Genomic DNA, 56,797 nt, shown 5'->3' with positions numbered 1-56,797 from the left:
ATTCTTTGGCTACTCTGAAGAAGGGAACATGGTTACTTTCTCGCGCGGTGGGTCAGATATCACAGGCTCAATTGTAGCAGCGGGAGTAAAAGCTGATTTGTATGAAAACTTTACCGACGTAGATGCTATTTATAGTGTAGATCCAAGACTTGTGGAAAAGCCTCATGAAATGAAAGAAGTAACATACAGAGAAATGCGTGAACTATCCTATGGAGGTTTTTCTGTCTTTCATGATGAAGCGCTAGAGCCGGTTTATAAACTAGGCATTCCTGTTTGTGTAAAGAATACAAATAATCCGGAAGCAAAGGGGACATTCATTGTAGCTGAGCGTCCTCACGGAGATACGCCGGTGGTTGGAATTGCTGGGGACAAAGGTTTTTGCAACATCCACGTGAGCAAATACTTATTAAACCGTGAAATTGGTTTTGGTAGAAGATTGCTTGAAATTTTAGAGGATGAAGGTATTTCATACGAACATACCCCTTCAGGAATTGATAATATCTCTGTCATCATGCGCGAGCATCAGCTTACGCCAGATGTGGAAAAACGTGTATTTGCTCGAATTGAAAAAGAACTTGAAGTAGATGAAATCTTTATTGAACGTGATCTTGCTATGGTTATGGTAGTAGGAGAAGGAATGAATAGCACAGTAGGAATTGCTGCAAAAGCTACAGAAGCTTTTGCTCGTGCTGAAGTGAATCTTGAAATGATCAACCAAGGTTCTTCTGAGGTAAGCATGATGTTTGGTGTGAAAGCAGACGCTTTAGACCGTGCTGTTCAAGCTCTTTACAATACGTATTTTAACAGCATGTACAGTATTTCTTATTCGAATGTAAAATAAACAAGACGAAAAACCCCGCTTTCTTTTTAGAGAGCGGGGTTTTCTAGTGAAGGCGTATAAAAATTAAATTTGTGGACATAAAGGGAAGGAAGAGTGAAGTCAAAGGAGGAAATACAGTGAAGAAAAGACCCTTTTTCATATTCTTTTCCCTTATAGGTATGAGCGTACTTTCAGCTTGCCACAATGATGATGCGGCACCGGCGAGAGAAGCTCAAAATAAACAAGGCGTGACGAATGGCGGAACGCCGATGAGCTATGATAATCAAAGTGAAAACACGTCTTTTAACTTTTCAAAATTTGATTTAGAAGTGGACTACAAGGGACTTAATAATGATTATGAAGCCGACTATGAAAACGAAAATGATGAGATAGAAGCCAAAGTGGATGATAATATTAACGATGAGCACTTGAACGGAGACAAAGCTTTTAATAAATTATCTTCAAAATTTAAAAAGTTAAATTTTGATCAGCGCACCCCCGATGAAGATGTAAAAAAGGAAGTAATCGATGCGTTTGGTCTAAAAAAAGATTTTCAGTCGTTTGAATTAGAAGTTCGTTTTTCAAACGGAACGGAAAAAGAATACAACTTTAAACAAAAGTAAGACGTTAAAGCAAAGTATTTTAGTTGAAAGAAAATCCGAACGATGAATCGAGGTTCTTCATTAAGAATCCAACTCGTTTGGATTTTTTCATTGGTAAGGTGAACGTATGTCTCAATCTTATTTTTGATGTCTAAAAAAAGGAAAATAGTGAAAGGATGGTGATAAATAAGAAAAAGGAGGAATCACGGATGCAAAAGTTGATAATGAACGGATGTGTAGTCTTTATCTTATTACTGCTGGGAGCATGCAGCATGGTAAAAGAGCAAAATAACGCTCATGAAAACCACTTGGAAACAGAGGAAGCGAAAGAAACAAGCGAAGTATCGGTAGAACCTATTAAAGTGGATTTAACAAATACGTCAGGCAAAAGAGTAGGAGAGGCTACCCTGTCAGAAGCAAAGAACGGCGTGCACATTAAATTAACTGCTCAAGGTCTTTCACCGGGAAGACATGGATTTCATATTCATGAAATAGGAAAATGTGAGGTGCCGGATTTTAAAACAGCGGGTGCCCATTTTAATCCTTTTAAACGTGAACACGGCTTTAAAAATACAAAAGGCCCGCATGCAGGTGATTTGCCCAATCTAGAAGTTGCTCCAAATGGGAAAGTAGATACAGAAATTTTTGCTTCTCTTGTCACGCTGCAAGAAGGAAAGCCGAATTCTCTTTTGGATATGGATGGATCGGCATTAGTGATACATGATAAAGTCGACGATTACACAACGGATCCTTCAGGAAACTCAGGAGATCGGATTGTTTGTGGAGTGATTACAAAATAGGCCAAAAAGCTGTGAAATCATTCACGGCTTTTTTATTTCAGTAACGAGCCGCTTCTAAATTGCGGTGAGCTTCTTTTTTTTGCACAATAGAAGAAAGAACTAAAGAAGGTGAAAACATGCATAAGCAAGTTGTCGTAATAGGCGGAGGAATAGGTGGGTTAACAGCGGGAGCGCTTTTAGCTAAACATGACTATGAAGTGACGGTTTTAGAAGCTTCTCGAGAATGGGGAGGCTGTGCAGGGAAATTTCAGCGCCATTTGTATACGTTTCCTGTTGGAGCGACGCTTGGAATGGGATTTGAGCACGGAGGGATACATGAGCGAATCGGCACGTACCTTGGCCTAGAAATTGAAAAGGTTTCTCTTGAGAAAATCATGAAAGTTCATCTTCCTCATCGTACACTGATTTATTATCAAGACCGGTATCAGCATATTTCCTATCTTCAAAAACAATTTCCTCATAAAGCAAAAAATATTAGGAGCTTTTATGAAAATGTGTTTAGAATGGCAAAAGAAATTCGCAAGCTTATGCAGTCTCTGCCGGTTCTTCCTCCTCTGACAGTAGGTGAGTGGAGCAGGCTGGTAAGTTCGTTGAATTTTGGTTCTGTGAAGCTGTTGCCTTATTTTTATCAATCGTTTAGTTATTTACTAAAAAAACACAGCTTGTTAGACGAAGCGGACTTTCTTCATTTTGTTGATGGTCAATTAATAGACAGCATGCAGACAACGAGTGAGAACTGTTCAATGCTTATTGGATGTTTAGCGTTGGATATTTATCACGAAGGAGCTTTTTATGTGAATGGCGGCTTATACAAAGTCGCAGAAGCGCTGCAAAAATCGATTAAAGCCAACGGAGGAAAAACGACTCTAGGAAGGAAAGTAGTAAAGATAGAGCGTGATAATGACGGGTGGATCGTGCATGATCATAGAGGTAACCGTTACCCTGCATCAGACGTTGTATGCAACGCCCCTGTTCAAAGCTTAAAGTCTTTGCTGCATGATGAAGATTACCAACATATTCATAAGCGGGCAAAAGAAAAAAGCGAGCTTCCGCAGTGGGGAACGTTTTCGATGTATTTTGCCATTGATGAAAGAGATCTGCCGCAAAAGGTAGAGTTGTTTCAGCAAGTACTTCAATCCGAACAAGGGGAAATGACAGAAGGAAATCATTTATTTATCTCAGTCTCTCATCCTGATGATCGTTTTCGAGCGCCTGAAGGCAAGCGTACAATTACAGCGTCTACTCACATTGATCTTAGCAAGTGGAGTAATAAAGAAGCCTATGACCTTCAAAAACAAGTTCTTGAGAAAAAAATGGTAGCAGGCATTAAAACCATTATTCCTAGCATTGAAAAAGCAGAGCATCAAATTTCGGGAGCTCCTAAAGCATGGGAAAGGTTCACTTCTCGCCCAAACGGCGGAGTGGGAGGCTTTCCGCAAACGTTAGATCATACCTTGTTCAACAGTATTTCGCATCGATCTGGCTTACAAGGACTGTGGTTATGCGGAGATACAGTGTTTCCAGGAGCGGGAACTATAGGCGTATCGGTAAGCGGCTATCATGTGTTTCAAAGTATAACGTCTCACCGCCATACGTTACCTTAACATTTCTTACATACAAACTACTATTGTTCATACCATTAAAAACACCGGCCCCATTACCATAGGGCCGGTGTTTTCAGGAGAGAAACAGCTTCCACCACTTCCGTTTTCGCTTCATATCAGCAGCCGCGGTTTGTCTAAAGGTTTGGACAAAATCACTAAACATCTCTTCGCGTTCAGCTACGCTTTGACGATGAAGCTTACGTTCTTTCTCCATTTCTTTTAAATAATAGACTCGTTCCTCATTCATTGAATCAATTAAATCACGAAGCTCTTCTGTCGTATTAGTTGAAGAATTATTTAATTTTTCAACCATAAATTTTACTTGATTCATCGCAACGGTGGAGTTGCTTGAGAATCGGTCTAATAAATACTGCATTTCTTTAGAGGATTCATCCGCATTCTCCATGACATCTTTCATGAACAGGCGCATATCCTCGGTTTTCTCTTCAGCGATTGTTGAATAATCTTCAATCAAAGAAGTGACTTCATCAAACGATTTTTCGTTAGAACGGATAATTTTTTTAGACATATTTTCTACATCTCTTGCGCTGCGTTCTGAAGACTCAGAAATGTATGCCCCGACCGACTCCACCATTTCTACAGTTTGGGTAGCACTTTTTTCAAGCTCTCTTTTTACTTCTCCGACAATTTCTTCGCGAACTTCATTTCGCATACCTTCTCGCATTTCTTTTAACAAATCAGCTTTAAATGTATCAAGTACCTCAAACACATCTTCATAGCGGCGAACAGCTTCTACTAATTCCCCTTGAAGCAGTTCTTTTTCATTCACAACAAGGTCGTTTGGTTTTGGCTCTTCAATAGAAGCAGAAATAGCCTGCTTTTCTTCTTCAGTAGCTAATCGTGCTTCAGGTATAGGAGAGGTCTTCTCTTGCTTGTTTTCTGAAATGCTTTCCTGCTTTTCGGCAGCCTTTTTCTTTTCTTGCTTCATTTGTTTATTGGAATGTTCTTGAAAATCAATGACGTTTTCTTTTTTAGCTGTTGTTTTCAACTGTGGCGGTTCTTCTTCTTTTGAAACCGCTGCCTCTGATTCCATCACTAAATGTTCCTGCTCTTCTTGTTCCTTTATCAGCAGCTGAACATATTCTTTGACTTCATCTAACGTACATTGTTCATCAAACAGCTGTTTAATATCATTAAATAATTCAATTTGTTCCTCTGTATAGACACGGGCCCCATCTACTCGTTCAATTGTTAAATAGCTGCCCAATAATTTTTCCCATTGTTTTAGCGTTTTCTTCTCTACCTCTAATTGATCACTTACTTTTTTAATTGTATATGTCTCCATCATTTTTCATTTCCTCCCTTATCTATTTTCATCCAACTATGTAATGGATTATTTGTTGTATGTTGTATTCACCATATCTTCACTTGTTTTCCTGCTAGGTGACAAAGGTTGTCAAAACTAGACGACATTAGCCTTCTATGTAAAGAAAACGCATATTTTGTAAAAAAATGTACAGAAATACGCAAATGGCAAAAAAGGAAAACATAAAAGAAAAGAAGAGTATAGAAAACAGTTGACGGGAAAAAATGAATCCTATAAGATAAGTTTAAATGTTTAAGTTCTTGAACATATAAACATAAGGAGTGAACACTATGTCACAGCATTATGCGCTCATCACCGGTGCGTCCGGAGGAATAGGTGAAGAGTTAGCTTATCAATTCGCAAAGGATGGGCATCCTGTAATTTTAGTTGCCAGAAGCGCTGATAAACTAACAGCGATTGGAGAGAATTTAAAATCTACTTATAATATTGACGTGATAACGTTTATTAAGGATTTATCAAGAGAAGAAGAGATACAGTCACTATATGAAGAACTTAAAAATAAAAAAATGCACGTTGACTATTTAGTGAATAATGCTGGTTTTGGACTATACGGCAAATTTATTGAAACAGCTTTAGACGACGAGTTAAACATGATTGACTTAAATATCCGATCATTAACTCATTTAACAAAATTATTTTTACCGGATATGGTTAGACGAAATCACGGTAAAATTTTAAACATTGCGTCCGTTGCTGCATTTATGCCGGGTCCGCTTATGACGGTGTATTATGCAACAAAAGCGTACGTATTGTCTTTCACAGAGGCCCTTGAAAATGAATTAAAAGGTACCAATGTAACGGTAAGCGCTCTATGCCCGGGTCCAACTAAAACTGGTTTTAGCGACCGCGCCCAGCTAAGCAACTCCAAGCTTTTTCAAAGCGGTGCAATGGATGTAGAAACAGTTGTTAAAGTTGGCTATAAAAAATTTATGAAAGGGCAGACGGTTATCGTACCAGGAGTGCAGTTTCGTCTCGCCACGTTCATCCCGCGCTTTGTACCAAGAAAGTGGCTTACATCCGTTGTCCGAAGAACACAAGAAATTAAATAAAGGGGAATCTATATGAGTGAAAAAGCAGTCGAGTTATTTCGTGCCAGCATTCCTATTTTTCAGGCGCTAAGTGATTCAGCAAGACAAGATATTATTTTGCTGCTCGCCGAAAAAGAGCCTTTAACCGTAAATGAAATTGCAAATGAGTCTACGCTATCAAGACCGGCAATTTCTCATCATTTAAAAATTTTACGCGATCAAAAGCTTGTGCAAATTGAGCAAAAAGGGACGCAGAGATATTATTCACTAGCTTTAAGTGAGGCAGTTGAGCTATTAAAAAGCTTGCTTGCTACAGTTGAAGCCGAATGTTTATAGGGAGATGAAAGTGATGAACCACGAGCGATTTTATATCACAGATGAAACGGTCATTGAACATATTGTCTCTACACAAAAGCAGTATTTCTATGCGCAAAAGACAAAGAGTATCAACAGCCGTATTCAAGCGCTGAATAAGCTAAGAGACGCAGTCAAACAAAACGAGCAGAGAATTATGGATGCTTTAAAACAAGATTTAAATAAATCTGAAGTAGAGGCCTACACGTCGGAAATTGGGATTTTACTAGAGGAAATTCGATTTACGCTTAAACATCTAGCAAAATGGATGAAGCCTAAAAAAGTAAAAACCGCTTTAACACATGTGGGCTCTAAAGGGAAAATTGTTCCTGAACCGTATGGAGTCGCGTTAATTATTGCTCCGTGGAACTATCCGTTTCAATTAGCACTGTCTCCTTTAGTAGGAGCGATTGCGGCTGGAAACACGGCAATTATAAAACCTTCTGAATTAACGCCTAGCGTATCTCGCGTTATACAAGAATTACTGGCTGAAGCTTTTGACCCAGCATTTGTGACGGTGGTTGAAGGGGCTGTAGATACGACAAGTCTGCTTTTAAAACAGCCCCTTGATTATATTTTCTTTACGGGAAGTGTAAATGTAGGGAAAATTATTATGCAAGAAGCAGGGAAGCAGCTTATTCCCGTCACGCTTGAGCTAGGCGGAAAAAGTCCGTGCATTGTACATGAAGACGCAAACCTAGATCTTGCAGCGAAGCGAATTATGTTTGGGAAAGGGATGAATGCAGGCCAAACGTGCGTTGCTCCTGATTATTTGCTTGTGCATAAAAAGGTAAAAGCGCAGCTTGTAGAAAAACTTCGCAAAGCAATTTCTCAATTTTACGGTAACAATCCGCTTGAAAGCGACCGCTACGGCCGTATTGTCAGTGAGCGCCATTTTACTCGGCTAGTTGAGTTTTTAAAAGACGGAAATGCTATAGTTGGAGGCGGGTACAATAAAAACACGCTAACAATAGAACCTACGTTGTTAAGTGAAGTAAGCTGGACATCAGATGTTATGCAAGAAGAAATCTTTGGGCCTATTCTTCCTATGATTGAATATGAAACACTAGACGAAGTCATTCATAAAGTTCAAGAAAAAGCTAAGCCGTTAGCTCTTTACTTATTTACAGAAAGTGAAGATGTGCAAAACGTCATAACGGAGCGCCTTTCATTTGGAGGAGGCTGTATAAACGATACGCTTATGCATATCGCTACGCCATATTTGCCGTTTGGCGGAGTAGGAGAGAGCGGCACGGGTCAATATCATGGAAAAGACAGCTTCCGGACATTTTCTCATTTTAAAAGCATGCTGTCTCAAACAACCAAGTTTGATTTGTCATTCCGCTATCCTTCGGAAAAACAAAGCTTGAAAATGATCAAAAAATTACTGAAATAAAAAAGCCTCCTGACAGGAGGCTTTTTCGTTATTTTGAAAGTGAAAGCTGAGAAAGCGGCCATTTTTCTTGGGTATATGCCATTTCCCAAAATAAATACTCCAGTTCACAGCTTTTGATGAAGTGGTCTTTCATACGGTTACGTTCTTCTTCAGTCGCTTGTTCGGCGAGTTCATCAAGCTTGTTACAAAACCATTGTGTTGTGCCATTCATTTCTTCATTATTATAAAACTGAATCCATTCATAAAAAGGGTGAGAAGGAGATGGATTTACTTGTTCTGTAATGCGCTGGCCAATTTCAACGTACGTCCATGGGCATGGAAGAAGCACTGCAATGATTTCCGCTAAGCTACCTGTGTGCGCAACACTTGTCATATGGTTAATGTAGTGGCTAGCCGTCGGTGAAAGCGTCTCAGTGTGAAGATCTTCATAACGTACGCCTGCTACTTCACAAAAATTATTGTGAGGGTGTACTTCACTATGTAATACCGTAGAAATGCCGGCATTAAAGGCTTCCATTTCAGTACGCGTGCGGCATTTTGTTAAAGCAGCGCCGTAAATGCGAACAAATGCTGTTAAGTATTCGTAGTCTTGAGAAACGTAGTGAATCAGCGCTTCTTTTGGCACGTTTCCTTCAGCAATTCCTTTAATAAAAGGATGGTTAAAAATGGCTTCGTAAATATAGTTTGCTTCTTGTCTTAATTGAGATGAAAATGACATCAAAATCCTCCTTTAATATGAGGAAGTCACAAACAAGCACATAAAGGAAATAAAAAACACTCCGTTTATAAACGGAGTGGCAAAGGACAGTAAAAAAACTGAACATTGCCACTTTCCTACGCTGGTATGAGCCAGATCAGGTTCAAAGGGATCAAGAAAACTTGTCTCAGCCGGTGGGCACCCCTAGTGGACTTCCTATTAATCTATGTTTAACTTACCATATATTCTGAAAAATAGAAAGAGTTATAGGAAAATGTGCGCTAACCGTTTTTATTTTTTAAAGAGGAAATTTCTTAAAGCTATTTTTAATCATTTTTGTTTAAAAATGCATATTTTTAGGGAAGAAGAGGTATTAATGAAGGGAAGAGCCGTTTTCGTCTCCGAAACATTCCCATATAAATAGAAGAAAGGAGAGAACAAAATGGCGAAATTTCGTTTGTATGCTATATTAAATGCAGTAGGCTTGGCTATTACACTGCTTGTGAATTATTTAGCAAATGCCATTCCAATAGGAGGCAAAACAACGGGGGAAGCTTCTGCGCAAGTTCCTACCTTGTTTACACCAGCGGGCTATGCCTTTGCTATCTGGGGCGTTATTTATTTGTTATTAACCATTTGGGTTATACGCCAATTTTTTGCAAGAGAAGATCAAAAGGAAATATATGCACGTATCGGCATTTGGTTTTTTCTAAACTGTTTGTTAAATAGTGCGTGGATCTTTATTTTCCAAAACGATTACTATAAGTTATCCCTTTTAGTTATGCTCTTTATTTTAGGCACATTAATGATTGTGTATTCCATTATTCAGCATTCTCGGATGACGACATGGTTTATGCGTCTGCCGATTTCGCTTTATATTGGATGGATTTCTGTTGCGACTATTGTCAATGTGTTTGTTGTATTTGAAGCAAATGGAATACAGCACTTGCTTGGCCTGAGCGAGTTAGCATGGACGGTTATTATGCTGCTGGTAGGAGCTGTGCTAGGCATTATGTTTACATTAAAAAACCGAGACGCTGTTTATCCGCTTGTTTTTATTTGGGCTTATATTGCCATTGCAGTGAAGCAAAGTGGAAATCAGCCAATTGTCATTACTGTCATCATTTCGGTTGTTTTACTAGCAATTGCCATTATTGTGGGACTGATTAAACGCTATAGACGCTTTTAAAAAGAAGCTCTAGCTTTTGTAAGCTAGAGCTTTTTATGATGCTCTTTTGATTGTAAAAAAGCAGCTGTAAAAGCAATTAAGCTAATTAAAATACCAAAAGGAACAACAATTGGTACGAATGATAAAATAAATGTCATAAGTATAACCTCCATGTTGCATCGGTGTATAATGAAAAATTCAACTTTTTTAAATTGAAGTTCCGCTATTATAGTATGCTAGGCTTTATGTTTGGAGCCTATATGTTTAGAAATAAACGAAAAAGGCAACATACGTTACATACAGGTTATATAGGAGGAGTTAAAATGGAAACATATTTAGTCGCTTACACAGATAAAGATGATATGGAATATAAACAAGTGACGTGCGAGAGTTATGAAGATGCAGAGCGTACGGTCCTTCGTTTAGAGAGAGAAGGGCATATGCATATTGAAGAAATTTCAACTCAAGAAGCCTACCGTGGAGATGAATCATCGTACAGAGAATAAATTTTGAATAGAAATACCAACCTTAAAATGAAGAAGCAGCTGCTTCTTCATTTTTTCTATTCTATATAGATATCGTTTTATAGAAAAAAGTAAAACGGGAATGATTTTCTTCTGCATTTATGGTACAGTACTAATCAGGTGAGTTTTGAGTTTAGAAGAGGAGAGAGTAACATTATATGAGTAAAGGAAATCAGTGGTCTTCACGCCTCGGTTTTATTTTAGCATCTGCTGGGGCAGCAATTGGTCTAGGAGCGATATGGAAGTTTCCATACGTAACGGGAACCAGTGGCGGTGGAGCATTTTTTGCGTTGTTTATTTTATTTACGATTTTTATTGGATTGCCGCTTCTGTTGGCAGAATTTATCATTGGAAGACATACGGGAAAAGAAGCGATTAGTGCTTATAAGGCAATTGCTCCAAAATCCGCTTGGGTATGGATTGGCAGGCTCGGAGTACTCAGCTGTGTCGTTTTGCTTTCCTTTTACAGCGTCGTTGGCGGCTGGGTGATTTTATATACGATTATGAGCATAACCGGTATGCTAAGCGGAAAAGAGTACGGCCCGTTGTTCAATGCCGTCATTAGCCAACCTTATGTGGTATTAGGTGCACAGGCGCTGTTTTTATTAATTACAGTGTTTGTTATTTCAAAAGGCGTACAAAAAGGAATAGAGCGTGCTAATAAATACATGATGCCGCTGTTATTTATCTGTTTTATCATTATCGTGGTGCGTTCTTTAACATTAGACGGAGCAATGGACGGAGTAAAGTTCTTTTTAAAACCGGATTTTTCAGCCATTACAGGGTCATCTGTTCTCTATGCGCTCGGTCAGTCGTTTTTCTCGCTTTGCGTGGGATTATCCTGCATGGTGACATATAGCTCTTATTTAGGGAAAAAAGTAAGCTTGACGCGTTCAGCTGGCACTATTGCTATTTTGAACTTGTTTGTTTCGCTGCTGGCGGGCTTGGCTATTTTTCCAGCCGTTTTTTCGTTTGGATTAAAGCCAACTGAAGGACCTGGACTTTTGTTTGTGGTCTTGCCAACAGTATTTGAGAAAATGCCGTTTGGTACCGTCTTTTTAGCACTGTTTTTAATTTTATTTCTATTTGCTACGCTTACGTCTGCTTTTTCACTGCTGGAAATTATCGTAGCTGCTTTAACCAAAGACGATCAGACAAAACGAACTCGCTACGCTTCTTTATCAGGGATTCTTGTGTTTGTGGTAGGTATCCCATCAGCACTTTCGTTTGGTGTACTAAAACATGTCTCACTTTTTGGCAGAAGTATATTTGACGTAGCTGACTTTTTTGTGAGCAACTTAATGCTGCCTCTTGGAAGTCTAGCCATTGCGATTTTTGTGACATTTAAAATGAAAAAAGAAGCCGTGTATGAAGAGTTTATTTCAGGAAGTACAAAAGGTGCTAAATTATTCAACGCATGGTTCTTTCTAGTTAAATACGTATTGCCTATTATTATTATAGCTGTTCTATTAAGCTTACTTGTTGCATATTAAAAAAAAGCACTCATCTGAGTGCTTTTTTTGTTTATTTTGCAAAAACGTGATTTCCGATTGTAGTCGTAACCTGTTTTTGACGAAGCCATTGGTCGCTTGTTTTATCTGGATTAAAGAAGAATAACGAACCTTTTCCTTGACCTCTAAAAGCTAGTGCTTCATTTACAGCTTTTTTTGCTTCAGCATCCGCTGCTTTATTAATTTCACCGTTTTGTACAGGTGTAAACTGTGTACCTTGATAAATCACATCATGAATAGAGTCTGGGAAAGAATCGCTATCCACGCGGTTTAAGACAACTGTTGCTACAGCCACTTTGCCAGCGTAAGGTTCGCCTTTTGCTTCCGCTTGTACAAGGCGAGCTAACAATTCTTTATCACTTTCGCTAATAGAGTTAGGGATTGTTAATGTTTCATTTGCATTAATAGAGTCGGTAGATTTGTGATTTGCTTCTTTTAACTGTTCAACCGTAACGCCGTATTCAGCGCCAATCTTGTAAAGAGTCTCTCCGGCTTTTACGCGATGGGTTGTTTCAGCGGCATTTGCCCCGTGACTTATGCCGAACATAGGAACTGCCAGTGCTCCAATAATTGCTAGTTTCTTAAACATAAAGTAAGTACCTCCTGAAATCCTTTTGAACGCCCCTTTTATCACGGATCGGTGCGTGCTGTGCACCGAACTTTATATGTACGTTTCAAAGATTAACAGGTGTCAATACATCTTGTCACTGCTTAAAACATACCAATCTAGGAAGAAATTATAATAGTTAACAGATAATTTGAAAAATACGTTGACTGATAATAAAGGAGTGAATTATAATGAACGAGTAAATAGTTAACCGTTTAACTGGAGAGATTTTATGGGAGAAAAGATAACGATTCGTGATGTAGCAAAGCATGCAGGGGTGTCTGCAGCTTCAGTATCTTACGTCTTAAACGGAATTAACAAAGTATCCGATGAAACAAAAGAGCGAATTTTAACAGCGGTAAAAGAATTAAACTACGAACCAAATTTAACCGCCGTTAGTCTTTCGAAACAAAAGTCAAATATGATTGGCGTTATGTTCCCGCTTACAGATGATTCACTTTCTACTATATTTAAAGATAACCATTATTACAGTGAAATGATTAGTGGAATTGAATATGTAATCCGCAAGCATGGTTATGATCTAGTCATATCTGGAGCGAGTAGCCCAGCTGATTGCTTAAAATGGATTCGAACGAGAAATATTGATGGTCTTCTGTTTTTAGGAGCCTTCCCGCATCGATTGTATGAGAAAATGAAAGCGTTATCGAATCCGATTGTGCTAGTAGATACATACGAAAGGTACGAACGTGATTATCATCATATTTCTGTAGACGATGAGTATGGAGGATATCTAGCTACAACACATTTAGTGAATTTGGGTCACAAAGAAATTGCCTTTGTTGCGCATCACCTCGTCAATAGTCCAGTGGATAAAAAGAGGTATATAGGCTACGAGAAAGCATTAAAAGAAGCGGGCATTACACCATCAAAGACGTTTGTTTTTGAAGTGAACGAAAGTTCGTTTGATAACGGTTACAATTTAGGGAACAAGCTGCTGCAAGATCATAAGGATATTCGGGCGGTTTTTGCATCCTCTGATACGCTGGCGCTTGGAATTATGAAAGCACTGCAAGAAAAGGGGAAAAAAATTCCGCAGGACTACTCAATCGTAGGGTTCGATGACATAACGTTTAGTAGCTATGCATCTCCAAGTCTAACAACCATTCGTCAAGATGTATTTAACAAAGGAGTCGTCGCCGCGACGTCTGTTATTCAAGCAATTGAACACCGTTTCAGCACGCTGCAGCATGTGAAGTTATCGGTTGAACTTATTATTCGAGATTCGACTGCTAAGCGCGGGTGAATCACAGTAAGTTAACCGGTTAACCAAAGTTTAGCATTTATGAAAAAAGGGGATATAAGTTAGCATTCACAAAAAAAGGGGATATGAAAATGATTAATGTTACAGTATGGAATGAAAATCGTCATGAACAGAAAAATCCGGTTGTAAGAGAAATTTACCCTGAAGGCATTCACGGTGCCATCGCTTCTTTTTTAGAAGAAGGAGGGTTTCGTACGCATACCGCAACATTAGACGAAGTAGAACACGGGTTGACTGAAGAAGTATTAAATCAAACGGATGTTTTAGTATGGTGGGGTCATTTAGCACATGACGAAGTGAAAGATGAGATCGTTGAGAAAGTAAAGCAGCGCGTGCTAGACGGTATGGGGCTTATTGTCTTACACTCAGGTCACTTTTCTAAAATTTTTAAAACGTTAATGGGCACAAGCTGCGACTTAAAATGGCGTGAAGCAGATGAAAAAGAGCGCTTGTGGGTAGTAGAACCGAGTCATCCGATTGTGGAAGGTATTGGTGAATTTATCGAGCTTGAGCGTGAAGAAATGTATGGAGAGCACTTTGATATTCCAGCACCTGATGAACTGATTTTCACGAGCTGGTTTGAAGGCGGAGAAATTTTCAGAAGCGGCTGCGCGTACAAACGCGGAAACGGAAAAGTATTTTATTTCAGACCTGGACATGAAACATATCCAACATACCATAACAAAGACATTCAGCGTGTCATTATGAATGCTATTAAATGGGCGAAGCCAGCAGAGAGAAAACGTCCTGTTTACGGCAATGCGCAACCGCTTGAATCAATCGCTGTTAAAAACTAATTAATAATGCTTAAGCAAAGGGGATAGGAAAGATGGCAAAAGTAAAAATTGGCGTTATTGGGTGCGGAAGCATTGCGCAACACCGTCACTTACCAGAATATAAGATGAATGAACAAGTAGAATTAGTAGCAGTTTGCGATATAAACACAGAACGTGCAAACAGCGTAGCGCAGCAGTACGGTGTAAAAGCTTACACAAACTACGAAGAACTTTTAGCAAGCGGTACAGTGGAAGCAGTGAGCGTATGTACGCCCAATTATCTTCATGCGCCTATTTCGGTGGCAGCGTTAAACAGCGGAGTTCATGTCCTGTGTGAAAAGCCGATGGCAACATCAGAAGAAGAAGCGAAAGCAATGATTGAAGCAGCAAAAACAAACGGTAAAAAACTAATGATCGGACATAATCAGCGCTTTGTAGCTTCTCATCAAAAAGCTCGTGAACTTATTGAAAAAGGGGAAATCGGTAAAATTTACAGTTTCCGTACGGCTTTTGGCCACGGTGGCCCTGAAGGTTGGAGCGTGGACGGAAAAGACAGCTGGTTCTTCAAAAAAGACGAAGCGTTTATTGGTGCTATGGGGGATTTAGGCGTTCATAAAACCGATATGCTCCGCTACATATTGAATGAAGAAATTGTAGAAGTCGGTGCATTTGTAGAAAGCAATGCAAAAGACTTTGCAAATGTAGACGACAATGCTGTGTGCGTATTAAAAACGGAAAGCGGGATTATCGGGACGCTTGCGGCAAGCTGGGCTTACAATGGAAAAGAAGATAACTCCACGATTGTTTACGGAGAGAAAGGGATTCTTCGTTTGGAGGACGATCCGACGTATTCATTAGTTGCACAATATGCAACGGGTGAAGTGGTGAACTATGAATTAGGAAAAATTCAGTCGAACGATGAAGGCGGACAAAGTAATTCTCACGTCATTGAGCAATTTGTAGATGCAGTTGCAGAAGATAAAGAATCTCCTGTTCCTGGTGAAGAAGGATTAAAATCACTTGCTGTTATTTTAGCAGCTTTAAAATCAAGTCAAACGAAACAAATTACGCGCGTGTAAGAGGTGAAAAACGTGAGAATTGGCATAATCGGAGCAGGAGGGATTGCTGTAAGCAGGCATATCCCGGCATTCAAACAACTGGGTGATGAATGTGTGATTTGGGGGCTTAGCGATATTAACAGTGAAAGAGCCACAGAGGTAGCCAATGAGCATAATATCCCTCACGTATTTGTTGATTACAAAGATATGTTTAAAGAAGTGGATGCTGTATGTATTTGTACACCGAATAAATTTCACGCCGAGTTTGCAGTAGAAGCGCTAAAAGCAGGCGTTCACGTCCTATGTGAAAAGCCAATGGCGATGTCTAAAGAGCAAGGTGAAGAAATGCTTGCTGCTGCTAGAGAATCAGGTAAGCAGTTAGCGATTGCGTATCATTACCGATTCATGAAAGAAGCACAGGCTGCGAAAAAAATGATGACAGAGGTAGGGCGCCCATTAGTTGCACGTGTCAGAGCAATGCGTCGCCGAAAGGTTCCCGGTTGGGGGGTATTTACGAACAAAGATCTTCAAGGAGGAGGCAGCTTAATTGATTACGGCTGCCATTTGCTTGATTTAACGCTTTGGCTGATGGGAAACCCAAAGCATACTGAAGTACTGGGAAGTACATATAATGACCTGAGTAAAACGCCTAACCAATTAAATCAATGGGGAGCATTTGATCATGAAACATTCGGCGTGGATGATCATGTAACGGCCTATATTAAATTTGAAAATGGAGCGTCGCTTCTTTTAGAAACTTCTTGGGCAGCTAATATCGAAGATGATGAAGAGCACGTAAGCATATCAGGGGTAGAGGGCGGTTTAAGCGTGTTTCCGTTTGAACTATACACGTCTAAAAACGGTATGCTCATGAACAGTACGTCACCTTGGATAGATGGAGAAGATGATTACAGCCTAAGTCAGGCTAAAAATTTCGTTGAAGCGTGTAAAGGAAATGCTGAATTAGTGGTAAAGCCACAAGAAGCGCTTCAAGTCTCAGCTATTATTGACGAAATATATCGCACAGGGGGAAATTAAAATGAAACTTGGAGTATTCACGGTCTTATTTGCGGATCTTTCTTTTGAAAAGATGTTAGATAAAGTAAAAGCAGCAGGTCTTCATGCTATTGAAATCGGAACGGGGGGCTATCCGGGAAACAGTCATTGTCCGTTAGATGAGCTGCTTGAAGATGAACAAAAAAGAGAAGCCTATATGAAGCAGATAAAAGACCGCGGACTTACAATCAGTGCATTTAGCTGCCACGGCAATCCTATTTCGCCTGAGGCAAGTTTTGCAAAAGAATCTGACGAAACGCTTCGCAAGACCATCCAACTAGCATCACTAGTAGGTGTTCCAGTGGTTAACTGCTTCTCTGGAACAGCAGGAGATCACGAAGAAGCGAAGTACCCAAACTGGCCTGTTACTCCTTGGCCTAACGAGTATGGAGACGTATTGAATTGGCAGTGGGAAAATAAGCTTGTTCCTTATTGGAAAGAAATTGGAGAACTAGCGGAGGAGCATAATGTAAAAATTGGTTTAGAACTTCACGGTGGATTTTTAGTTCATACTCCGTATACGCTGCTAAAGCTTCGAGAAAAAACAAGTCCAGCGATTGGCGCTAACCTTGATCCAAGTCATTTATGGTGGCAAGGAATTGATCCGGTAGGAGCTATTAAAATTTTAGCAAAAGAAAATGCCATTCATCATTTCCATGCAAAGGATACGTACTTGGACCAGGATAATATTAACATGTACGGCCTGACGGATATGCAGCCATACGGAGAAGTCCAAACGCGTGCATGGACGTTTAGATCCGTAGGATGTGGACATGATGTAAAAGAGTGGTCTGATATGATGAGTGCACTTCGCACATACGGATACGATTATGTAGTCAGCATTGAGCATGAAGATCCAATCATGTCGATTGAAGAAGGATTTAAACGCGCGGTTACAAACTTACAAAGTGTATTAATTGAAGAAACTCCCTCACAAATGTGGTGGGCGTAAGCAAAAAGAAGCATCTCTAAAAAGAGGTGCTTCTTTTATTTTCGTTAATAAATCAATTCGCCTTTTGTTCACCTGAATTTCGATACAAACGGGTGATTGGTAACCCAAAAGCGCCAAGGGTAATCCTTCGCTTCACCAGAATTATCAATGCCAACGCGAGGTCCGGCGGAAATCTCTGAAGGAGTGAAGCCACGAGCAATATAAAGAGGAGGGCTGGTTAAATCATGACCGTACAAATCCATTGAAACCCCTAGTGCTTTTGTTAGTTTCCCAGGACCGTTTGTCCAATTTATTTCATTTTCCATCCCTCGACGTCTATTTTTCATCAAATTTTTTCCACTAAATGGCTCAATAGCTCGAATGAGGACGCCTTCTGGACAATCGATGTCGTTGCTTACAACATTGAGTAAACAATGTGTATGCATTGTATGCGTATAGGCATGACCAGGAGGACCGAACATTACCTCCGTTCTTTTTGTGCGCCGATTATTAAAGCTATGAGCTGCTCGGTCGAAAGGCCCTTTATAAGCCTCAGTTTCTACAATAAAACCAGATGCAGTTCCTTCTGCCGTTTCGTGAACAAGAAGACATCCTAACAGCGACTGAGCTAATTCAAGTGTAGGCTGTTGATAAAATAAAAGAGGAAGTGGTTCAATCGCTAAAAGAGAACGCGTCATTTGCTGTAGTCCATCCTTTCAAAACAGAGTCATTCACGCTGTTATGCGCATCTTTTATTATGATGTTTTCTTTGTGATTTTGCAAAGGAAGGCACTGATTAATACAGTAATCTTTCTTACCCCACGTTCAAGTATTTATCATGATTCAACTTACTCTATGAAATTATTTTATTTTAAAGAATGGTTTCGTTTTGCACGTATAGGGGGAATATTTTACTACAATACTTCGCTTTTGCTTCTAGTATGATATACACAGTTCATCCATATTTTACATACTTTTAGTTTTAAAAAATAGTGATCCGTCTTTTCTTTATTTTCGTTCTACACATGAAAGCAAAATAAAAAGATTGAATTGTAGAAAGTTCTTTATAAATGGAAATAAAGAAAAAATATCTTTCAAAGAGTATTTAAGGGATTTTAGAACATATTAAAAATAAAATTTATACACTGTGAGGAATAGCTATGAACATCCACTTTGATACATTAATGAACTTATCAATTAAACATATTTTTGGGCCTGCATCTCAAACGATCAACCGTCTAACATATCATTCAAAGCAGGTTCACGACGGATCAGTATTTTTTAGTATAAAAGGTGAAAATGAAGATGGACATCAATATATTAAAGAAGCTATAGCTAGAGGAGCCGTAGCAGTCTTTGGGACAAGCATTGAGGAGCTGCGTCTTTTGAGCATTCAGTATTCTCACTGTACGTTTTTAGCTGTTGACGACGTTCGCAAAGTAATGGCTTCTTTTTCTAAAATGTATTTTGATTATACGGATGAAAAAATTGAGACAATTGGCGTTACAGGTACAAATGGTAAAACAACCGTGGCAGCTTACGTAAGGTCGCTTTTAACCCTTTTAAAATTGCCGACAGGATCGATTGGCACGACCGGCATTTGGTCATCAAAGAAGAAGTTAGTTTATAAAAAAAGTACGCCTACAACACCTGAATCGGTAGACTTGCATAAAATTTTTTATGATTTGTATACAAAAGGCGATGAAGCGGCGGTGATGGAAGTATCTTCAATTGCGATTGATCAGCAGCGAGTAGAAAATATTTATTTTGATGTAGCCATTCACACAAATCTTTCAGAAGAGCACTTAGAGTATCATAAAACGTTTGAGCACTATAAAAAATGCAAGATGAAATTATTTCAGCAGGCAAAACATGCTGTTATTAATATAGATGATCAGGACATGGGTAAAGACTTAAGCAGGCTATTTGAAGGACCTAAAGTCACGTATAGCTTATTAAATAATGCGGAGGCAACTCTGCAAGCAAAAAACATTACTGTCAAAGAAGGGGGCTCTTTCTTTGATTTACTGTATAAAGGACAGTCATACAAAGTAGCAGTGCCTGTATATGGCGATTACAACATTGCTAACGTGCTAGCCGCCATTGGTACAGCTCTTCACTTTGAATACCACATTGAGGATATTATTAGTGTGCTTCCTCAATTGGAAAGTCCAGAAGGGCGTTTTCAAGTGATAGAAGGTCCTAATAACCAAAAAGTGATTTTAGACTATGCCCATACGCCTGTTGCCCTTACGCGTTTAGTAGAAGAAGTAAAAAAGATGGAGTATAACCAGCTAATTGTCATGATTGCAGGAATCGGCATTCGAGATTTTAATAAAATGCCTAAAATGGCGCGTGCCATTGAAGGAAAAGCCGATGAAATTATCGTAACGGTTGATCATCCAGGTCATCATGATCCGAACGTAATTGTAGATCAAGTGATGACAGGTTTTTCAAATCCGAGCGCAAGTAATATTCACTGCGCCCCTACTCGAACAGAAGGGGTATTAAAGTCGCTTTCTTTAGGAAAGCCGAATGATATTATTTTACTTACAAGCGGCTGTATTAACGGCGCTCAGCTTGTAAAAGGAAACGAAATTCCGCATTCCGATGAAGAAATTATTGCCTCTTACTATGCATCGTTAAGCAATATTTCCTAATACTCTTCTTCATTTATCGAACGAACGTGTAGAAATTGAAACGGCATACGAAAGAAGGTCTCTTACTATTTTTAGAGACCTTCTTTTTGTATCAAAATTATAGGCTGTTTTCTCGCTGTGTTTTTGGTTCTTCAATTTTTACATCATGTTCTTTAGCCAGCTTTTTAATAGCTGCATTGTAATCGCGTATGCCTTTTCGTGCTTCATCAAGCATAGCGTTTGCCTCAGCAATAAGGTTGCGGTCCTGCTTTTCTAAAGCGCTGACAATTTTAATGAAAGCATTATACTGGGTATTTGCAGCCTTTATATAGCCTTCATGAACCTTTCGAAGATCGTCGGTTTCTACATCGATGTTTTCCAGTTCATCAACAAATTTACGATAGGTAGGAATGACTTCACTCGTCATCGTATCATACATCACCGCGTCACTTGTGTAGTTAGCGCCTGTAACAGAATCGTATGCGTCAATCGCTTCTTTTTCAAGCTGAGCAGCTTTTTTTAAATCTTGATTGTTATAGTCGATTAAATCATCTTGAACAGGATCACTAAAGCAGGCGGATAATAAAAACAAAAGAGGGACAAGACAAAATAAAACCTTCTTCAATGAATTTCACCTCCGTTTAACAATGTATGAAACATCTGCTTGGCAAAGTCGGTTTTAATAACTGAGAAAAAGAAGGGAGTGTATAAAAGGATTTTTAAAGGTTGACAGTGAATTTATTCATAAGTCGGTTTGTGGTTGACCACCCTTTAGTAGCAGGAAGGAAGAGAAGATGATTAAAATAAAAAGAGACCAATTAACAAACAATGAAGTTATTGAACTAGTAAGTTCTCACCTTCAAGGAATGAACTTACATTCACCTCCTGAAAGTATTCATGCTCTAAATATTGAAAGCTTAAAACACCGTGATATTACGTTTTGGAGCGTGTGGGAAGACAGCCAGCTAGCAGGGTGCGGGGCTATAAAAGAGCTAGATGAGCATCACGGAGAAATTAAATCGATGCGAACGGCCACGGCTCATTTGCGAAAAGGAATTGCTAAAGAGCTGCTGCAGTACATAATAAATGAAGCAAAAAAACGAGGGTACCGACGCTTAAGCTTAGAAACAGGATCCGCACCCGCTTTTGAACCGGCTAGAAAGCTATACGCCAGTTTTGGATTTTACGAGTGTGAACCATTTTCTACCTATAAAGAAGATCCATACAGTGTATTTATGACAAAGAAATTGAATGATTGATTAAAAGAGGCTGGAACAAAAGTATTTTAGTCAAAGAAGATCCGAACGATGAATCAAAATTCTTGATAAAGAATCCAGCTCGTTCGGATTTTTTATGGTGATGGTGAACGCAGCTTTCATATATGTAGTGGCTTCTAGCGCTTGATTTAGCTATGTCTCAACCTCTTTGTTTTTTGTTTTGTCATAATTCATATAAAAGGTATAAACTAGGTTTTCTCACTAGACAAAAAGGATTTTCCTATGTAGTATAGGTGTCAGATAATACAAAACGAATGTTCAGTATAAATAATAAATGTGCGGGGCGGTGGAAATAGCTTGAATAAAAAAAAGCTTCAAAGTGAACAAACCAAAAGAAAAGTGGCAGATGCCGCTAAAGCATTGTTTTCTCAAAAAGGCTATAAAGCTACATCTATTGAGGAAATTGTAGAAGCTACGGGAAGCAGTAAAGGGAATATTTATTATCACTTTAAAAGTAAAGAAGGGCTTTTTCTCTATTTAATAGATGAATGGGATCTCGAGTGGGAACGAAACTGGAAAGAAAGAGAGTCTCTTTACAAAACAACAAGAGATAAGCTTTTTGGAATTGCGGAGCAAATCATTTTAGATGATTTAAATCATCCTCTTACGAAAGCCGCCGATGAGTTTTTTAACAATGAGGAAAAGGGCAGCGATATCGAAGAGCGAATTGATGAAATGGTGAAACGGCACGTGGATTTTAACCGTGAACTTTTGCAAAAAGGCATCGATGAAGGTGAGTTTTCTCATAAAAATGCAGAGCAGCTTGCAGTGATTTTAGAAGGGCTGTTTGTTGGAATGAGCCGCATGTCTCGAAAAACGAACACGGAAAATGCCCTGCAGCTTTACCATTCAGCAATCGATGTATTTTTAAACGGAATCATACCAAGGTCTTCTTAAATAATCGGGGATGCTTATTGAGGTAATGAGTAATCCCTCATTATTTTGTATTTTTATAGACCGAACGTTCAGTATTTTTTAATCAGGAGGTTTATATGTCATTATTGTTAAGAAATCGAGCGGCGATTTTGCTGCTCATGCTAAATATTTTTATTATTTTTACAGGAATTGGTCTCGTTATTCCAATTATGCCAACATATATGACAGAGCTTCATATCAACGGAAGCGTGATGGGGCTTTTAGTAGCGGTGTTTTCACTAACTCAATTTCTGTTTTCACCTTTAGCAGGGCGGTTATCAGATTCGTTAGGGAGAAAGAAAATTATTGTAGCGGGAATGATTGTTTTTGCCTTGTCTGAATGGTTCTTTGGTTCAGTGAGTACGCCTCTTTTATTATTTGTATCGAGAATGTTAGGCGGGGTCGGGGCCGCGCTCATTATGCCTGCTGTTATGGCCTATACAGCGGACGTGACGTCTGCTAAAGAACGTGCTAAAGGAATGGGCTATGTGACGGCGGCGATTACAACAGGATTTATTATTGGGCCCGGTATCGGAGGCTTTTTAGCTGAATACGGCATGCGCGTGCCATTTTATATGGCCGCAGTAGCAGGAGGCTTGGCTGCAGTGATTACGCTTCTTGTTTTGCCAGAGTCTCGTCCTGTACAAAATCCTGCTGTTTCAAACAATGAGAATCCAAAAGAAGATCGGCTGCTACTGCAGCTTATGAATTCTTATAAAGAACCTTATTTTTTAAGTTTAATTATCGTTTTTGTGACATCGTTTGGATTATCCAATTATGAAACAATTTTTTCACTATTTGTTGATCATAAATTTAGCTTTACGCCAAAAGATATTGCGTTTGTTATTACGTTTGGCTCTATTGCAGGGGCTGTTGTGCAGGTTACGATTTTTGGATGGATTTTAAATAAGTTCGGTGAAAAAAGAGTGATTTCGTTTTGCTTGATGATGACGGGACTTTTTATTTTACTTACGCTATTTGTGCACACGTACTGGCTTATTATTGTTGTAACATTTATCGTCTTTTTAGCAACAGATATTTTACGTCCGGCAATCAGCACGCAAATGTCGATGATGGCACAAGACGACCAAGGGTACGTAGCCGGACTAAATTCTGCTTATACAAGTCTTGGGAATATTATTGGACCCGTTGTAGCAGGCTTTCTCTTTGATATAAACATTAATTACCCGTACGTATCAGCTGCACTTGTACTGCTGCTTTGTTTTCTTTTATCTTTAAGAGCAGGGAAGGACCGAAAAACAGCTGTGAGAAATCAAGCGATTCAAGAGAAATAACGAGAAGGAAAAAATGATAGAATTTTTAGGGGATAAAAGACCTCCAGTAGCTTACTGGAGGTCTTTCAATGATGCTTTTAGTAAAGCTGTAAGATTTACAACACCACTCAGCCTATAGCGAAGCTTTATTTTATCGGCAAAACAGTGAAATGGTTGCAAATAAAAAAGGTTAATAGTAAACTTTAAACGTAACAAGAATAGTATGGGAGCTTGCGCGGGGCAGGCTGAGAGTACAGGGGCGCCTGTTGACCATTTGAACCTGTTGGATAATGCCAGCGCAGGGAATGTGAGTACATACCAAAGCACTTTGCGCATGCAAGGTGCTTTTTTGTCTTTTTTTTGCAGTGTTAAAACTAAATGAAAAGAGTGAGAGAATATGGATATTAGTAAAATTTCAGCTCAATTAGAAAAAGTAAGAGATACAAGTCCACTTGTTCATAATATTACGAATGTCGTGGTAACCAATTTTACTGCAAATGGACTGCTTGCACTAGGAGCTTCACCTGTTATGGCTTATGCGAAGGAAGAAGTGGCTGACATGGCACGAATCGCCGGAGCGCTTGTCTTAAATATGGGTACACTGACGGCTCAAGAAGTAGAAGCGATGAGAATAGCAGGAAAATCAGCAAATGAAAATGGCGTGCCGGTTATTTTCGATCCTGTAGGAGCCGGAGCAACACCGTTTCGTACAGAAGTAGCACGTCAGCTTGTAGAAGAATTAAATATTGCAGTTATTCGTGGTAACGCTGCTGAAGTTGCGAATGTAGTAGGCGAGTCATGGCTCATTAAAGGCGTTGATTCATTAGAAGGACAAGGAGACGTCATTGAACTTGCTGAGAAAGCAGCGAACAAATTAGGTACAGTGATTGTTATTACGGGTAAACAAGATGTAATCACGGATGGAAACACAACGTATACAGTAGACAACGGTCACCCGTTATTTACGAAAGTGACGGGTACTGGATGTCTGCTAACATCAATTATAGGAGCTTTCGCCGCTGTAGAAAAAGAATATGTCGAGGCAAGCGTTGCTGCTTTAAGTTTTTACGGAGTGGCAGGTGAAATCGCCGCAGCGAAAAAAGGTGAAGAAGGGCCGGGGAGCTTTCAAATTGAGCTGTTAAATCAGCTTCATCTTTTATCTGGGCAGGATATTGAATCATATGCAAGAGTACATCAACGTTAAAAGGAGCCGGAAAATGACAAACGAAGAAATCAAAAAGCTGCTGCCAGTTTATTTTATAATGGGCAGCACTAACTGTACAAAAGATCCGAAAGAAGTGTTGAAAGAAGCAATTCAAGGCGGCGTTACCGTGTTTCAATTCCGTGAAAAAGGCGAAGGTGCCCTAACAGGAGAAGCGAAATATCAGCTGGCGAAGGAACTTCAGCAAATTTGTCAGCAGCACAACGTTCCTTTTGTTGTGAATGATGATCTTGACTTAGCGATCCGTTTACAAGCAGATGGCGTTCATATTGGACAAGAAGATGAAAAAGCTCATATTGTTCGAGAAAAAATAGGAAAAGGAATTGTGGGCGTCTCTGTTCATAATATACAAGAGCTGCAGCAAGCGATAAAAGACGGGGCGGATTATGTAGGAATGGGACCTGTTTTTCCTACTTCTACAAAAAAAGACGCAAAAGCAGTGCAAGGTACAAAATTAATTGAAGAAGTGCGAAACCAGAATATTGACTTTCCAATTGTAGGAATCGGTGGCATCACGCCTGAAAATGCCAAACAAGTAGTAGAAGCAGGTGCAGATGGCGTTTCTATTATTACCGCGATTAGCTTAGCAGCGTCTCCAAAAGAAAAAGCAGCTCAATTGAAAGAAGCGGTAGGAAAATAAAAAAAGCGCACAGTGTGCGCTTTTTTTATTATAGCTGAACAGTTTGAGGAGTTTCTTCGCCTTCATTCATAAAGCGAATTTCGTTTGGCGTAATTTCCAGAACAACATACTCAGGGTCATTTGGACCGTCAAACCATTCTTTCATGTGATTGTTCCATATACGTCCTTTTAATTGATCACCAGTACGAAGAACAGCTGTCCCAGATAATTCTAAGTATTGATCACCATATCCTTCGCCGCTGTAGCCTAATAGTACGTGCACGTTCGGATTGGCTTCGATTTCTTCTGCCTTATGTGTATTGATATTTGTTGGTGTGTAAAGAGCGATACCATCTTCATCGCTGAAAAATGTCATATAGCGAGAGTGGGGTTTGTTGTTTACAACTGTGGCTAATGTTCCTACACGATTTCCTTCTAATACTTCATTTACTTTTTTAGCAATTTTTTGTTCATTCATTTTATCCATCTCCTTTATTACTTTTTATGTTCCTCAATCGAAGATAAATAAAACATACATGTCTAAAAAAAATATAAGTTAACAATAAAATAATTATGTAAACTAATAAATTAAAAAATAAAAAAAGCTAGCTACAGCTAACTAAAAAATAAGCCCGCACTGCCGTAACCCTAAGTGTCTTAAATACCCAGATCTACTAGGTGGGTGCCCTCATAGCCGGGTTTAGCGTCCCAAGAAGGGCGTGCTATCTGCAGCTAAATTTTGAGCTCCCTTTTAACACTCAAAGGTTTAAGACAACATGAGTATACGCACAGCGCAGGTATGTATAACAAATGTAAATAAAATGCCGATATATAAATGTTTTCTAATTAATCAACTTTCATCGTACAAGAAATGATTATAACGGAATAATGAATGGAACGCAAGACTTTTATTTAAAGTTTTTCTTCTCTAATATCTTGGCGGTTATGCAGTAACAAAATAAGAAAAGAACCCGCAACTGGAATGAAACATAAGAGAAGGGAAGGTCGGGATGCTATCCTTTCTTTTGTCATAACGGAGTAAGAAAGCCACGTTAAAACAAAAAAATCAGCGGTCATCACGCTAACAAGCTGTGACTGCATAAAAGCATCTCCATAAGCTTTTATTGAACCTATGGATAGTCCGTATACGTAACCTGCAATCGTGAGTGCTAAGCATAGTCCAATCCATAGACGAGAAGAAATGATAGCAATGAAACGTGAAGGAATACGCGAACGTGTTCGAACTTTTTGTCCTCTCCAATGATAATAGAACAAAAGAGAAAAAGCTCCAAGCCCAAATGATAGAAGAGAAAATGGCCATCCAGGCAGTTTGTACGTATCTTTTTTACAGATCATTACCATAAACAATATTGGGAAAAGTCCTAAAAAAGAGAATACCATAACCACGAGCGGATCTACCTGTTGAAAATTTCCTGTGATAAGTTTTTTAAACAGCAAATCATCAGCGGCGCTTGCTCCCGGAGCTAGCAGCAAGGCGTATAGTACAAGCATAGCCCATACAATGATATACATATTCTCAACTCCTTTTAATTGTTTTAGTATACAAAAACCATTTCAGTATATTTCCCCGCTTTGTGATAAAGGGAAACGCTTGAAACTCTTCTTTAATTAGGTGTAATATTACACTAAAGACATGTGCGTGTATAGAAAGAAAGGGCTGTGAAAATGAATAAACAAGAAGTGATTAAATCAGTATCGGATAAAATACGATTGATTCGTTTAGAAAGAAACTATTCACAAGACAGAATGGCTGAAGTCATTGGTATTTCCAAAAAAACATTGGTTCAAATTGAAAAAGGGCGCACGGAAGCAGGGTGGACGACCACTGTTGCAGTATGCAGTTTGTTTGGTGACAGTGAAATCCTTCAATCGGTTTTAGGAGACGTTCCTTTAGAAGTAGTAGAAATCATTGCTCATGACGGCATATCTTCTCCAAAAGATAAAACGCTCGGAGGAAGAGTATGGTGGAAAGAAATTCAAAAAGAAGGCTCTTTTCGTCTGCAGCAAAATATGATTAGTCAGCACTACCGCATTTTAGATGACCAAGACTATCGATGGTTTAGTTCATTTGATAAAAGCGAAGCGGTAAAAAGGTTTGAAGAATTAACGAAGAAATAAAAACAAGCACTTGTTTTCAAGTGCTTGTTACTGATTCATTAACGTGCCGGATGAAGGGCGGTTGAACCAATTCCATAGCTCTACATCTCCAAGTGACGCGTAGGTGATCGACGGATCATTTTTTAATTTCAGAAGCTTTTTGGTAGGTCCTGTAATCACAACGCCGTACACACCGACTCCATGTTTCTTTACATAAGAATATCGCTGCTTTAGCAACAAATCGGAATGGTCTAGCTGACGAACTTTTTGGACCGTTTCTTCATTATCGGCTAATAGTTTCATCATATTTAAAATGTTCGACTTGCTAGTAGAGTGCGTTTGATTTCCTTTGTGCTCGTAAGGCAAGTCTAAAAACTCTGGAAAGCCAAATGTTGATGTTAAGTCAATTAATGGCTCATCTTTTGTGCTTGTTTTTTGTTCGTTCCCTGTATTAAGCGCGTACCAAGAGGTAGAAAAATCACGGCTGTCGATGGCATTCATTTTTTGCTGAACTTCTTTTAGTGAGTACGTATTATCAAAAGAAATAGCCACTTCGCTTACCGTCCCTTTTGGTAGGTTTTCTAATGCATTCCATGTTTCGCTCGTCCATTCCTTATACTCTTTTGCATGTAGCTTTAATTTTTTTGGATCAGGATAGACAAAAGAAAGGTTAAGATCGTATTTGCCTCCGGAAAATTCTTTTTCTACACCGCTCGTTTTATCAAACAGCTGATGAAATGTAAACGTCCCAATGGCCTGCTCTTCACGTCCAATTTGCTTATAAGCTTCCATTTGCGACTGCATTCGGAAAAAGGACTGTGTATCAGAAGTGGTTTCACGTATATGAACGTTCGGAAAAGCAGATTCGATAGCCGCTTGATTCACGCTGTTTATGTATTCGGTTTTTGATTGATGATAATATACAATAGATAAAAAGCTGCCGATTATCCATAGCAGAACGACAGAGCCAATGACAGTTGTCACATTTGAAAGGCGCTGCTTCCATTTGGCGATATAAATGGACTTTTTGACTTTTTTATTATCCAACATCGTATCGTCACTTAGTGAAGTAGCTGATGAAGTTGGCGGTAACGGTTCATCTTCGGTTAGCAAGTGCTCCAAATGAGCTGAGCATGCTTCACAATTTTCCGTATGTTGTTCAAGTGCTTCTGCTTCTTTGTCTGTCAAAGTGCCGTTTTTATATTTTTCCCATTGATGCTTCATATCTTGACAGCTCATCCGTCCTCTTCCTTTCTTTTTTTCAATTGTTGACGACTACGATACAAGTCCATTTTCACTTTTGACAGAGTAAAGCCAGTCATTTCTGCAATCTCTTCATATGTGAAGCCATGATAATCTCGTAACAGTACAATATTCTGCTTAGCCGGAGGCAAAGCAGATACATCAGAAAGCCAGCCGTCGATTTCACTTTGAATCATCACTTGTTCTTCAGCACTTGGCTGAGGAGTAAAGTGCCATTCTTCTATTTCGACAGCAGGGCGTTTTTTTTCTTTTCGATACCAGTCAATAAAGGCGTGATAAGCAATTTTGAACAGCCAAGGCTTCACTTCCTCGCCTTTATACGTTTCTAAGTGTAAAAGTGCCCGGTAAAAGGTCTCCTGCATTAAATCTTCCGCTGATTCTTTTCTGCGAGTAAGAGAGAGAAGATAGCGCAGCAAATCATGCATGTGCTGTTTATAAATGTGTTCAAAGTTATGCTGTTGTGCCATTTTCTCCCCCTTTCATTTAATCAACGCAATTTGTGGATAAAAGTTTCGGTTTTTTTATCAAAAATCGTATGTAATAGATAAAAGATGCTTAAAATACGATATATAGCTTATCATACTAAAAAGAAAATCATATGAAATTCGACATAATTCCGTGTAATTTGTCATTTTTTTAAAAAACTAAAGGGTAATTGGTGTTCGAAGGAAACAGAAAATGTTATGATAGAACAAGGATGTGCTCTTACAAAAAACAGCTACATACATAGTAAAAAATACAGCGTTTGTTTGCAAAATGAAAAAGGACAAACACATGGTGTTTAACCATGGATGTTTGTGGGAAAATAAACTAAGTATTTTCAACAAAAAGTAAATTAAATTGTGTTTTCACTTATAAAAAACACGGTAAATTGGAAAAGGTGGGGTCATGATGGACGTAGAAAATACACAAGGTACAGAAGAACAAGCACCTAAAGTCAAAGCAGCTAAAGTTGGCGATACGATTCAGCCTAAAAAAGGCGACTATAAAGGATTTAAAGGAATTGTTATGGTAGTGCGAGACAATTCGGTTATCGTAGATTTTGGGAAAGATGCTGAAACGGGCGAATCCATGAAAACAGTCGTTAATCATAAAAACTATAAAATCGTAAAAAAGTAGGTGAATAACCTACTTTTTTTTACTGAATATATGTCTAAAGACGGCAATTTTTCTATCGGAAACCTTAGAGAAACGCATAGGTAAAGCAATTCTTTGAGAAGAAGAATGTTTTTTAGTAAACTATAGAAAGTATGCAGAAAGAAAGGATTTTTTGTTATGTCAATTCAATTATCACAATTATCATTACCAAAAGAGGTTCTTTCGCTTTTAGCGAATCGTAAATATGAAAACTTGTCCGATGCTGATCAGCTATTAATCGGAAAAGGCGGCTATACAGCAGAAGAAGCAGATATTTTAGAAGATGCCATTATTGCCTTGTCACTAGGGAAAAACGTACTTTTAAAAGGGCCAACAGGCTCAGGTAAAACAAAGCTTGCCGAAACGCTGTCCCATTTATTTTCTCAGCCGATGCATAGCGTTAACTGCTCGGTTGATTTAGATGCAGAAGCGCTGCTTGGCTTTAAAACAATTTCTGAACAAGAAGGGAAAACAGGTATCGAGTTTGTAGAAGGACCTGTTATTCAGGCAATGAAAAAAGGCCATTTATTATATATTGATGAAATTAACATGGCGAAACCTGAAACGCTTCCTATTTTAAATGGGGTACTTGACTACCGGAAAATGATTACAAACCCATTCACTGGAGATGTGGTGCGCGGTCAGCAAACATTCGGCGTAGTAGCGGCTATTAATGAGGGGTATGTTGGTACTGTCCCATTAAACGAAGCGTTAAAAAATCGTTTTGTTGTCATTGAAGTGCCATATATTCAAGGGAGCAGCTTAAAGCAAGTTCTAATGTCTCAGTCTCAGTTAAAAGACGAAAAATTAATTGATAAATTTGTCACGCTCTCTGCAGATTTAATTACTCAAGTTCAAAGCGGCCATGTATCAGAAGAAGCTGCGTCTATTCGTGCGCTTATCGATACGTGTGATTTAGCTCTTTATATGCCGCCTCTTCGCGCGATTAAACGCGGTATTATTGAAAAGCTAGAAGATGAAAGGGAAAAAGCCGCCATTCAAAATATTGCTGAAACATTATTTGAGTAAGGAGTGGCGCTATGCGATTTATTAAATTTAACGACAAAAATGTAGATTCCTTTCTCTATATGGAGCTGGCAGATTTAACGAAAACATTAACAAAAAATGATGAAATTGAAGTAGAGTATCGCGTTTCTTCTTATTATGATCCTGTACACGGCATTATTTATCTCAGTCACTTTTGGGATAACCGTCCAGAAGAAGACAAAGTGTATGGCTTAAAAAGTGATGTGTTTTTAAGAAGTATTGGAAGCTATAGGCATTCAAACTTCAAAGAAATTAATGCATATTTAAAGAAAATAAATAAAACCTCGGTACCTAGCTTAGCTAAGCAGCTGTTTATGCTGTTTGAAGATATTCGTTTAGAAGAAGTATGCAAACGCGGACGTCCTGGAACGAAAAAAGCCTTCGCCGTCAGAAGACAGCTCTATAGAAAATATTTTGCTACACAAATGAGCGCAAATCTAACAAAAAGCGTGTACACGGATGCACTTTTTAACGGCATCTACTTGCTATTGACGGCTGAAAATCCGTTTGAAGAAATTCCTTCAATGAGTGAATCGATTAACTTAGCGATGCCTTTTATTCGCAGACAGCTAACAAATGTATATGAAGCGAAAACAACAAAAGACGTATCGCGCATCTGCCTTGAACTCGTAGATGTTTTTGATGATATTATTGAAAAAGATATGCTTAATACTTATTTCTTCTTGGCTGAACTTCAGTATGATCAGTTAGAAAAAGGGTTAACATTTGAAGATTTAAAACGCAAAGATTCATTAGTGAACGATGATATTTTAGAGCATGAAAAAGACGGAGATGAAGACATTCACGAAGAGAAAATGGAAATGTGGCATCGAGAGACAAGCGAAGCGACGCAAAGTTTTCTACAGTTTGATATGGATCAAGGCTCAAAAACAGACATGCTAGGCGATGGTGTTCGTGAAGGCGACGATGGAGATCAAGCAATGGGCATGGTGCAAGGGTCTTCTCAAAAGACATCGCGCAACGATTATTCTCAAATGGAAGCCATGGAGCAAACGCACCCAGAAAAAGACGGAGAAGCGGATTATGAGTATGGCAAAGAAAATAAGCATGCCTATGCTGTTTTTGTAGATTCTAAACTTCCGAACGATGATCACGTTGTTCAGTATGACGAGAATAAAAAAATCATTGCATCGTATCAAAAGAAATTAAAGCAAATGATTGAAAAAACGCTTGAACACAAAAAAACGCTGCCTAGAAGCGAGCTGCACTTTGGCCGATTAAATAAAAAGCTTCTAAAACTATGGACAGATGACAATCCTCGTCTGTTTTATAAAAAAGACGAAAATTCTGCGCAAATTGATGCCGTCTTTTCTCTTTTAGTTGACTGTTCTGCGTCGATGTACGATAAAATGGATGAAACGAAGCTTGGAATTACGCTATTTCATGAAGCATTAAAATCCGTTATGGTGCCTCATCAAATTGTAGGGTTTTGGGAAGATACAAATGATGCCACCGAAACGAGCCAGCCTAACTACCTGCAGACGGTTATGGACTTTCAAGCATCGTTAAAGCGTAAAAGCGGTCCTGAAATTATGCAGCTTGAGCCTGAAGAAGACAACCGTGATGGATTTGCCATTCGCCATATGACACGCCGCTTGCTTCAGCGTTTTGAACAGCAGAAGTTTTTACTTGTGTTTTCAGACGGTGAACCAGCCGCTATGGGATATGAACAAAATGGTATTGTAGATACGCACGAAGCGGTATTAGAAGCACGCAAGCACGGAATTGAAGTCATCAACGTCTTTTTATCCAACGGGGAAATTGATGAAGGACAAAAGAAAACCATTCAAAATATGTACGGGAAATATAGTATTCTAGTACCAAACATCGAAGAACTTCCCGATGTGCTATTTCCTTTACTGAAGAAATTACTTCATAAAAGCATTTAAAAAAGTCGAAGCATATTGCTTCGACTTTTTTTGCTATTGACCGTTAAAGAGGAGCGAGGTAAGTTAAATATATATGAAAAAGAGAGAAGGAATGGTAAGTGGAAGGAGTTCAAACGTCATCTAGAAGAGCATGGGGGCTGCTGCTTGTAATCATTGGTGCCACAATGTGGGGAGTATCTGGCACGGTGGCTCAATATTTATTTCAGCATAAGAGTTTTAACGCAGAGTGGCTGGTCGTCGTTCGTATGTTAGTATCCGGGTTACTGCTTTTGGCAATAGCCTCTAAGCAGCGCAATATTTTTACAATTTGGAAAACAAAAGAAGAGAGGACTTCGCTGCTTTTATTTGGTGTAATCGGTATGCTCGGCGTGCAGTATACATATTTTGCAGCTATTGAAGCAGGAAACGCTGCTACAGCTACAGTGCTTCAATATACGTCGCCAATATTTATTATTGGCTATTTAGCCGTGCAAGCAAGAAAATGGCCGGTGAAAGTAGAAATGATTTCTGTTGCGCTTGTCATAACGGGAACATTTTTTCTTGCAACAAGCGGAAATTTTAACGAGCTGTCTATTACAGGATGGGCGTTGTTTTGGGGGATTGGGGCAGCTGTGACGTCTGCTTTTTATACGCTTCAGCCTAAACGTCTTCTTGCGAAATGGAGCTCAATTGAAGTAGTAGGCTGGGGAATGGTGATAGGCGGCGTAAGTTTTTCATTTATTCACCCGCCGTGGCATATAGCCGGTGAGTGGTCGCTATTGTCGCTGTGTGCGGTGTTATTTGTAATCATCTTCGGAACGCTCATTGCATTTTATTGCTATTTGGAAAGTTTGAAGCATATTAGCGCTTCTGAAGCCATTGTTCTTGCTTCAGCAGAGCCTTTATCAGCAGCGGCACTCTCTGTTCTATGGCTTCATGTGACGTTTGGATGGACGGAATGGTTAGGTACGATTCTTATTATCGCTACGGTATTTTTACTTTCTCAGCGGAAGCCAGAGGTAACATCATAAGTAAAAAGGACTTTCAAATGAAAGTCCTTTTTATTTTTATAGAGGTTTTAGCGTAAACGTGTTTGTATACGAGCGGTTAGCATATAGTGTGTAATCAGGGTGTGTTTTAGCTCCCCAGCTGTCGTCTCCGCCAACGCCCATTTGCTTGTAGTTAACCCGTACGGTTACTGAATCGCTTGACGGCAATTTGTAAAAATGATCGTAAGCCTCCAGTTCAAAAGGTGAGTAAGGTAAAGCATTCAGCTCGACTGTTGGCAAACCTTTTAGTAAAAAACCGCGCCCTTGATCGTCTGTAATAGTGGCCCATCGAACGTCCGTTTTATTTCCGCATTCTTGAGGGCGTAAATACGGTGTGACTTGCTTCTTTACACTGCCTTTATGAAGGCCAAGCTTAGCGCCAGTTTTACGGTCCCAATAATTTTCATGAGGTCCTCTTCCGTACCACGTTAAAGAATCAAAAGTCGCATTCATCGTAAACAGCATGCCGATTTCAGGAATTTCAGGCATTGTCTCAGAAGATGCTAAGGATTGTTCAATTTTCATTTCACCATCGTTATATAGCGTATACGTTACATAGCAAGAAGCAAGAGAGTTATCTAAAGCTAGTTCAACCGAAATGATAACAAAGTCAATTTGCGGCTGAACGGTTACTTTTTTCACGTGCTGCTCTAAGCTTGCTTGACGCCACGTTTGACATCTTTCATGCAGTTTATTTCCGAGGTCATTATCGGTTACTGCACGCCAAAAATTCGGACGGAAACCTGACGCAAGCAGCTCGGTGCGCTCATAGTTGTAAGAAATAAACTGTCCTTTTCGCTTATCAAAAATAGCCGTGAAGTTAGTTCCAGTAACCGTAAGCGTTTGTTCATTTTGTTCAACGGTTAAAGCAGGATAAACAGCTTTAACTGAAGGTACAGCGGTTTTAGCAGGCAGTACAAACTGTTCGTACGCCACTTCATATCCAGCTGAAGCCCAAGCTGTATCTTTGGACAATCTGAGAGAAAGAGTTAAAACAAATTCATCAGTTTCATTTTCTTGCTCATAAAGAGGATAAGAAAGCGTCAGTTCGTCTGTACTATCAGGAGCTACATTTAAAAGAGACGCATGTTTTTCAAGTAGTTCACCGTTTTTTTCAACAGTCCAAACAAAATCATAGGCGTTCAAGTTTGTAAACAGGTGTTTGTTTTGAACGGCAAATTTTCCTTTTGCTGCGTCGACTGCTGTCCACTTTACGGGCTGATAGCATTTTTTTACTTCTGCAATTTTCGGGCTAGCTGTCCCATCAGCAAAGATTAAGCCGTTTCCGCAGAAGTTGCCGTCGTTAGGCGTATCGCCAAAATCTCCGCCGTAAGCTAAGTAAGAAGTACCGTCTTCTGCTGTTGTTTGAAGAGCTTGATCTTTCCAGTCCCATATAAAACCGCCTTGCAAGATTGGATATTGATCAAACAGCTCCCAGTATTTGTACAGATTTCCGCAAGAATTACCCATTGCATGGCTGTATTCGCACAAAATGTAAGGTTTTTTCGGATTCATTAGTGCATAGCGCTCTACATCTGCTGGCTTAACGTACATCGTGCTTTCTATATCTGAAGCATCATAGTCGCGATGATGGAAAATTCCTTCGTAATGAACGAGTCTCGTGGAATCTTTTTCTTTAAAAAAGGTATACATATGCTGAAAGTTTTCTCCGCCAAATGATTCATTGCCAAGCGACCAAATAATAATAGAAGGGTGGTTTTTGTCACGTTCGTACATCGAACGACAGCGATCTAGTACGTTTTCTTTCCATTCTGGCTTGCTTCCTGGAACGGCTTTTTGTTCACCTTCTTGTAAATAAGTCCACGTTCCGTGCGTTTCTAAATTGGTTTCATCAATCACGTACAGTCCGTATTCATTACATAGTTCATACCATACTGAATCGTTAGGATAATGGGATGTACGCACCGCGTTAATATTATGCTGTTTCATCAGCAAAATGTCGTGAAGCATATCTTCGCGCGTGATGCCTGCCCGGCCTTTTACTGAATCAAATTCGTGGCGATTCACTCCTCGAAGTACAATACGCTTGCCGTTGATTGTCATAAGACCGTTCTTTAGTTCAAACGTACGGAAGCCGACTTTACAGCTTTCTGTTTCAATAATAGAACCAGCAGAATTCTTTAAGCTGAGTACAAGCGTATACAAATTAGGACTTTCTGCGCTCCATTTTGCAGGGCTTTTAATGTGTGTACGCAAGGAGACTGTACGTTGATCGCTTACACTTAAATTTGTTTGCAGCGGAGCTTGTAGTACTTTTTGGCCATTCGCGTCATACAGCATGATTTCAAATGTTAGATCTTGAGTATCGTGCTGAAAGTAATTTAAAATATCAGCTGAAACGATAAGTTCACCATCTCGGTAGTTGTTATCAAGCGACGAACGAACGCTAAAGTCATAGATGTGGACCGGCGGAGTAGAATAGAGATACACATCTCGGAAGATGCCGCTCATTCGCCAAAAATCTTGGTCTTCAAGCCAGCTTGCATCACTCCAGCGATATACTTCTACTGCTATAGTATTTTCACCATCGTGAAGGTAAGAAGTTATATCAAATTCAGCTGGAGTAAAGCTGTCTTCGCTGTATCCAACAAACTCACCGTTAACCCATACGTAAAAAGCAGATTCAACGCCTTGGAAGCTGACGTACACGGGCTGATCTTTCCATTCTGATTTAGGTGTAAAAGTACGGACGTACTGACCGACAGGGTTATATTTAGTCGGTGCAAAAGGAGGTTCGAGCTCTTCATTTTCAACCCAAGGGTATGTCACGTTTGTATATTGAGGATAGTCATATCCTTGCAGCTGCCAGTGTGAAGGAACTGAAATAGAGTCCCATTTCTTATATGAAAATTCAGGAGCGAAAAAGTTTTTAACGCGGCCATCTGCATTTTCAGCAAAATGAAAGTACCAGCTGCCATTTAAGCTTTGATAGTAAACAGAAGATTTTCTATCATTTTTTAAGGCCTCTTCGACCGTTTGATAAGGCATGAGTAAAGCGTGTGCTTTTGAACGGTTCAATTGAAAAATCTCAGGGTTGTTATTCCATTCAGGGTATCCGTTTGCAGGTGCTGTATAATTAAATTTCTTGCCGGTTTTTAACATGTCGATCCCTCATTTCTAGATTACTAGGTTATTAGTTTATATGAAAATGATAACGTTTTCTGAAAACCTTATCAATCTAATTATTTTCATGATAATATAACTATATTCACATAAAAAGGAGGAAGTAATGTGGACCGTATGTACTTTCCGGCTCTTTCAGATGAAGATATGAAACTGCCATTTTATGTTACAAGCGCTGGAAGCTGGCGACATCAAACGTATATTAAACGTCAGGGAGAGTTTCCTGATTATCAATGGATTCAATGTATAAAAGGAAGAGGCGAGCTTCGTGTAAATGACGAGGTTTATATTATAAAAGAAAATGAAGGAATGTTTCTGACGCCGCACGTTCCGCACGAATACTATCCCGTTACGAGCGAATGGCAAGTATGCTGGGTTTCTTTTAACGGAAGTGTGATTGATGATATCATGCTTTCTCTTCAATTTATTAATTCGGGAAAAATCGTCCTTACACATGCTGAAAGTCTTTATAGGATGCTACAAGAGCTAATGAATCGATTAGAAGAAAATCATACCTCTAGCACCATGCAGTGCTCTGAACTACTATATAGCGTCATTTTGAAACTTCGCCAAGACAGCGTATATATAGAAAGCAAAAGTCGCCTGCAGCAAATTACTCAGCTAAACCCAGCCCTTCGTTATATCGAGGAATATTATCATCAGCCGTTAACGCTAGAAGTACTGGCGCAGCAGCTCAACGTAACGGAGCAGTATACGTGCTTGCTTTTTCAACAATCTCTTGGTATCCGTCCATTTGAATACGTAACGCGCGTCCGAATTCAAAAAGCAAAGAAACTGCTGCTTAAAAACAGCCAAATCTCTGTACAAGATATAGCAAGACAAGTAGGGTATGAACATCCTAGCTATTTTATCAAGCGCTTTAAAGAACAAGAAAACGTGACCCCAACTGTTTTTCGGAAAATGTATTTTTCATAAGTTACATACAACAGGGTTTATCTAGGTCATAAGACATGAAGTGCATGCTAGTTATTCCGTATGAGTTTTAAAAAAGAAATTAAATGTAGTTTTAAGTGAAAACGGGGAGGAAAAGTAGAGAGAAGAAACAAAAAGGAGGGATAAACGTGTTTGGGTTAAATGATCTTCCAAAGTTTGTGTGGTCATTCTGTCTTGTATTGCCACTTGTATCATTTGTTCATCAGCTGGGGCATTCCGTCATGGCAATTATTTTCGGAGGGAAGGTCGATTTTACTATTGGGCGGGGGAAAACCATTCTTAAAATGGGGAAGTTTAAAATTAAGTCAGTCTATTTTCTAGACTCGTTTTGTAAATATGAAAATCTTAAGAACGATAGTCGCTTTTCCCATGCAGTGGTGTATGCGGGTGGTGTACTGTTTAATTTACTTACTATTTTTATAATAAATGGATTAATTATGGCTAATATTCTGCCTGAAGATATATTTTGCTATCAATTTGTTTATTTTTCAGTCTATTATGTTATTTTTTCACTGTTGCCAATTCAATATACAGAAACATCTGCAAGTGATGGACGTGCTATATATAACGTATTACGGTACGGGAAAACGTGTGATCCAGATTAAAGGCTGTGTGTAGCAGCCTTTTTTGGTGCCTTTTTTCTGTTTCATTTAAATGAAAAAAGGAAAACTTTACGAAAAGAAAATAGTAGCGGATAATAAAGATATTACGCTATAGAATGGAAGAAAGGAGAGGATTCATACGATTATTGAGACAGAGCGAATGACGCTGCGAGCTATGGCCGAAAGCGATGCAGGCAATTTAATGAAAATATTTGAAGATGCTGAAACCATGAAGTATTATTCTTCTACTAAAAATGAACAAGACACATATCGCTGGATTCAATGGATGAAGCAGCATTATCAAACATATGGCATTAGCATGTGGGTCGCTGAGGCTAAACAGAATGGAGAGTTTCTAGGGCAGTGCGGCATGGTTCTTCAAAAAGTAGACGGAAAGGTAGATCCAGAGCTTGGCTATTTATTTTTACGCAGCTGCTGGGGAAAAGGCTATGCGAGTGAAGCAGCAAAAGCTTGCCTGCATTACGGACTTAATACGCTGAAATTTCAGAAGATTATATCATTAATTGATCCGGCCAATTACCCATCGATTAAAGTGGCTGAAAGAATTGGCATGAAAAACGAAAAGCAAGTTAACAAATGGGACAAATCATTATTCTTTTATAGTATATATAATGAAAAATGAGAGTATAGGGGTGTTAGCATGATCAAAATTAAGAACGTTTCGGTAAAACGAGCAGAAAAAGAAATTTTAAAAAACGTGTCGTGGTTAGTGGAAAAAGGGGAACATTGGTGTTTGCTTGGGTTAAATGGTTCCGGAAAAACGACGCTTTTAAATATAATCAACGGATATATCTGGCCTACAAAAGGCCAAGTAGAAGTTCTTTCAAGGAAATTTGGAGAAACAAATCTGTCTGAGCTCAGAAAAGAAATCGGGTGGGTAAGTTCTTCGCTTCAGCAGAGATTTAGAGATGACGATACGGTTTTAGAAATGATTTTAAGCGGTAAATTTGCATCTATTGGTTTATATGAACAAGTGGAGCAAGAAGATATGAACCAAGCCATAGAATTAATGCAGCTGCTAAATTGCGAAGATTTACAAAAACAGGCGTACGGAACACTTTCTCAAGGAGAGCGTCAGCGAGTGCTAATTGCCCGAGCTCTTATGGCTTCACCAAAGCTTTTAATACTTGATGAGCCTTGTACAGGGCTAGATATAATGGCCCGAGAACAGCTTCTTCAGCTGATTGCAAAAATGGCAGAGCAGCCAAAAGCGCCTACGCTTATTTATGTTACTCACCATGTAGAAGAAATTTTGCCTTGCTTTACCCATACGCTTTGTATGCGCCAAGGAGAAGTGTTTTCTTCTGGAAAAACGAAAGACCAGCTCACTGAGCCGCATCTTTCTAAATTTTTTAATCACTCCGTAGAGATTCAGCAGCAGAAGGAACGCACTTGGCTGTCATTAAAAGAACCGGTAAAAAGCTGAGCTAGCGTCGAGAAATCTTCTTACATACCATGGGAAAAAGAGCGCTGCTTGCAATGGAAACAAGCTCATTGTGGAGATAATGTTTACATGCTACATAAATAGTGGTGCTGCAAATAATATCAATTAGTAAAAAAGCAGCAATGTCATGTTTATCAATGGTTACAAATACAAAAGAAGAGGAATCATAAGCTGTCATTGTTGGCTCCTTTGTTTATATCGTTATGTTACTTTATTCACAAAAGGCTTGGGCTATACGAACTTTTAAAGAAGTAAGATGATGACAGCTGATTCTCTTTTCTACAGCTGATAATATTCTTGTTCAAGTATACTCATGATAAGATCTGTCTGAAATGCCTCTTCAATAAAAGCACCTTCACGCTCTATTCCTTCTTTTACAAAACCGCATTTTTCATAACAAGCAATGGCTCTATGGTTGTATTCGAGCACTCGTAAATCGACTCTGTGCAAGTGAAGGTGTTCAAATGCGTACGCAAGTACCAATTTTGTAACTTCAGTGCCGAGCCCTTGGTTCCAAACGGAAGAATCAAATAAACCAATTGCATACCGTGCGCGCCGGTCGTACTCGTTAACGGTCAGCCGAGCCTCTCCAACAAAACGCTGCTCATATTCAATACACCAATTCAGCTTTTGAGACTTTATGTACTCGACGTGCCGCTTGGCATCTTGTAATGTAAGAGGTTTTAAGTTTCGGGTATCGCCTCCGTACATACGAATAAGTTCTTTTGTTTGTTTGCATGCTAGATAGTCATTTACATCGCTATCTTTTGGTTTTCTTAGTATCACATTTTTTCCTTTTAAAAGTGGTGAAACATTATTCATTTGATGCATCCTTTCTTTCCTAACATTAAAAAGGTATTCCACTTCTTTCCTAAAAAACCTGCTTTTATGTATAAAAAGAAATTGAGACATAACTAAGTCCATCGAATCTTAAAACAAACAAATGGGATCAATGTGCTAGTATGGAGGGCTTATTACGCTGCGGTTGATTTCCGCGCAAGCCTTGGCTTCCCATTAACTGCTCTACATACATGAAGCCTACGTTCACCCTAGAAATGAAAAAATCCGAACGAGTTGGATTCTCAAGCAAGAATCTCGATTCATCGTTCGGAATTCCCTTCAGCTAAACTACTTTTGTCCCAGCCTCTTTACGAAGAATGTTTTTTTGCATAGTGGGCAAGTGCAAGAAGAGGAAAAATATCATTGTAGCTGTGGTACTGAATATAAAATTGTCCAGGAAGACCAATTCCCGTGGGGTAATGAGTTTGCTGCGCTGTAAGATTTGGGTTCAGTAAAAATTTAATTCCTTTTTCAACGGCTCGATCTTTTAATGGACATATTGTCATTAAAGCATCGAGAGCCCAGGCCGTTTGAGAAGGGGTGCTAAACGATAGTGGCACATATTTTTTTAAAGAAGCGCTATAGCATGATTCTCCGAACCCGCCGTCTTCTTGCTGAATGCTTTTGAGCCAGTTGATAGCTTTGATGATACGCGGATCAGAAGCAGAAACCCCTACAGCACGGAGTCCTGTAATAGCGGCCCACGTTCCGTAAATGTAGCAAACTCCCCACCGGCCGTACCAGCTCCCATTATCCAATTGGTGATCAAACAGCCATTTTACTGCAGCTTTAATCGAAGGGTGGGATTTATTCATACCGGCAAAGTTTCCGAGGCACTCAAGCACTCGACCGGTTAAATCGGCAGTAGCCGGATCCGTCGCTGCATCTTTTGCATTTTCAAGCGGCAGATAAGTAAATAAAATAGAGTCGGTATTTTTTTCAAATGCAGCAAAACCCCCGTCTTTGTTTTGCATGGACAGCAGCCAGTTAATGCCTCTTTGCCAAGACTCCAAATAATCTGTATCGGTTTGCGCTCTTCTAGAAAGAGCTCTGATAGCAGCAGACGTATCGTCTAAGTCAGGGTTATTCGTATTAATATCGGAAAATCCCCAGCCTCCAGGTGCTGTATTTGGGTTATGAAACTGCCAATCTCCAAGCTTTGTATGCTGTCTTTTCTTTAAGTAGTGAGTTGTGCCTTTAATCATGGGATCTTGCTGCGGTACACCTGCTTCCTGTAGAGCGTAGGAGAGCAGCGCGGTATCCCAAACGGTTGACGTGGAGTTTTCTACGTGCACGTGGCCGCTGCATGTACTAAGTAGTGAACAAATACCGTCAATTGCTTTTTGGATCACAAATGAATCTTTTTTGTAGCCAAGAGCTAAAAGACCGTAAATCATAAAAAAAGTAGAGGTGGCGTAGCTGTAGAGTGTTCCATCTTTTTCAATTCTTTCTAGCATGTAACGCTCAGCTGCTTGATAACCAAGCTTGTGGATGTAAGAAGGTAAAGAAGCAAGCTGTTTTAAATGGTCGACTAAAAAAATAGAAGCGCGTGATTCTTGAGCAGTTTCCTTCGATTCCTGTTTCTGTTCTCTTACATCTAAATGAGAAAGAGAAGGTGTATGCCTAGAAGTAAGTGAAAATTTTTTGTTTCCCGCTATCATCATCGGAACGAAGTGAATTCTGGCATAGGTGCTTAATTCATAAAAGTTAAGCGGTACATAGGTAGGCACGAGCAAAAGAGAAAGCGGGAGGTAAAATAGCTTTGGCCACTCGTATAAGCCGTTCACAGAAAGCATCCATCTTGTAAGAAAATGAGCGCGCGAAATGCCTCCAGAATCTATAATATATCTTTCTGCTTTTCGCAAGATCCGGTCGTTTTTTTGGTAATAACCTGAATATAAAAGAGCTGTATAAGCTTGAATAGTGGCGGATAAGTTATGTTCTTCATCATCAAACAACGTCCAAAGACCATCTTCATTTTGAAGGGAAACGATCCGTTCGGTTAATTGTTTAATCAACATTTCTTTATCTAAATCAAAGGTGCGAAGAAGCATAATTAAAAACGCATCAGGCATAACGCCTGTTTCAAAACAGTAGCGAAATGACCCGTCATTTTTTTGTGTTGGGCGCAGATAGGCGATTCTTCGCTGAATCTCTAGCTGAACTTCCTTTAGCAATATGATCACCTCTTATGATAATGCTTTTCAATCTTTCGACCTGTTTCTTTATAACTGTATTCAAAGGAAGAGAGTTCTATGAGAGGAGAAAGTTGCAAAGAATAGAGCGCTTGCTGCACAATAAAGGTACTGGAAAATTGGAGTGATAGAAGTGAAAGAAATACAGGTAGAAGTCATTCAAGGACGAGGCTCTTACCGAGAGCTTGGTAAAATGCAAGGGGAATTACATAAAGGAACAAAGCTGTTTGAAAATCATCATAAAAGAAGAAAACGTTCATTACGAAGTTATCAAACGATAGCAAAAGAAGCTCGTCATTATTACGACTTATTTGCTCCGGGACTGTGGGGTGAGCTAGTGGGATTAGCAGAAGGCTTAGATTGGCCTCTTGAAGACGTTATTCACGAGTACAGCGGGTATCAGCAAGAGTGGAAAAAAACGGGATGCTCGGCTCTTATGCAGCACGGCGTGTATGTGCGAAACTACGATTATCATCCTAAAACGTACGAAGGTCGATTTTTGCTTTTTCAGCCAAATGAAGGATATGCAAGCGTCGGGTTTGGAACGAGAATGATTGGGCGAATGGATGGAATGAACGAAAAAGGATTAGCAATTGGCTATCATTTTGTTAATCGCCGCCGTCAAACGAATGGATTTATTTGCTGTACGCTCGCTCGGTTTATTTTAGAAACATGTGAAACGACAGAAGAGGCTGTTGCTATTTTAGAAAGGGCACCGCACCGTCATGCGTTTAATTATTCCATTTATGATCGCAGCGGACAGGGAGCAGTAGTCGAAGCATCTGGACGAGGCGTTCATGTACAAAGAGGGACGATGATGGGGTGTACGAACCATTTTAATCAGCTAGTCGAAGAAAATCGTCATCATTTGGTAGAGTCAAAGGAAAGGCTCGATCATATTCGAGATCATATTGAAAAAAAGCTATCGCCTCTTGAAGCTTTCTCTTTATTTAATGAAGATGAATACGGTATTTTTAAAGAAGATTACCGGAATTCTGCTGGAACGCTTCATACAGTAGCATATGTACCGGAGACGCTGCAAGTCATTGTGGGGATTGGACAAAAAGCAAAACCTCTCATTTTCTCGTTTGAAGATTGGGTGAAAGGAGAACAATTAACTATAACGAATATAAAAGGAACGGTAAATACAGATGAACCCTTTCCGTTTCAGTAAGGAGCAGCATAATGAGAATTGTAACGAATCAAGAGATGTATCAAGTAGATGATTATATGATGAATACAATTGGGATGAGTGAAGAGTCCCTTATGGAAAATGCCGGGCAGGCTGCTGCAAACGCACTGAGTGAGCGAATCGAAAAACATGAAAACATAGGGCTGCTTATAGGAACGGGAAACAATGGAGGAGACGGCTTTGTTATTGCCCGTGCTTTGAAGTCAAAAGGCTATGAAGTTGACGTCTGGGTAGTTCCTGCACGGGAAAAAATAAAAGGCGCGGCTAAAAAAGCCATGATCATCTATGAAAATGCTGGGTTCACGTGGCAATCGGCGGGAGACGGCTTTTCTGTGAAAAAGTATACGGTCCTTATTGATTGTTTATTAGGTATAGGCGTAAAAGGCAGCATCAAATCTCCTTATGATAACATTATAAAAAAAATAAACGACTCTAAGGCTTACATATACAGCATCGATGTCCCAAGTGGAGTAATGGAACAGAAGCAAGAGCTTACGGTACGTGCAGATGCTACGATTACGCTTCAGCAGCCGAAAGTCACGGCATTTACATACCCGAGCAAAGAAAGCTATGGTGAATTGATTGTAGTAGATATCGGTATTCCGCCGCTAGCAATTGAAAAAAGCTCATCTCTTAAAGAGGTATGGTCAACTCAGCATATTAAGAAATCTTTTCCCATTCGGAATGCTTCATCCAATAAAGGTACACACGGAAAAGGAATCGTAATAGGAGGGTCGCTCCAAACACCCGGAGCGCCGATGCTAACGTCAAAAGCAGCGCTCACAAGCGGAGCGGGACTTTTAACGCTTGCGCTTCCGAGCGATATTCATGCGATTGCAGCTGCTCACATGCTGGAAGTGATGTATAAACCATGTCCAAGCAAAGATGGCTCTTTTGCAGGCGAGATTCCTTTAGAAGAAGGGAAGTATGATGCAATTGCAGTCGGACCAGGGCTTGGGAGAACGAAAGAAACGAAGAAAGTCGTCGAACAAGTGCTTCACCAGCCGATTTCTGTTGTAGTGGACGCCGATGCTCTTTTTCATCTTCCCCATTTAGAAAAAGAAGTAAAAGAAAGAGAACATGCCACGATTTTAACACCTCATCCGGGAGAAATGGCAAGGCTCGTGAACACAACAATCGCCGAAGTAGAAGCAAATCGATTTTCAATATCTAGACAATACGCAGTAGAAAATGGGGTGTACCTTGTATTAAAAGGTCCAAATACGATTGTTACAACACCGGATGGAAAACAATACGTAAATACCACTGGAAACGCGGGACTCGCAAAAGGTGGAACGGGTGACACGTTAACAGGGATCATCCTCGCTTTTATTATGCAGCAGGATTCTCTTCAAGAAGCAATCAGTAATGCGGTATATGTGCACGGAAAAGCAGCGGATATGCTGCTCGATCAGGGTCATACAATGATAGATATGTTAGCAAGCGACGTTATTTCTGCACTTCCGGCAGTCTTCGGGCAGCTGAATGAGAAGTGATTTCTTCTGGATTATTAAAGTTTGTTGACAAAATCCTTCAAAAAGTTGTCAAAACTCTGTGTAAATGATAACGTTATTTTACGTAAGATTTTACATAGAAAGAAAGTGATGTTGTGTACTACTCAATGAGACCAAGAGGCATTCATTTAGCTGTGCCTACACTTTTCTTCCTTATTACAGTCGTGTTATTTGCGATGATGCAGTTTGGTTTTTATTTGGATTCCAGCATTCTTCGTAAAATTTGGGTCATCATTATGGCTTTATTGCCCATTGCTGGACTAATCACGGCTATTAAAGGTAGAAGAGGGAGCGCAAAGCCGTGGTTAATTATAGGGAATGTGATTCTTATTTTAACCGTTACAATAATGAGCGTACAGGCTATTATTTATTAAACAAAAAAACGTGTTCGCCAAACAGGCGGACACGTTTTTATTAGGAAAGAGAAACGATTTGCTTTGTTACATAGGCAGCTTCTCCTGCGATTACCACACCATACGTATTCTCTTTTTTTGTAATTTCTACATGAACGAAGCCATCTCTATCTATTTCCTGTCCTTGCTCAATTACAAATTGCCAGTGGTCGTTTTCCTGTTGATCAACATACGTCGCATAATAGGCGCCCATTACGCCAGAAGCTGTTCCCGTTACAGCATCTTCTACCGTACCCGAAAATGGTGAAGAGAAATGTCTTCCGTGCATATGAGCTTCTGAGTGAATCGTTTCAAAACAAAAGGGATGAATAGATGCTTTTGGCATATCAGTTAAAATATGAGGGAAATCTTCTTGATTAGGCTTCATCTTGTTACAGGCATCTAAACTTTTTAAAGGTACAATAAGCGTCCAGTTTCCTGTACTTCCATATACAATAGGAAGTCTTTGATCAAGGTCATCAATATGAAGATTAAGAGCTTTTGCCAGCTTTTCTTTTGAACCTAAAAACGGATGAAACTGCGGAGAAGCTTGAGTCATGGTGATAACAGGTTGTCCGTTTCTGCTCTGTACAGTCATAGGCAAAATTCCAGCATTTGTTTCCACTGTAAATGTAGTCTTTTGAAGTTTGTTTTTACTATGTAAAGCATAAAGAGAAGCGACAGTCGCATGGCCGCACAAATCTGCTTCTTGTCCGGGCGTAAAGTATCGAATTCGTAAATCAGCGCGGGAAGACTTCATGATAAAAGCCGTTTCGTTAAACTGTGCTTGATAAGCAATCTCCTGCATTTCTTCAGTCGAAAAATCATCTCCGTTAAACACAATTCCCGCAGGATTTCCTTTATTAGGGCGCGTGCTAAACGCGTCGTATTGATACACAATCGCTTCTTTCATAAGAATCCCCTCCATTTTTATATCATTATATGAAAGCTATAACCACCGTTATTTAGAATAAAAAAGCAGCAGTTTTTACATGCTGCTTTTCACTTCGCAAAACTATTCTTGCATCACGGCAGTTATTCCTTCTTTTCTAATTTCTAGCATATGAGTCGCTTTTTTATCAATACCTTTAGCTGTATCGGAAGAAATGACGCCCACGCTGCTTAAGTCATAGGCAAGACTTGTAACAAGCAGCTGCTCTCTTTGTGCTAGTGTGCCGTATGTAAGTGCAGCGGTTTTAGCTTGAATGCCACCCATATTTAATTCATCAGTAGAAGAAGCTGCTTCTTTTTTTGCGGCTATTGCTTCTTGATAAAGAGAATCATATCCTCCAAATCCTACTTGGGCAATTAGAAAGTTATAAATGTCATCGGCCGATTTTTTAGAAGGCTGAGAAAAAGCTCTTTGAAATTTATTGCGCGGTAAAAAGTTTAGTGCCGCCTGTCTTCCGTCTTCATAAATTTTTTCTTGTATTTCTTTAGTAGCTTTTTCGTCGTTTTTTTTCTGTGCTGCATCTAGCTGTTTGCGATATTTTTGAATAATGACTCCGTCCTGCTGATTGTTTCCCTCTTTGAAAGTAGCTGCGGCTTGTGGAACATCTGACGTTGCTAGAGTCTCAGCGGCGTTCTCTGAAGAAGAAAAGAACGTATTTTTGACAAAAATAAGTGCAAAAATCAGCAAAATAAACCATAAAAATCTGAATTTCTTAAACAAAATGTTCACCTCTATATAATATTTCTAAATTATGTAAAACAACATGGACCAGTATACAACAATTTTAGTGTTTTTTTACACATTTACCCAAAAATAAGAAAATAGTAAGAGGTGGTTTTATTAATCTAATAGATATATAGGTTCATTGTTATAGTTCTAAAGAAACCATTGATCTATTTGTACTGATTTACATAGTCGAATATGTTTTTGCTAATAAGGCTTAAAGTGACAAGAATAAAAAGCGTTCGGACGTACGTCACGCCTTTTGATAGAGCGACGTTTGATCCAACGAAAGAACCAACGATCATCGCAAACCCCATAATTAATCCGTAAGAAAATACAACAGAATCAAAATATAAAAATACAAGCAAAGCACCTAAATTACTGCCGAAATTTAAAAATTTTGCGCTGCCTGCTGACTGCAGGAAATCAAATCCCATAAATAAAAAAGCGAATAAAATAAATGAACCTGTGCCTGCTCCTAAAAATCCATCGTAAAAGCCAATAATAAAAATAAGTGCAGTAAAGAAAATAAGTTTCTTAATAGACAGCGGCTTATACGTGGACGTAGTGCCCCAGTTTTTTTTGAAGATTGTATAAATAGCAACTAAAACAAGGAGAATCAAAATAACAGGTTTCAAAAAAGCAGAGGATAGAAAATGAACCGTGATTGAACCTCCTAAAGAGCCAATAAATACAAAAGGAAACCATTTACCTACAACGCGAAAATCGACTTTTCCGGATTTGACAAATCGAATGGTACTCGTTAATACGCCCATCGTTCCAGCTAATTTATTTGTAGCTAAGGCAGCAGCGGGAGGCAGGCCTAAAAATAAAAGGGCAGGCGTTGAAATTAAACCGCCTCCGCCAACTACAGAGTCGATGAACGCAGCTAAAAAACCAAAGAGTAAAAGCAAAAGAACAATCTGTAAACTTAATTCTTCCATAAAGCACCTTCCTCATGTCATAATATATAGTGACTACTTAAATAGTAACTATATAAAAAGCAGTTGTAAATATGTAAATGATGAAAATTTCAAATAACTTAAAAAACAGGGAGGTTTCCTTTATGGAAAATATTATTCAACAGCTGCAGTCGCTTGGATTTAATCAGTATGAATCAAAGGTATATGTGACGCTTGTCAAAAAAGGATCTTCCACTGCTTATAGCATTAGTAAACATTCAGGTGTGCCAAGAGCGCGTGTATACGATATTTTACAAACACTAGAGGAAAAAGGCATGGTGTTAAAAGAAGAGAGTAATGATGGCACCCAGTACACATCGTTGCCCGTCGATGCTTTTTTGCATTCGCTGCAAAAAAAATGGAACGAAACGTATGAAGACGTTAGCGAAACGCTTAAACGTCTTGAAACTGCAGAGTCTGTAGAAGAAAGCCGGGTTATGACGATGAAAGGAGAAACAGCCATTCTTGCTTTTTGTGAGTCGCTATTGTTAAAAGCAAAAAATAAAATTGTCATCTCGCTTTGGCCCGATATTTATAATGAGTTGAAGCCTCTTTTATTACAGCTAAGGGAGAGTGTCACACTAAAAGGAATTGTGTTTGAACAAGATGAAGCGATGGAGGAATTTGACCGGCACCGTCATACAAGCTATACCGAAAACATTGGGAATCAAAACTGGTTTATTATATCTGTTGACAGCAGTGAAATGATTTATGGTCACAAAGAAATGGCGTACTATACAAATAACGCAGTCAACATTAATTTACTTGAAAATTATATTTGGCATGATATTCTCGTTAACAGACTTGTAGAAAAAAGTGATAGAGAAATGGACAGGTGGATCGAAAAGGAAAGAGAAAATTTTTTTGCGTAGAAAAGAGACTTAGACATAACGAAATCACTTCCATCTAAAGACGAACAAACGAGGTAAATGATCTAGTATGAATAGCTTGTTACATCGCAGTTAATTTCCGTGCAAGGCTTCGCTTTCCGCGGGCGGCCGATGAGCCTCCTCGTCGCTTACGCGCCTGTGGGGTCTCATCTGTTCCACTTTTCCCGCAGGAGTCTTCGCCTTGCCCTCCAATTAACTGCTGGAAGCAGCCACCATGCATGAAAGCTACGTTCACCTTACCAACAGAAAAATCCGAACAAAGTTGATGTTCCATTAAGAGTCTCGAGTCCTCGTTCGGATCTTCCTTCAATTAAAACATTTTTGTTACAGCCTCTTTATATTAAAAAGTTTGGGCAAGTTTTTTTGCTTCTGCTATTCCTTTTTCTTTAATTTCTTGGGCTTTATCTGGCATTGCGTTATGCCCTTCCACAAAAATACCGTCTAACGAAGGTACTCCGAAGAAATTCATCATAATCCCAATATAACGATGCCCCATTTCCATATCAGCTGCAGGGCCTTCAGAATAAATGCCTCCGCGCGCTTGAATGTGAAGCGCTTTTTTATCCGTCAATAGCCCAACCGGACCTTCTGCCGTGTATTTAAATGACTTACCTGCTACGGCTACAGAGTCTAAATAAGCTTTCATAACAGGCGGAAACGAAAAGTTCCACATAGGCGTTACAAAAACATATTTGTCCGCTCCTACAAACTGTTCGCTCAGTTCTGCAAGGCGATTGACCTTTTCTTGTTCGTGAGAAGAGAGTTCCGAGCCAGACTGAAGTTTGCCCCAGCCGCTAAATACATCCGCATCAATATGAGGGATATTTTCTTTATAAAGGTCAATATGTACAACTTCGTCACTTGAATTGTGCTCTTTGTAAGCATCGATAAATGCTTTTCCAGTTGCCATACTGAATGATTGAGACTCATCGTGAGGATGAGCTGTAATATAAAGTACTTTTGCCACGTCTTATCATCTCTTTCTTGTTTGAAATAATGTACTGTCTTATCGTTATCACTCTCATAAAAAACTATACGCGCTTTGTCAGGTAAGCTAAAAAAGAATGCAAGAAAGGGATATCTATATAGAAAATAATGGTATAATAAATATTTGAATATTCTCATAACAAGTATGTCTAACAGAAGTAAATAAGAGGTGTCGAGATGACAGAAAAATGGATAATCGTTACGGGTGCAGGTTCTGGAATTGGCAAAGAAATTGTAAAAGAGTGTGTGTCGAAGGGCTATTCAGTTATTGCTTGTGATATTAACGATGGAGCTTTGAAACAGCTAGCTGAAGATACAAAGGGCCATATTGAAACACACGTAGTAGATGTTAAAAAAGGAAACGATGTAAAAGATCTTTTTTATCAAATAAAAGATAAAAATTTGTATGGGTTAGTTAATAATGCGGGCGTATATTTAGGAAAAAATTTATTGGACTATGAAGAAAACGAAATAGATTTTGTGATGGACATTAATATTAAAGGATATATTTATTTTTCCAAGTACTTCGGCGAATTATTAATGAAAAAAGAAACGGAAGGAGCGATTATTAATATATCCTCCGTGTCAGGAATGGAAGGAAGCTCCGATGCTATATATGGAATGTCTAAAGCAGCAATACTAGGATTAACCAAGAGCTGTGCGATGAATTTTTCTCCTTATATCCGGGTGAACGCCGTAGCACCTACAATGGTAAATACCGATATGATGAAAAATATTCCAGAGTGGCGCAAAAATGAATACATCGCTCATCAGCTGATTCCAAGCTTTGTTACGCCTCAAGACGTGGCAGATACGGTTCTTTTTTTACTGAGCCCTCAAGCAAAACATTATACAGGAGCCACTTTCGATTTAAATAGCGGATGTTATTTACGGTGAATACTCTTTCAAAAGGAATGGAGACATTAACTACATCAATCCAAAGACGAACAAATGGGATAAATAATTCAGTATGGCGCTTGTTATACCGCTGTTGATCTCCGTGCCAGACTTCGCTTTCCGCGGGCGGCCGATGAGCCTCCTCGTCGCTTGCGCTCCTGTGGGGTCTCATCTGTTCCGCTTTTCCCGCAGGAGTCTTCGCCTTTCCCTCCAATCAATAGCTAGAAGCACCTACATACATGAAACCTACGTTCACTATCACCATGAAAAATTCGAATGCACTTAATTCTCAATAAAGGATTTTAATTCATAGTTCGGATCTTCCTTCAACTAAAATACGTTTGTCCCATCCTCCTTTTTGTTTTCTTAAGAATTCTTAAGAAATTTACTTAACGTTTCTTTAGATTTTTTTTCTATTCTAGAAAGAAAGAGTAGAAAGAAGGAATAGAAAATGAATTTAGCTTTTATGTATCAATATTTTCACCAGCCGCGAACGGTAGGAGCACTTTTGCCAAGCTCTACGCACTTAGCGGAAAAAATGGTAAAAGGGATTGATTTTGAACATGCAGCCTGTATAGTAGAGTACGGGCCAGGAACCGGAGTTTTCACCCGTGAATTAATAAGAAGACGAAGCACTCAGACAACTTTGCTTCTTATCGAATACAATCGGCATTTTTACGAAAAAGTAAAGGAACAAGTAAGGAATGAAAAAAATGTGTATGTGATACACGGATCCGCTGAACATGTTCAAAAGTACTTGATACAGTACGATATTCCAAAAGTGGATTACGTACTATCAGGTCTTCCTTTTGCTTCTTTAACGTCTGAAGTGTCGGACTGTATCTTGCAAAACACGCGCAGCGTATTAGCCGATGAAGGGAAATTTATTACGTTTCAGTATACGAATTTAAAAAAACAGCTGATCCGCTCGTTTTTCCCGCACATTAAAGTTGAAAAAGAGTGGAGAAACGTTCCTCCCGCATACATTTTTACATGCGAAAAGAATGAGATATAAGGAGTTTGTACATGAAAGACAGAATTTTAATTATAGATGACGATGAGCAAATTCGTAATTTAATTGCTATTTACTTAGAAAATGAAGGATTTGAAGCGCTGAAAGTTTCTAATGCTGTATCTGGCTTGGCGCTTTTAGAAGAACAAGAAGTAGATTTAATTATATTAGATATTATGATGCCGCAGATGAATGGAATCGACGCTGCTTTTAAAATACGTGAAGAAAAAAATATGCCCATTATTATGCTTTCGGCTAAGTCAGAAGATATGGACAAAATTTCTGGTCTAACAGCAGGCGCAGATGATTACTTAACGAAACCATTTAACCCACTCGAGCTCATCGCACGAGTCAAATCACAAATTAGACGTTATAAAAAATACAATGAACGTACTGAGCGTGAAATTATTCAAATCGGCGATTTGGAAATCAACCGCAGTACCCGTCTCGTCTTTGTACGCGGCCAAGAGATTCGTTTAACGCCAAAAGAGTTTGATATTTTAGAGCTGCTGGCACGCAACAAAGGAACAGTGATGAGCATGGGGAAAATATATGAAGCAGTGTGGCAAGAAGACGCGTTTAAATCCGATAATACTGTAATGGTCCATATCACAAAAATCCGTGAAAAAATTGAGGATAATCCCAAAAAGCCCATTTATATTAAAACCATATGGGGCGTAGGATACAGGATATGAGAAGAATAAGTGTAAAACTTCTTTTTGCTATCATTATAAGTTTTTTGGCTACCAATTTAATTTTTATTTTAATTGCTAGGCTTGTTTTGAGCAGGTATATACAAGAAGAGAACATGAATGTTTCTGCATATAATTTATTGGCATTTGGGCTTATTTTTATTGCTGTTGTAATCTTTGTTTTGGTTTTTTTAATACTTATTCGTTCCCATATTCGTTATCTGAAAGAAATCTCTAAACAAGTTCAAAAAATATCAAATGGAGATTTAGGCGCAACCATCCATGTGCGAGGAAAAGATGAACTGGCTGAGCTAAGTCAAAATATTAACAAAATGTCTGCGCAGCTTCGTACAAAATTTGATCGTGAACGAGAGCTGGAGCAAGTGAAAAATGAGCTAATATCCAGTGTATCTCACGATTTGCGTACGCCGTTAACATCCATCGTTGGATACCTAGATTTAATCAAAAAAAGAGAAAGTATGGATGATGAAACATTAGATAGCTACTTATCCATTGTTGATTCAAAAGCAAAATACTTAACTGATTTAATAGAAGAATTGTTTGACTATACAAAATTAACGAGTCCTGATCTTCAGCTTCAACGAAATGAGGTCGATATGAAACGTTTGCTTCAACAGGTAATAGGAGAGTACGAGCCAATTTTAACAAGAGAAGGCATTGATGTTCAGACTAACTTTGCTTGTGAATGGAATGCATTTATTGATGTGGAAAAAATGGTAAGAGTATTTCAAAATTTGCTTGAAAATGTCAAGAAATACAGCAAAAAGCCTTCCGTATTAGAGGTGAATCAGGAAATTGATGAGGATTCGTTGGTAATTTCCTTTAGGAACAGCATTAACATCAGTGAAAAAATTGAGGTAGAAAAGTTATTTGATCGATTTTATCGAGGTGATGAATCAAGAACGGACGCGAATGGTTCAGGTTTAGGACTGGCTATTGCAAAACAAATCATTCAGCTGCATCAAGGGAAGATACGAGCAGAGCGTCAGCATAATAAGCTCACTTTTTTGATAAAGCTGCCGTTAACACAAGAAAGCCTTAAGAATCACTTGTAAAGATTCTTAAGGCTTTTTGCGACTATTTTGATGCCGTATTCAAATTCTGCAAGCGTCGCATAAGAAAAAGATATTCTGATATGCTGTGATGTCTCATGGTCATACAATGCGCCTGGATTTAAAAGAACTCCTTCGTCGAGACAGTGCTTAAATAACTTCCGCATCGAAACAGGCTTATGCAGCGTAAGCCAAAAATAAAAACCTCCGCTCGGAGCATTCCACACAGCGAGATTCTTCAAATACTTCTCTAGAATAGCCAGTGTTTGCTGAGATTTTTCTTTTAATTTATAGCGTACGCTGGCCACATGCTTGTCATAAATTCCGGTTTTGAGAGCTTCAGCAGCGGCCCATTGAGATAAGGAACTGGCTCCGTAGTCAACTTGCATTTTAAGGTCAGCTAATCGCTCAATTACATGTTCAGGCCCTACAATCCATCCAATTCGAAATCCCGGACTGAATGTTTTAGAGAACGTTCCTAAATAAAGAACCATTCCATTTTTATCTTGAGCTTTTAATGAAAGCGGAGGCGGTGAATGGAACCAAAGCTCTCCGTAAGCATCATCTTCAATAATAGGCAAATGCATTCTTTCACACTGGCGAAGCAGTGCTTGGCGCCTTTGTTCACTCATCGTTACATTGGTGGGGTTATGAAAGTTCGGTATTGTATATAAAGCTGTGCCTTTTTCTTTTTCGTGCTGGTCTTTTAATGAAGCTAAATGCATTCCTTCTTCATCTAATGAAACGCCCGTTATTTTCATTTGTGCGGACTGAAATAATGGTAGAGAATAAAGATAAGAAGGCTTTTCAGCTAATATATTGGCACCTGGAGGCAGCAGGCCGATTGAAATTAACTGAAGGGCTTGAAGTGAACCGGATACAATTAAAATAGATGAAGGAGACGTTTCAATGCCTCGTTTTTTTACATGATTCACTAACTCTTGTCTGAGCTCATCATTTCCTCTTGGGTGCTCGTAGCCCAAATGTACGCTTCCATGGTTAATTCCGCTAAATAGTTCCGAAAGCTGAGGGGAAGGAAGCAGGTCAGGTGCTAACTCTCCAGTTCCTAAACGAATAATGCCCGGTTGAAATTCAGCTTCGTTAATATGGCGGATAGTGGGAGAATTTGGTTGGTATATTCCTGCTTCTACATACGAATTCCAGTTCATGTGAGAACCTGATGCTAGTAAGCTCCACGTATTGTTAATGACCTTGGTGCCACCGCCTTTGTTTCCGCTGAGCAATCCTTCAGCAATTAAGTTTTCGGTTGCTGTCACCACCGTGCTTCTATTTACAGAAAAGCTAGCAGCTAAATGGCGCTGCGAAGGAATTTTAGTTCCAATAGGCCACTCTCCATTTATGATTTTCTCTTTCATATATTCTTGAATTTGTTTGTGCATTGGCTTTTTATCAGCCGGATTTGGAGTCCAGTTCATGTGAGACCACCTTTTTATAATTTGGTTGGTATTATAAATCAAAACTTGGATGGAGACAACAGGGGATGTCAATTGTAGGATAAAAGAGAAAGGAGAGAGCAACATGTTTACAGTGGTTATACATGCTTTGTTGTTAGCATTCGGTTTGATTTTACCGTTAGGGGTACAAAATGTGTTTGTTTTTAACCAAGGAGCAAATCAACGAACAATCAAACAGGCGCTTCCCGTAGTGGTAACGGCTTCTGTTTGTGATACGATTTTAATTCTAGTAGCAGTGCTGGGAGTTTCAGCAGCAGCCGCGGCTTTTTCATTTTTTCAAACGCTTATTTTTGGAATAGGTCTTCTTTTTTTAGCGTATATGGGCTTTGTGACGTGGAAGAGCGAACCTTCAAAAACGTCATTAAAGGAAGGGATGACGCTAAAAGCACAAATTTTATTTGCTGCTTCTGTATCTCTGCTAAATCCCCACGCGCTGATGGATATTATGGGCGTAATCGGAACAAATTCTCTGCTGTACAGCGGAAAAGAAAAATGGATTTTTACGCTCGTTACGATATCCGTTTCGTGGATATGGTTTTTATCCTTAGCTTTTGCAGGAAAAGCAGTAGGAAAAATGGATTCGAATGGGAAAATAATGATTTGGGTGAATAAGGCTTCTGCATGTATGATTTGGGGAGTAGCTCTTTACATGGCAAAAAGTATGTTTTTTCAGTAAAATAGATGCTAAAAGGAAAGTTATGTAATACTTTTTTTCTAGAAAGCGAGGGGTAAAGATGATTCAAGGAATTAATCATATGTGCTTTTCTGTGTCAAATTTAGAACAATCTATCACATTTTATCAGAAAGTGCTAGGAGCGGAACTTT

At 39.1% G+C, this 56,797-nt stretch carries 60 protein-coding genes, 1 other RNA gene and 2 riboswitches (2 of these 63 running past the window's edge); of the genes, 40 read left to right on the top strand and 21 right to left on the bottom strand.

Annotated features, from left to right (window positions below):
- From MMB69_RS14075 to MMB69_RS14060, 4 genes are all read left to right on the top strand, one after another.
- A protein-coding gene (locus MMB69_RS14075) for an aspartate kinase (RefSeq protein WP_221782909.1) crosses the window boundary here: on the top strand, positions 1-841 show its 3' portion. Its footprint begins 542 nt before the window's first position; the window shows 841 of its 1,383 coding nt (coding positions 543-1,383); the start codon falls outside the window, past its left edge; it ends in the stop codon at positions 839-841.
- A 116-nt stretch (positions 842-957) separates the two neighbouring features.
- Positions 958-1,443, top strand: a complete 486-nt coding sequence (locus tag MMB69_RS14070; protein ID WP_014460317.1) for a YusW family protein — start codon at positions 958-960, stop codon at positions 1,441-1,443.
- Between the two features lie 188 nt (positions 1,444-1,631).
- Positions 1,632-2,222: a superoxide dismutase family protein gene (locus MMB69_RS14065; protein WP_221782911.1), complete on the top strand. Its 591-nt coding sequence runs from the start codon at positions 1,632-1,634 to the stop codon at positions 2,220-2,222.
- 116 nt (positions 2,223-2,338) lie between these two features.
- The gene (locus MMB69_RS14060) at positions 2,339-3,826 is read left to right on the top strand and encodes an FAD-dependent oxidoreductase (protein ID WP_277447872.1); all 1,488 of its coding nucleotides are present in this window, start codon (positions 2,339-2,341) and stop codon (positions 3,824-3,826) included.
- A 73-nt stretch (positions 3,827-3,899) separates the two neighbouring features.
- On the opposite strand, the gene MMB69_RS14055 is transcribed toward MMB69_RS14060, so the two are convergent.
- Positions 3,900-5,135, bottom strand: a complete 1,236-nt coding sequence (locus tag MMB69_RS14055) for a helix-turn-helix domain-containing protein (RefSeq protein ID WP_221782914.1) — start codon at positions 5,133-5,135, stop codon at positions 3,900-3,902.
- A 308-nt stretch (positions 5,136-5,443) separates the two neighbouring features.
- On the opposite strand from MMB69_RS14055, the gene MMB69_RS14050 reads away from it, so the two are divergent.
- Genes MMB69_RS14050 through MMB69_RS14040 form a run of 3 tightly spaced genes read left to right on the top strand, consistent with a single transcriptional unit; the run spans position 5,444 to position 7,952 of the window.
- Positions 5,444-6,223, top strand: a complete 780-nt coding sequence (locus MMB69_RS14050) for an SDR family NAD(P)-dependent oxidoreductase (RefSeq protein WP_221782916.1) — start codon at positions 5,444-5,446, stop codon at positions 6,221-6,223.
- A 12-nt stretch (positions 6,224-6,235) separates the two neighbouring features.
- The gene (locus tag MMB69_RS14045) at positions 6,236-6,538 is read left to right on the top strand and encodes an ArsR/SmtB family transcription factor (RefSeq protein WP_029715041.1); all 303 of its coding nucleotides are present in this window, start codon (positions 6,236-6,238) and stop codon (positions 6,536-6,538) included.
- Positions 6,539-6,551: 13 nt separating this feature from the next.
- Positions 6,552-7,952 (top strand): aldehyde dehydrogenase, encoded by a 1,401-nt coding sequence (locus tag MMB69_RS14040; protein WP_221782918.1) that lies wholly within the window; start codon positions 6,552-6,554, stop codon positions 7,950-7,952.
- Positions 7,953-7,980: 28 nt separating this feature from the next.
- Here MMB69_RS14040 and tenA read toward each other — a convergent pair whose 3' ends face one another.
- Complete coding sequence (gene tenA / locus MMB69_RS14035) at positions 7,981-8,670, bottom strand: thiaminase II (protein ID WP_013056845.1); 690 nt, start codon at positions 8,668-8,670, stop codon at positions 7,981-7,983.
- Between the two features lie 96 nt (positions 8,671-8,766).
- Positions 8,767-8,865: riboswitch (TPP riboswitch) on the bottom strand.
- 226 nt (positions 8,866-9,091) lie between these two features.
- On the opposite strand from tenA, the gene MMB69_RS14030 reads away from it, so the two are divergent.
- From MMB69_RS14030 to MMB69_RS14020, 3 genes are all read left to right on the top strand, one after another.
- Positions 9,092-9,838 carry a TspO/MBR family protein gene (locus tag MMB69_RS14030; RefSeq protein WP_277447871.1) on the top strand — a complete coding sequence of 249 codons (747 nt, stop codon included), beginning with the start codon at positions 9,092-9,094 and terminating at the stop codon, positions 9,836-9,838.
- A 302-nt stretch (positions 9,839-10,140) separates the two neighbouring features.
- Positions 10,141-10,323 (top strand): hypothetical protein, encoded by a 183-nt coding sequence (locus MMB69_RS14025; protein WP_221782922.1) that lies wholly within the window; start codon positions 10,141-10,143, stop codon positions 10,321-10,323.
- A gap of 176 nt (positions 10,324-10,499) precedes the next feature.
- Complete coding sequence (locus MMB69_RS14020) at positions 10,500-11,834, top strand: sodium-dependent transporter (RefSeq protein ID WP_221782924.1); 1,335 nt, start codon at positions 10,500-10,502, stop codon at positions 11,832-11,834.
- A gap of 31 nt (positions 11,835-11,865) precedes the next feature.
- On the opposite strand, the gene MMB69_RS14015 is transcribed toward MMB69_RS14020, so the two are convergent.
- Positions 11,866-12,441, bottom strand: coding sequence for a cell wall hydrolase (locus MMB69_RS14015; protein WP_221782926.1), 576 nt, complete (start codon positions 12,439-12,441; stop codon positions 11,866-11,868).
- A 250-nt stretch (positions 12,442-12,691) separates the two neighbouring features.
- On the opposite strand from MMB69_RS14015, the gene MMB69_RS14010 reads away from it, so the two are divergent.
- The 5 genes from MMB69_RS14010 (at position 12,692) to MMB69_RS13990 (ending at position 17,583) form a co-directional block, all read left to right on the top strand.
- A complete protein-coding gene (locus MMB69_RS14010) occupies positions 12,692-13,723 on the top strand; it encodes a LacI family DNA-binding transcriptional regulator (RefSeq protein WP_029321510.1) in 1,032 nt (343 codons plus the stop codon).
- Between the two features lie 89 nt (positions 13,724-13,812).
- Positions 13,813-14,538 (top strand): ThuA domain-containing protein, encoded by a 726-nt coding sequence (locus tag MMB69_RS14005; RefSeq protein ID WP_221782928.1) that lies wholly within the window; start codon positions 13,813-13,815, stop codon positions 14,536-14,538.
- Positions 14,539-14,570: 32 nt separating this feature from the next.
- Positions 14,571-15,596: a Gfo/Idh/MocA family protein gene (locus MMB69_RS14000; RefSeq protein WP_016763946.1), complete on the top strand. Its 1,026-nt coding sequence runs from the start codon at positions 14,571-14,573 to the stop codon at positions 15,594-15,596.
- 12 nt (positions 15,597-15,608) lie between these two features.
- Positions 15,609-16,613: a Gfo/Idh/MocA family protein gene (locus tag MMB69_RS13995; protein WP_033578852.1), complete on the top strand. Its 1,005-nt coding sequence runs from the start codon at positions 15,609-15,611 to the stop codon at positions 16,611-16,613.
- Position 16,614: 1 nt separating this feature from the next.
- Positions 16,615-17,583 (top strand): sugar phosphate isomerase/epimerase family protein, encoded by a 969-nt coding sequence (locus MMB69_RS13990; RefSeq protein WP_221782930.1) that lies wholly within the window; start codon positions 16,615-16,617, stop codon positions 17,581-17,583.
- Positions 17,584-17,651: 68 nt separating this feature from the next.
- Here the strand turns inward: MMB69_RS13990 and MMB69_RS13985 are convergent, their stop codons facing one another.
- Positions 17,652-18,260 carry a DNA-3-methyladenine glycosylase gene (locus tag MMB69_RS13985; RefSeq protein ID WP_221782932.1) on the bottom strand — a complete coding sequence of 203 codons (609 nt, stop codon included), beginning with the start codon at positions 18,258-18,260 and terminating at the stop codon, positions 17,652-17,654.
- A 462-nt stretch (positions 18,261-18,722) separates the two neighbouring features.
- Between MMB69_RS13985 and MMB69_RS13980 the strand changes: the two genes are divergently transcribed.
- Positions 18,723-20,222 (top strand): UDP-N-acetylmuramoyl-L-alanyl-D-glutamate--2,6-diaminopimelate ligase, encoded by a 1,500-nt coding sequence (locus MMB69_RS13980; RefSeq protein WP_221782934.1) that lies wholly within the window; start codon positions 18,723-18,725, stop codon positions 20,220-20,222.
- A gap of 97 nt (positions 20,223-20,319) precedes the next feature.
- On the opposite strand, the gene MMB69_RS13975 is transcribed toward MMB69_RS13980, so the two are convergent.
- Complete coding sequence (locus MMB69_RS13975) at positions 20,320-20,826, bottom strand: hypothetical protein (RefSeq protein WP_013082979.1); 507 nt, start codon at positions 20,824-20,826, stop codon at positions 20,320-20,322.
- A gap of 169 nt (positions 20,827-20,995) precedes the next feature.
- Here MMB69_RS13975 and MMB69_RS13970 point away from each other — a divergent pair, with 169 nt between their 5' ends.
- The 5 genes from MMB69_RS13970 (at position 20,996) to thiE (ending at position 25,529) form a co-directional block, all read left to right on the top strand.
- Positions 20,996-21,460: a GNAT family N-acetyltransferase gene (locus tag MMB69_RS13970; protein ID WP_221782935.1), complete on the top strand. Its 465-nt coding sequence runs from the start codon at positions 20,996-20,998 to the stop codon at positions 21,458-21,460.
- Positions 21,461-21,775: 315 nt separating this feature from the next.
- Complete coding sequence (locus tag MMB69_RS13965) at positions 21,776-22,375, top strand: TetR/AcrR family transcriptional regulator (protein WP_221782937.1); 600 nt, start codon at positions 21,776-21,778, stop codon at positions 22,373-22,375.
- A 95-nt stretch (positions 22,376-22,470) separates the two neighbouring features.
- The gene (locus MMB69_RS13960) at positions 22,471-23,688 is read left to right on the top strand and encodes an MFS transporter (protein WP_221782940.1); all 1,218 of its coding nucleotides are present in this window, start codon (positions 22,471-22,473) and stop codon (positions 23,686-23,688) included.
- Between the two features lie 192 nt (positions 23,689-23,880).
- Positions 23,881-23,989: riboswitch (TPP riboswitch) on the top strand.
- A 75-nt stretch (positions 23,990-24,064) separates the two neighbouring features.
- A complete protein-coding gene (thiM, locus tag MMB69_RS13955; RefSeq protein WP_221782941.1) occupies positions 24,065-24,871 on the top strand; it encodes a hydroxyethylthiazole kinase in 807 nt (268 codons plus the stop codon).
- A gap of 13 nt (positions 24,872-24,884) precedes the next feature.
- Complete coding sequence (thiE, locus tag MMB69_RS13950; protein WP_221782943.1) at positions 24,885-25,529, top strand: thiamine phosphate synthase; 645 nt, start codon at positions 24,885-24,887, stop codon at positions 25,527-25,529.
- Between the two features lie 28 nt (positions 25,530-25,557).
- Here thiE and MMB69_RS13945 read toward each other — a convergent pair whose 3' ends face one another.
- The 3 genes from MMB69_RS13945 to MMB69_RS13935 form a co-directional block, all read right to left on the bottom strand.
- Entirely contained in the window at positions 25,558-25,986 is a 429-nt protein-coding gene (locus tag MMB69_RS13945; protein ID WP_221782945.1) for a pyridoxamine 5'-phosphate oxidase family protein, read from the bottom strand.
- A 147-nt stretch (positions 25,987-26,133) separates the two neighbouring features.
- Positions 26,134-26,311: non-coding RNA, 6S RNA (ssrS, locus tag MMB69_RS13940), on the bottom strand.
- A 109-nt stretch (positions 26,312-26,420) separates the two neighbouring features.
- Entirely contained in the window at positions 26,421-27,041 is a 621-nt protein-coding gene (locus MMB69_RS13935; protein WP_277447870.1) for a hypothetical protein, read from the bottom strand.
- A gap of 153 nt (positions 27,042-27,194) precedes the next feature.
- Here MMB69_RS13935 and MMB69_RS13930 point away from each other — a divergent pair, with 153 nt between their 5' ends.
- Positions 27,195-27,647 carry a helix-turn-helix transcriptional regulator gene (locus tag MMB69_RS13930; protein WP_221782949.1) on the top strand — a complete coding sequence of 151 codons (453 nt, stop codon included), beginning with the start codon at positions 27,195-27,197 and terminating at the stop codon, positions 27,645-27,647.
- Positions 27,648-27,674: 27 nt separating this feature from the next.
- Here the strand turns inward: MMB69_RS13930 and MMB69_RS13925 are convergent, their stop codons facing one another.
- Both MMB69_RS13925 and MMB69_RS13920 read right to left on the bottom strand, forming a co-directional pair.
- A complete protein-coding gene (locus MMB69_RS13925) occupies positions 27,675-28,865 on the bottom strand; it encodes an anti-sigma factor (RefSeq protein ID WP_221782950.1) in 1,191 nt (396 codons plus the stop codon).
- Entirely contained in the window at positions 28,862-29,356 is a 495-nt protein-coding gene (locus MMB69_RS13920; protein WP_221782951.1) for an RNA polymerase sigma factor, read from the bottom strand. The genes MMB69_RS13925 and MMB69_RS13920 overlap by 4 nt, the downstream gene beginning before the upstream one ends.
- 421 nt (positions 29,357-29,777) lie before the next feature.
- On the opposite strand from MMB69_RS13920, the gene MMB69_RS13915 reads away from it, so the two are divergent.
- The 4 genes from MMB69_RS13915 (at position 29,778) to MMB69_RS13900 (ending at position 33,993) form a co-directional block, all read left to right on the top strand.
- Positions 29,778-30,008, top strand: a complete 231-nt coding sequence (locus tag MMB69_RS13915) for a YkvS family protein (RefSeq protein ID WP_013056869.1) — start codon at positions 29,778-29,780, stop codon at positions 30,006-30,008.
- A gap of 156 nt (positions 30,009-30,164) precedes the next feature.
- Positions 30,165-31,055 (top strand): ATP-binding protein, encoded by an 891-nt coding sequence (locus tag MMB69_RS13910; protein ID WP_221782952.1) that lies wholly within the window; start codon positions 30,165-30,167, stop codon positions 31,053-31,055.
- Positions 31,056-31,066: 11 nt separating this feature from the next.
- Positions 31,067-32,983 carry a vWA domain-containing protein gene (locus MMB69_RS13905; RefSeq protein WP_277447869.1) on the top strand — a complete coding sequence of 639 codons (1,917 nt, stop codon included), beginning with the start codon at positions 31,067-31,069 and terminating at the stop codon, positions 32,981-32,983.
- Positions 32,984-33,081: 98 nt separating this feature from the next.
- Positions 33,082-33,993 (top strand): EamA family transporter, encoded by a 912-nt coding sequence (locus tag MMB69_RS13900; RefSeq protein WP_221782956.1) that lies wholly within the window; start codon positions 33,082-33,084, stop codon positions 33,991-33,993.
- A gap of 36 nt (positions 33,994-34,029) precedes the next feature.
- Here MMB69_RS13900 and lacZ read toward each other — a convergent pair whose 3' ends face one another.
- Entirely contained in the window at positions 34,030-37,134 is a 3,105-nt protein-coding gene (gene lacZ / locus MMB69_RS13895) for a beta-galactosidase, LacZ type (protein WP_221782958.1), read from the bottom strand.
- Positions 37,135-37,272: 138 nt separating this feature from the next.
- Here lacZ and MMB69_RS13890 point away from each other — a divergent pair, with 138 nt between their 5' ends.
- The 4 genes from MMB69_RS13890 (at position 37,273) to MMB69_RS13875 (ending at position 40,158) form a co-directional block, all read left to right on the top strand.
- Entirely contained in the window at positions 37,273-38,091 is an 819-nt protein-coding gene (locus MMB69_RS13890) for an AraC family transcriptional regulator (protein ID WP_260506632.1), read from the top strand.
- Positions 38,092-38,237: 146 nt separating this feature from the next.
- Complete coding sequence (locus MMB69_RS13885; RefSeq protein WP_028413498.1) at positions 38,238-38,714, top strand: site-2 protease family protein; 477 nt, start codon at positions 38,238-38,240, stop codon at positions 38,712-38,714.
- Positions 38,715-38,871: 157 nt separating this feature from the next.
- Entirely contained in the window at positions 38,872-39,354 is a 483-nt protein-coding gene (locus MMB69_RS13880; RefSeq protein WP_277447868.1) for a GNAT family N-acetyltransferase, read from the top strand.
- An 18-nt stretch (positions 39,355-39,372) separates the two neighbouring features.
- Positions 39,373-40,158, top strand: a complete 786-nt coding sequence (locus tag MMB69_RS13875; protein ID WP_277447867.1) for an ABC transporter ATP-binding protein — start codon at positions 39,373-39,375, stop codon at positions 40,156-40,158.
- A 1-nt stretch (position 40,159) separates the two neighbouring features.
- On the opposite strand, the gene MMB69_RS13870 is transcribed toward MMB69_RS13875, so the two are convergent.
- The 3 genes from MMB69_RS13870 to MMB69_RS13860 form a co-directional block, all read right to left on the bottom strand.
- Positions 40,160-40,354 (bottom strand): hypothetical protein, encoded by a 195-nt coding sequence (locus tag MMB69_RS13870; protein WP_277447866.1) that lies wholly within the window; start codon positions 40,352-40,354, stop codon positions 40,160-40,162.
- A gap of 101 nt (positions 40,355-40,455) precedes the next feature.
- Positions 40,456-40,998, bottom strand: coding sequence for a GNAT family N-acetyltransferase (locus tag MMB69_RS13865; protein ID WP_264409119.1), 543 nt, complete (start codon positions 40,996-40,998; stop codon positions 40,456-40,458).
- A gap of 326 nt (positions 40,999-41,324) precedes the next feature.
- On the bottom strand, positions 41,325-43,202 hold the full coding sequence (locus MMB69_RS13860) for a terpene cyclase/mutase family protein (protein WP_264409120.1): 1,878 nt from the start codon (positions 43,200-43,202) through the stop codon (positions 41,325-41,327).
- 142 nt (positions 43,203-43,344) lie between these two features.
- Between MMB69_RS13860 and MMB69_RS13855 the strand changes: the two genes are divergently transcribed.
- The 3 genes from MMB69_RS13855 to MMB69_RS13845 all read left to right on the top strand — a co-directional run bounded on the left by MMB69_RS13855 (position 43,345) and on the right by MMB69_RS13845 (position 46,291).
- Positions 43,345-44,385 (top strand): C45 family autoproteolytic acyltransferase/hydrolase, encoded by a 1,041-nt coding sequence (locus MMB69_RS13855; RefSeq protein WP_221782968.1) that lies wholly within the window; start codon positions 43,345-43,347, stop codon positions 44,383-44,385.
- 11 nt (positions 44,386-44,396) lie between these two features.
- Entirely contained in the window at positions 44,397-45,899 is a 1,503-nt protein-coding gene (locus tag MMB69_RS13850) for an NAD(P)H-hydrate dehydratase (protein ID WP_277447865.1), read from the top strand.
- A 113-nt stretch (positions 45,900-46,012) separates the two neighbouring features.
- Entirely contained in the window at positions 46,013-46,291 is a 279-nt protein-coding gene (locus MMB69_RS13845; protein ID WP_223260155.1) for a hypothetical protein, read from the top strand.
- Positions 46,292-46,331: 40 nt separating this feature from the next.
- Here MMB69_RS13845 and MMB69_RS13840 read toward each other — a convergent pair whose 3' ends face one another.
- The 3 genes from MMB69_RS13840 to MMB69_RS13830 all read right to left on the bottom strand — a co-directional run bounded on the left by MMB69_RS13840 (position 46,332) and on the right by MMB69_RS13830 (position 48,928).
- Positions 46,332-47,222, bottom strand: coding sequence for a PhzF family phenazine biosynthesis isomerase (locus MMB69_RS13840; RefSeq protein ID WP_221782971.1), 891 nt, complete (start codon positions 47,220-47,222; stop codon positions 46,332-46,334).
- Positions 47,223-47,324: 102 nt separating this feature from the next.
- Positions 47,325-47,990: a hypothetical protein gene (locus MMB69_RS13835; RefSeq protein WP_264409122.1), complete on the bottom strand. Its 666-nt coding sequence runs from the start codon at positions 47,988-47,990 to the stop codon at positions 47,325-47,327.
- A 164-nt stretch (positions 47,991-48,154) separates the two neighbouring features.
- Positions 48,155-48,928 carry a sulfite exporter TauE/SafE family protein gene (locus MMB69_RS13830; protein WP_013056888.1) on the bottom strand — a complete coding sequence of 258 codons (774 nt, stop codon included), beginning with the start codon at positions 48,926-48,928 and terminating at the stop codon, positions 48,155-48,157.
- A 122-nt stretch (positions 48,929-49,050) separates the two neighbouring features.
- On the opposite strand from MMB69_RS13830, the gene MMB69_RS13825 reads away from it, so the two are divergent.
- The gene (locus MMB69_RS13825) at positions 49,051-49,818 is read left to right on the top strand and encodes a TrmB family transcriptional regulator (protein WP_221782975.1); all 768 of its coding nucleotides are present in this window, start codon (positions 49,051-49,053) and stop codon (positions 49,816-49,818) included.
- Between the two features lie 79 nt (positions 49,819-49,897).
- On the opposite strand, the gene MMB69_RS13820 is transcribed toward MMB69_RS13825, so the two are convergent.
- Both MMB69_RS13820 and MMB69_RS13815 read right to left on the bottom strand, forming a co-directional pair.
- Positions 49,898-50,110 carry a hypothetical protein gene (locus tag MMB69_RS13820; protein ID WP_165635933.1) on the bottom strand — a complete coding sequence of 71 codons (213 nt, stop codon included), beginning with the start codon at positions 50,108-50,110 and terminating at the stop codon, positions 49,898-49,900.
- Between the two features lie 66 nt (positions 50,111-50,176).
- Positions 50,177-50,803 (bottom strand): FMN-dependent NADH-azoreductase, encoded by a 627-nt coding sequence (locus tag MMB69_RS13815; RefSeq protein WP_028413489.1) that lies wholly within the window; start codon positions 50,801-50,803, stop codon positions 50,177-50,179.
- Positions 50,804-51,000: 197 nt separating this feature from the next.
- Here MMB69_RS13815 and MMB69_RS13810 point away from each other — a divergent pair, with 197 nt between their 5' ends.
- On the top strand, positions 51,001-51,720 hold the full coding sequence (locus MMB69_RS13810) for an SDR family NAD(P)-dependent oxidoreductase (protein ID WP_221782977.1): 720 nt from the start codon (positions 51,001-51,003) through the stop codon (positions 51,718-51,720).
- 83 nt (positions 51,721-51,803) lie between these two features.
- On the opposite strand, the gene MMB69_RS13805 is transcribed toward MMB69_RS13810, so the two are convergent.
- Positions 51,804-51,938: a hypothetical protein gene (locus tag MMB69_RS13805; RefSeq protein WP_260506605.1), complete on the bottom strand. Its 135-nt coding sequence runs from the start codon at positions 51,936-51,938 to the stop codon at positions 51,804-51,806.
- Between the two features lie 233 nt (positions 51,939-52,171).
- On the opposite strand from MMB69_RS13805, the gene MMB69_RS13800 reads away from it, so the two are divergent.
- The 3 genes from MMB69_RS13800 to MMB69_RS13790 are packed head-to-tail and all read left to right on the top strand — an operon-like array spanning position 52,172 to position 54,500.
- Positions 52,172-52,735 (top strand): class I SAM-dependent methyltransferase, encoded by a 564-nt coding sequence (locus MMB69_RS13800; RefSeq protein ID WP_221782979.1) that lies wholly within the window; start codon positions 52,172-52,174, stop codon positions 52,733-52,735.
- 11 nt (positions 52,736-52,746) lie between these two features.
- Positions 52,747-53,427 (top strand): response regulator transcription factor, encoded by a 681-nt coding sequence (locus MMB69_RS13795; RefSeq protein ID WP_221782981.1) that lies wholly within the window; start codon positions 52,747-52,749, stop codon positions 53,425-53,427.
- Entirely contained in the window at positions 53,424-54,500 is a 1,077-nt protein-coding gene (locus tag MMB69_RS13790) for a HAMP domain-containing sensor histidine kinase (protein ID WP_221782983.1), read from the top strand. The genes MMB69_RS13795 and MMB69_RS13790 overlap by 4 nt, the downstream gene beginning before the upstream one ends.
- Here the strand turns inward: MMB69_RS13790 and MMB69_RS13785 are convergent.
- Complete coding sequence (locus MMB69_RS13785) at positions 54,491-55,933, bottom strand: aminotransferase-like domain-containing protein (RefSeq protein ID WP_221782985.1); 1,443 nt, start codon at positions 55,931-55,933, stop codon at positions 54,491-54,493. The genes MMB69_RS13790 and MMB69_RS13785 overlap by 10 nt on opposite strands.
- A 103-nt stretch (positions 55,934-56,036) precedes the next feature.
- Here MMB69_RS13785 and MMB69_RS13780 point away from each other — a divergent pair, with 103 nt between their 5' ends.
- Both MMB69_RS13780 and fosB read left to right on the top strand, forming a co-directional pair.
- Entirely contained in the window at positions 56,037-56,648 is a 612-nt protein-coding gene (locus tag MMB69_RS13780) for a LysE/ArgO family amino acid transporter (RefSeq protein WP_221782986.1), read from the top strand.
- Between the two features lie 58 nt (positions 56,649-56,706).
- A protein-coding gene (gene fosB / locus MMB69_RS13775) for a metallothiol transferase FosB (RefSeq protein WP_221782988.1) crosses the window boundary here: on the top strand, positions 56,707-56,797 show its 5' portion. 338 nt of this gene lie beyond the right edge of the window; 91 of the gene's 429 nt are visible here — the first part of the coding sequence; it begins with the start codon at positions 56,707-56,709; its stop codon lies beyond the right edge, outside the window.

It is taken from the genome of Priestia sp. P5 (assembly GCF_029522155.1).
In the GTDB taxonomy this organism is placed as follows: domain Bacteria; phylum Bacillota; class Bacilli; order Bacillales; family Bacillaceae_H; genus Priestia; species Priestia megaterium_E.
Note: the sequence above shows the minus strand (reverse complement) of the source record. Positions and strands in the feature narration are given on the sequence as shown.

Excerpts from the sequence above, each read along its gene's own strand:
- MMB69_RS14065 (WP_221782911.1), top strand. The coding sequence starts at position 1,632 with ATGCAAAAGTTGATAATGAACGGATGTGTAGTCTTTATCTTATTACTG.
- MMB69_RS14060 (WP_277447872.1), top strand. The coding sequence starts at position 2,339 with ATGCATAAGCAAGTTGTCGTAATAGGCGGAGGAATAGGTGGGTTAACA.
- MMB69_RS14055 (WP_221782914.1), bottom strand. The coding sequence starts at position 5,135 with ATGATGGAGACATATACAATTAAAAAAGTAAGTGATCAATTAGAGGTA.
- MMB69_RS14050 (WP_221782916.1), top strand. The coding sequence starts at position 5,444 with ATGTCACAGCATTATGCGCTCATCACCGGTGCGTCCGGAGGAATAGGT.
- MMB69_RS14045 (WP_029715041.1), top strand. The coding sequence starts at position 6,236 with ATGAGTGAAAAAGCAGTCGAGTTATTTCGTGCCAGCATTCCTATTTTT.
- MMB69_RS14040 (WP_221782918.1), top strand. The coding sequence starts at position 6,552 with ATGAACCACGAGCGATTTTATATCACAGATGAAACGGTCATTGAACAT.
- tenA (WP_013056845.1), bottom strand. The coding sequence starts at position 8,670 with ATGTCATTTTCATCTCAATTAAGACAAGAAGCAAACTATATTTACGAA.
- MMB69_RS14030 (WP_277447871.1), top strand. The coding sequence starts at position 9,092 with ATGGCGAAATTTCGTTTGTATGCTATATTAAATGCAGTAGGCTTGGCT.
- MMB69_RS14025 (WP_221782922.1), top strand. The coding sequence starts at position 10,141 with ATGGAAACATATTTAGTCGCTTACACAGATAAAGATGATATGGAATAT.
- MMB69_RS14020 (WP_221782924.1), top strand. The coding sequence starts at position 10,500 with ATGAGTAAAGGAAATCAGTGGTCTTCACGCCTCGGTTTTATTTTAGCA.
- MMB69_RS14015 (WP_221782926.1), bottom strand. The coding sequence starts at position 12,441 with ATGTTTAAGAAACTAGCAATTATTGGAGCACTGGCAGTTCCTATGTTC.
- MMB69_RS14010 (WP_029321510.1), top strand. The coding sequence starts at position 12,692 with ATGGGAGAAAAGATAACGATTCGTGATGTAGCAAAGCATGCAGGGGTG.
- MMB69_RS14005 (WP_221782928.1), top strand. The coding sequence starts at position 13,813 with ATGATTAATGTTACAGTATGGAATGAAAATCGTCATGAACAGAAAAAT.
- MMB69_RS14000 (WP_016763946.1), top strand. The coding sequence starts at position 14,571 with ATGGCAAAAGTAAAAATTGGCGTTATTGGGTGCGGAAGCATTGCGCAA.
- MMB69_RS13990 (WP_221782930.1), top strand. The coding sequence starts at position 16,615 with ATGAAACTTGGAGTATTCACGGTCTTATTTGCGGATCTTTCTTTTGAA.
- MMB69_RS13985 (WP_221782932.1), bottom strand. The coding sequence starts at position 18,260 with ATGACGCGTTCTCTTTTAGCGATTGAACCACTTCCTCTTTTATTTTAT.
- MMB69_RS13980 (WP_221782934.1), top strand. The coding sequence starts at position 18,723 with ATGAACATCCACTTTGATACATTAATGAACTTATCAATTAAACATATT.
- MMB69_RS13970 (WP_221782935.1), top strand. The coding sequence starts at position 20,996 with ATGATTAAAATAAAAAGAGACCAATTAACAAACAATGAAGTTATTGAA.
- MMB69_RS13960 (WP_221782940.1), top strand. The coding sequence starts at position 22,471 with ATGTCATTATTGTTAAGAAATCGAGCGGCGATTTTGCTGCTCATGCTA.
- thiM (WP_221782941.1), top strand. The coding sequence starts at position 24,065 with ATGGATATTAGTAAAATTTCAGCTCAATTAGAAAAAGTAAGAGATACA.
- thiE (WP_221782943.1), top strand. The coding sequence starts at position 24,885 with ATGACAAACGAAGAAATCAAAAAGCTGCTGCCAGTTTATTTTATAATG.
- MMB69_RS13945 (WP_221782945.1), bottom strand. The coding sequence starts at position 25,986 with ATGAATGAACAAAAAATTGCTAAAAAAGTAAATGAAGTATTAGAAGGA.
- MMB69_RS13935 (WP_277447870.1), bottom strand. The coding sequence starts at position 27,041 with ATGTATATCATTGTATGGGCTATGCTTGTACTATACGCCTTGCTGCTA.
- MMB69_RS13930 (WP_221782949.1), top strand. The coding sequence starts at position 27,195 with ATGAATAAACAAGAAGTGATTAAATCAGTATCGGATAAAATACGATTG.
- MMB69_RS13925 (WP_221782950.1), bottom strand. The coding sequence starts at position 28,865 with ATGAGCTGTCAAGATATGAAGCATCAATGGGAAAAATATAAAAACGGC.
- MMB69_RS13920 (WP_221782951.1), bottom strand. The coding sequence starts at position 29,356 with ATGGCACAACAGCATAACTTTGAACACATTTATAAACAGCACATGCAT.
- MMB69_RS13915 (WP_013056869.1), top strand. The coding sequence starts at position 29,778 with ATGATGGACGTAGAAAATACACAAGGTACAGAAGAACAAGCACCTAAA.
- MMB69_RS13910 (WP_221782952.1), top strand. The coding sequence starts at position 30,165 with ATGTCAATTCAATTATCACAATTATCATTACCAAAAGAGGTTCTTTCG.
- MMB69_RS13905 (WP_277447869.1), top strand. The coding sequence starts at position 31,067 with ATGCGATTTATTAAATTTAACGACAAAAATGTAGATTCCTTTCTCTAT.
- lacZ (WP_221782958.1), bottom strand. The coding sequence starts at position 37,134 with ATGTTAAAAACCGGCAAGAAATTTAATTATACAGCACCTGCAAACGGA.
- MMB69_RS13890 (WP_260506632.1), top strand. The coding sequence starts at position 37,273 with ATGTACTTTCCGGCTCTTTCAGATGAAGATATGAAACTGCCATTTTAT.
- MMB69_RS13880 (WP_277447868.1), top strand. The coding sequence starts at position 38,872 with ATGACGCTGCGAGCTATGGCCGAAAGCGATGCAGGCAATTTAATGAAA.
- MMB69_RS13875 (WP_277447867.1), top strand. The coding sequence starts at position 39,373 with ATGATCAAAATTAAGAACGTTTCGGTAAAACGAGCAGAAAAAGAAATT.
- MMB69_RS13870 (WP_277447866.1), bottom strand. The coding sequence starts at position 40,354 with ATGACAGCTTATGATTCCTCTTCTTTTGTATTTGTAACCATTGATAAA.
- MMB69_RS13865 (WP_264409119.1), bottom strand. The coding sequence starts at position 40,998 with ATGAATAATGTTTCACCACTTTTAAAAGGAAAAAATGTGATACTAAGA.
- MMB69_RS13850 (WP_277447865.1), top strand. The coding sequence starts at position 44,397 with ATGAGAATTGTAACGAATCAAGAGATGTATCAAGTAGATGATTATATG.
- MMB69_RS13840 (WP_221782971.1), bottom strand. The coding sequence starts at position 47,222 with ATGAAAGAAGCGATTGTGTATCAATACGACGCGTTTAGCACGCGCCCT.
- MMB69_RS13830 (WP_013056888.1), bottom strand. The coding sequence starts at position 48,928 with ATGGAAGAATTAAGTTTACAGATTGTTCTTTTGCTTTTACTCTTTGGT.
- MMB69_RS13825 (WP_221782975.1), top strand. The coding sequence starts at position 49,051 with ATGGAAAATATTATTCAACAGCTGCAGTCGCTTGGATTTAATCAGTAT.
- MMB69_RS13820 (WP_165635933.1), bottom strand. The coding sequence starts at position 50,110 with ATGGAACATCAACTTTGTTCGGATTTTTCTGTTGGTAAGGTGAACGTA.
- MMB69_RS13810 (WP_221782977.1), top strand. The coding sequence starts at position 51,001 with ATGACAGAAAAATGGATAATCGTTACGGGTGCAGGTTCTGGAATTGGC.
- MMB69_RS13800 (WP_221782979.1), top strand. The coding sequence starts at position 52,172 with ATGAATTTAGCTTTTATGTATCAATATTTTCACCAGCCGCGAACGGTA.
- MMB69_RS13795 (WP_221782981.1), top strand. The coding sequence starts at position 52,747 with ATGAAAGACAGAATTTTAATTATAGATGACGATGAGCAAATTCGTAAT.
- MMB69_RS13790 (WP_221782983.1), top strand. The coding sequence starts at position 53,424 with ATGAGAAGAATAAGTGTAAAACTTCTTTTTGCTATCATTATAAGTTTT.
- MMB69_RS13785 (WP_221782985.1), bottom strand. The coding sequence starts at position 55,933 with ATGAACTGGACTCCAAATCCGGCTGATAAAAAGCCAATGCACAAACAA.
- MMB69_RS13780 (WP_221782986.1), top strand. The coding sequence starts at position 56,037 with ATGTTTACAGTGGTTATACATGCTTTGTTGTTAGCATTCGGTTTGATT.